The sequence below is a fragment of the Rhizobium sp. Root1204 genome (assembly GCF_001424965.1).
In the GTDB taxonomy this organism is placed as follows: domain Bacteria; phylum Pseudomonadota; class Alphaproteobacteria; order Rhizobiales; family Rhizobiaceae; genus Pararhizobium.
Genome location: NZ_LMCZ01000019.1, coordinates 1 through 55,520, shown reverse-complemented (window position 1 = coordinate 55,520; position 55,520 = coordinate 1). Strand labels below are relative to the sequence as shown.

At 58.8% G+C, this 55,520-nt stretch carries 56 protein-coding genes and 5 pseudogenes (1 of these 61 running past the window's edge); 24 read left to right on the top strand and 37 right to left on the bottom strand.

The window, feature by feature from the left end:
• A protein-coding gene (locus tag ASC96_RS17540) for a YihY/virulence factor BrkB family protein (RefSeq protein WP_244482132.1) crosses the window boundary here: on the bottom strand, positions 1-1,150 show its 5' portion. Its footprint begins 5 nt before the window's first position; the window shows 1,150 of its 1,155 coding nt (coding positions 1-1,150); its start codon is at positions 1,148-1,150; its stop codon lies beyond the left edge, outside the window.
• A 331-nt stretch (positions 1,151-1,481) separates the two neighbouring features.
• Here ASC96_RS17540 and ASC96_RS32745 point away from each other — a divergent pair, with 331 nt between their 5' ends.
• Both ASC96_RS32745 and ASC96_RS17530 read left to right on the top strand, forming a co-directional pair.
• A complete protein-coding gene (locus ASC96_RS32745; RefSeq protein ID WP_156397616.1) occupies positions 1,482-1,703 on the top strand; it encodes a hypothetical protein in 222 nt (73 codons plus the stop codon).
• Positions 1,704-1,961: 258 nt separating this feature from the next.
• Positions 1,962-2,432: an Hsp20 family protein gene (locus ASC96_RS17530; RefSeq protein ID WP_060504428.1), complete on the top strand. Its 471-nt coding sequence runs from the start codon at positions 1,962-1,964 to the stop codon at positions 2,430-2,432.
• A gap of 318 nt (positions 2,433-2,750) precedes the next feature.
• On the opposite strand, the pseudogene ASC96_RS33870 reads toward ASC96_RS17530, so the two are convergent.
• The 3 genes and pseudogenes from ASC96_RS33870 to ASC96_RS33545 all read right to left on the bottom strand — a co-directional run.
• Positions 2,751-2,891 (bottom strand): annotated as a pseudogene (locus ASC96_RS33870) (ATP-dependent DNA ligase); the annotation flags it as partial.
• Positions 2,890-3,795, bottom strand: a pseudogene (locus ASC96_RS17525) (NAD(+) synthase); the annotation flags it as partial. The pseudogenes ASC96_RS33870 and ASC96_RS17525, both read right to left, overlap by 2 nt.
• Positions 3,796-3,869: 74 nt before the next feature.
• A complete protein-coding gene (locus ASC96_RS33545) occupies positions 3,870-4,142 on the bottom strand; it encodes a hypothetical protein (RefSeq protein WP_060504427.1) in 273 nt (90 codons plus the stop codon).
• Between ASC96_RS33545 and ASC96_RS33540 the strand changes: the two genes are divergently transcribed.
• Both ASC96_RS33540 and ASC96_RS31890 read left to right on the top strand, forming a co-directional pair.
• Positions 4,141-4,374, top strand: coding sequence for a hypothetical protein (locus ASC96_RS33540; RefSeq protein WP_060504426.1), 234 nt, complete (start codon positions 4,141-4,143; stop codon positions 4,372-4,374). The genes ASC96_RS33545 and ASC96_RS33540 overlap by 2 nt on opposite strands.
• A 118-nt stretch (positions 4,375-4,492) precedes the next feature.
• Complete coding sequence (locus ASC96_RS31890; RefSeq protein ID WP_244482130.1) at positions 4,493-4,600, top strand: VOC family protein; 108 nt, start codon at positions 4,493-4,495, stop codon at positions 4,598-4,600.
• 77 nt (positions 4,601-4,677) lie between these two features.
• On the opposite strand, the gene ASC96_RS17510 is transcribed toward ASC96_RS31890, so the two are convergent.
• Positions 4,678-5,445, bottom strand: coding sequence for an alpha/beta hydrolase (locus ASC96_RS17510; RefSeq protein ID WP_060504425.1), 768 nt, complete (start codon positions 5,443-5,445; stop codon positions 4,678-4,680).
• Positions 5,446-5,591: 146 nt separating this feature from the next.
• On the opposite strand from ASC96_RS17510, the gene ASC96_RS17505 reads away from it, so the two are divergent.
• Positions 5,592-6,050: a MarR family transcriptional regulator gene (locus ASC96_RS17505; protein ID WP_060504424.1), complete on the top strand. Its 459-nt coding sequence runs from the start codon at positions 5,592-5,594 to the stop codon at positions 6,048-6,050.
• Here ASC96_RS17505 and ASC96_RS17500 read toward each other — a convergent pair.
• A complete protein-coding gene (locus ASC96_RS17500) occupies positions 6,040-6,435 on the bottom strand; it encodes a hypothetical protein (protein WP_060504423.1) in 396 nt (131 codons plus the stop codon). The two genes, ASC96_RS17505 and ASC96_RS17500, sit on opposite strands and share 11 nt — an antisense overlap.
• Before the next feature lie 695 nt (positions 6,436-7,130).
• Here ASC96_RS17500 and ASC96_RS17495 point away from each other — a divergent pair.
• Together ASC96_RS17495 and ASC96_RS17490 are read left to right on the top strand one after the other, a co-directional pair.
• A complete protein-coding gene (locus ASC96_RS17495) occupies positions 7,131-8,333 on the top strand; it encodes a mandelate racemase/muconate lactonizing enzyme family protein (protein WP_060504422.1) in 1,203 nt (400 codons plus the stop codon).
• Between the two features lie 17 nt (positions 8,334-8,350).
• Positions 8,351-9,274, top strand: a complete 924-nt coding sequence (locus tag ASC96_RS17490; protein WP_060504421.1) for a DMT family transporter — start codon at positions 8,351-8,353, stop codon at positions 9,272-9,274.
• Between the two features lie 78 nt (positions 9,275-9,352).
• On the opposite strand, the gene ASC96_RS17485 is transcribed toward ASC96_RS17490, so the two are convergent.
• The 6 genes from ASC96_RS17485 to ASC96_RS17460 form a co-directional block, all read right to left on the bottom strand.
• The gene (locus ASC96_RS17485) at positions 9,353-10,357 is read right to left on the bottom strand and encodes a TRAP transporter substrate-binding protein (RefSeq protein ID WP_060504420.1); all 1,005 of its coding nucleotides are present in this window, start codon (positions 10,355-10,357) and stop codon (positions 9,353-9,355) included.
• Between the two features lie 43 nt (positions 10,358-10,400).
• Entirely contained in the window at positions 10,401-11,678 is a 1,278-nt protein-coding gene (locus ASC96_RS17480; RefSeq protein ID WP_060504419.1) for a TRAP transporter large permease subunit, read from the bottom strand.
• Positions 11,678-12,211, bottom strand: a complete 534-nt coding sequence (locus tag ASC96_RS17475) for a TRAP transporter small permease (RefSeq protein ID WP_060504418.1) — start codon at positions 12,209-12,211, stop codon at positions 11,678-11,680. The genes ASC96_RS17480 and ASC96_RS17475 overlap by 1 nt, the downstream gene beginning before the upstream one ends.
• 19 nt (positions 12,212-12,230) lie before the next feature.
• Entirely contained in the window at positions 12,231-13,433 is a 1,203-nt protein-coding gene (locus ASC96_RS17470) for a fumarylacetoacetate hydrolase family protein (protein ID WP_060504417.1), read from the bottom strand.
• Between the two features lie 152 nt (positions 13,434-13,585).
• Positions 13,586-14,302 (bottom strand): FadR/GntR family transcriptional regulator, encoded by a 717-nt coding sequence (locus tag ASC96_RS17465; RefSeq protein WP_060504416.1) that lies wholly within the window; start codon positions 14,300-14,302, stop codon positions 13,586-13,588.
• Between the two features lie 27 nt (positions 14,303-14,329).
• The gene (locus ASC96_RS17460; protein WP_060504415.1) at positions 14,330-15,763 is read right to left on the bottom strand and encodes an FAD-binding oxidoreductase; all 1,434 of its coding nucleotides are present in this window, start codon (positions 15,761-15,763) and stop codon (positions 14,330-14,332) included.
• A gap of 192 nt (positions 15,764-15,955) precedes the next feature.
• Between ASC96_RS17460 and denD the strand changes: the two genes are divergently transcribed.
• From denD to ASC96_RS17445, 3 genes are read left to right on the top strand one after another with little or no spacing between them, the layout of a single operon-like run.
• Positions 15,956-16,942: a D-erythronate dehydrogenase gene (gene denD / locus ASC96_RS17455; RefSeq protein ID WP_060504414.1), complete on the top strand. Its 987-nt coding sequence runs from the start codon at positions 15,956-15,958 to the stop codon at positions 16,940-16,942.
• Positions 16,939-17,850, top strand: a complete 912-nt coding sequence (locus ASC96_RS17450) for an NAD(P)-dependent oxidoreductase (RefSeq protein ID WP_060504413.1) — start codon at positions 16,939-16,941, stop codon at positions 17,848-17,850. Before denD ends, ASC96_RS17450 begins: the two co-directional genes overlap by 4 nt.
• Positions 17,847-19,631, top strand: a complete 1,785-nt coding sequence (locus ASC96_RS17445; protein WP_060504412.1) for an IlvD/Edd family dehydratase — start codon at positions 17,847-17,849, stop codon at positions 19,629-19,631. Before ASC96_RS17450 ends, ASC96_RS17445 begins: the two co-directional genes overlap by 4 nt.
• Positions 19,632-19,735: 104 nt before the next feature.
• Here ASC96_RS17445 and ASC96_RS17440 read toward each other — a convergent pair whose 3' ends face one another.
• The 5 genes from ASC96_RS17440 to ASC96_RS17420 all read right to left on the bottom strand — a co-directional run bounded on the left by ASC96_RS17440 (position 19,736) and on the right by ASC96_RS17420 (position 25,137).
• Entirely contained in the window at positions 19,736-20,650 is a 915-nt protein-coding gene (locus tag ASC96_RS17440; protein WP_060504411.1) for an SMP-30/gluconolactonase/LRE family protein, read from the bottom strand.
• A gap of 25 nt (positions 20,651-20,675) precedes the next feature.
• On the bottom strand, positions 20,676-21,617 hold the full coding sequence (locus ASC96_RS17435) for an ABC transporter permease (protein WP_060504410.1): 942 nt from the start codon (positions 21,615-21,617) through the stop codon (positions 20,676-20,678).
• Entirely contained in the window at positions 21,614-22,555 is a 942-nt protein-coding gene (locus tag ASC96_RS17430; protein ID WP_060504409.1) for an ABC transporter permease, read from the bottom strand. The genes ASC96_RS17435 and ASC96_RS17430 overlap by 4 nt, the downstream gene beginning before the upstream one ends.
• Complete coding sequence (locus ASC96_RS17425) at positions 22,555-24,015, bottom strand: sugar ABC transporter ATP-binding protein (protein ID WP_060504408.1); 1,461 nt, start codon at positions 24,013-24,015, stop codon at positions 22,555-22,557. The genes ASC96_RS17430 and ASC96_RS17425 overlap by 1 nt, the downstream gene beginning before the upstream one ends.
• Positions 24,016-24,117: 102 nt before the next feature.
• Positions 24,118-25,137, bottom strand: a complete 1,020-nt coding sequence (locus ASC96_RS17420; protein WP_060504407.1) for an ABC transporter substrate-binding protein — start codon at positions 25,135-25,137, stop codon at positions 24,118-24,120.
• Between the two features lie 273 nt (positions 25,138-25,410).
• On the opposite strand from ASC96_RS17420, the gene ASC96_RS17415 reads away from it, so the two are divergent.
• On the top strand, positions 25,411-26,655 hold the full coding sequence (locus tag ASC96_RS17415; RefSeq protein WP_060504406.1) for a sensor histidine kinase: 1,245 nt from the start codon (positions 25,411-25,413) through the stop codon (positions 26,653-26,655).
• Between the two features lie 5 nt (positions 26,656-26,660).
• Entirely contained in the window at positions 26,661-27,389 is a 729-nt protein-coding gene (locus tag ASC96_RS17410) for a response regulator transcription factor (protein WP_060504405.1), read from the top strand.
• 78 nt (positions 27,390-27,467) lie between these two features.
• Here ASC96_RS17410 and ASC96_RS17405 read toward each other — a convergent pair whose 3' ends face one another.
• The 5 genes from ASC96_RS17405 to ASC96_RS17385 are packed head-to-tail and all read right to left on the bottom strand — an operon-like array spanning position 27,468 to position 32,347.
• Positions 27,468-28,055, bottom strand: a complete 588-nt coding sequence (locus tag ASC96_RS17405; RefSeq protein ID WP_060504404.1) for a DJ-1/PfpI family protein — start codon at positions 28,053-28,055, stop codon at positions 27,468-27,470.
• Positions 28,056-28,115: 60 nt separating this feature from the next.
• Complete coding sequence (locus ASC96_RS17400; protein WP_082512138.1) at positions 28,116-29,081, bottom strand: substrate-binding domain-containing protein; 966 nt, start codon at positions 29,079-29,081, stop codon at positions 28,116-28,118.
• Positions 29,082-29,110: 29 nt separating this feature from the next.
• Positions 29,111-30,106, bottom strand: a complete 996-nt coding sequence (locus ASC96_RS17395; RefSeq protein WP_060504402.1) for an ABC transporter permease — start codon at positions 30,104-30,106, stop codon at positions 29,111-29,113.
• Positions 30,072-31,664 carry a sugar ABC transporter ATP-binding protein gene (locus tag ASC96_RS17390; protein WP_060504401.1) on the bottom strand — a complete coding sequence of 531 codons (1,593 nt, stop codon included), beginning with the start codon at positions 31,662-31,664 and terminating at the stop codon, positions 30,072-30,074. The genes ASC96_RS17395 and ASC96_RS17390 overlap by 35 nt, the downstream gene beginning before the upstream one ends.
• Entirely contained in the window at positions 31,661-32,347 is a 687-nt protein-coding gene (locus tag ASC96_RS17385) for a GntR family transcriptional regulator (RefSeq protein ID WP_156397613.1), read from the bottom strand. Before ASC96_RS17385 ends, ASC96_RS17390 begins: the two co-directional genes overlap by 4 nt.
• 100 nt (positions 32,348-32,447) lie before the next feature.
• On the opposite strand from ASC96_RS17385, the gene ASC96_RS17380 reads away from it, so the two are divergent.
• Genes ASC96_RS17380 through ASC96_RS17365 form a run of 4 tightly spaced genes read left to right on the top strand, consistent with a single transcriptional unit; the run spans position 32,448 to position 37,005 of the window.
• Positions 32,448-33,452: an Ldh family oxidoreductase gene (locus ASC96_RS17380; protein ID WP_060504399.1), complete on the top strand. Its 1,005-nt coding sequence runs from the start codon at positions 32,448-32,450 to the stop codon at positions 33,450-33,452.
• Positions 33,453-33,472: 20 nt separating this feature from the next.
• Entirely contained in the window at positions 33,473-34,672 is a 1,200-nt protein-coding gene (locus ASC96_RS17375) for an iron-containing alcohol dehydrogenase (RefSeq protein ID WP_060504398.1), read from the top strand.
• Positions 34,673-34,686: 14 nt separating this feature from the next.
• Positions 34,687-36,150, top strand: coding sequence for an NAD-dependent succinate-semialdehyde dehydrogenase (locus ASC96_RS17370; protein WP_060504397.1), 1,464 nt, complete (start codon positions 34,687-34,689; stop codon positions 36,148-36,150).
• A gap of 15 nt (positions 36,151-36,165) precedes the next feature.
• Positions 36,166-37,005 carry an alpha/beta hydrolase gene (locus ASC96_RS17365; RefSeq protein ID WP_060504396.1) on the top strand — a complete coding sequence of 280 codons (840 nt, stop codon included), beginning with the start codon at positions 36,166-36,168 and terminating at the stop codon, positions 37,003-37,005.
• A gap of 120 nt (positions 37,006-37,125) precedes the next feature.
• Here the strand turns inward: ASC96_RS17365 and ASC96_RS17360 are convergent.
• The 10 genes and pseudogenes from ASC96_RS17360 to ASC96_RS17325 form a co-directional block, all read right to left on the bottom strand.
• Positions 37,126-37,707 (bottom strand): annotated as a pseudogene (locus ASC96_RS17360) (GMC family oxidoreductase); the annotation flags it as partial.
• 829 nt (positions 37,708-38,536) lie between these two features.
• Positions 38,537-39,109, bottom strand: coding sequence for an alpha-ketoglutarate-dependent dioxygenase AlkB (locus tag ASC96_RS17355; protein WP_060504395.1), 573 nt, complete (start codon positions 39,107-39,109; stop codon positions 38,537-38,539).
• A complete protein-coding gene (locus tag ASC96_RS17350; RefSeq protein WP_060504394.1) occupies positions 39,099-39,626 on the bottom strand; it encodes a metallophosphoesterase family protein in 528 nt (175 codons plus the stop codon). The genes ASC96_RS17355 and ASC96_RS17350 overlap by 11 nt, the downstream gene beginning before the upstream one ends.
• A gap of 164 nt (positions 39,627-39,790) precedes the next feature.
• Positions 39,791-40,810, bottom strand: coding sequence for an ATP-dependent DNA ligase (locus tag ASC96_RS17345; RefSeq protein WP_280140014.1), 1,020 nt, complete (start codon positions 40,808-40,810; stop codon positions 39,791-39,793).
• Between the two features lie 37 nt (positions 40,811-40,847).
• Positions 40,848-41,012: a hypothetical protein gene (locus ASC96_RS33395; protein ID WP_200956636.1), complete on the bottom strand. Its 165-nt coding sequence runs from the start codon at positions 41,010-41,012 to the stop codon at positions 40,848-40,850.
• A 440-nt stretch (positions 41,013-41,452) separates the two neighbouring features.
• Positions 41,453-41,851, bottom strand: a complete 399-nt coding sequence (locus ASC96_RS17335; RefSeq protein ID WP_348270815.1) for a response regulator — start codon at positions 41,849-41,851, stop codon at positions 41,453-41,455.
• Positions 41,848-42,243, bottom strand: a complete 396-nt coding sequence (locus ASC96_RS34415; RefSeq protein ID WP_348270814.1) for a sensor histidine kinase — start codon at positions 42,241-42,243, stop codon at positions 41,848-41,850. Before ASC96_RS34415 ends, ASC96_RS17335 begins: the two co-directional genes overlap by 4 nt.
• A complete protein-coding gene (locus ASC96_RS34410) occupies positions 42,200-42,511 on the bottom strand; it encodes an HWE histidine kinase domain-containing protein (protein ID WP_348270813.1) in 312 nt (103 codons plus the stop codon). Before ASC96_RS34410 ends, ASC96_RS34415 begins: the two co-directional genes overlap by 44 nt.
• Complete coding sequence (locus ASC96_RS34405) at positions 42,474-42,821, bottom strand: PAS domain-containing protein (RefSeq protein ID WP_348270812.1); 348 nt, start codon at positions 42,819-42,821, stop codon at positions 42,474-42,476. Before ASC96_RS34405 ends, ASC96_RS34410 begins: the two co-directional genes overlap by 38 nt.
• 133 nt (positions 42,822-42,954) lie before the next feature.
• Complete coding sequence (locus tag ASC96_RS17325) at positions 42,955-44,046, bottom strand: PAS domain S-box protein (RefSeq protein WP_060504392.1); 1,092 nt, start codon at positions 44,044-44,046, stop codon at positions 42,955-42,957.
• A 10-nt stretch (positions 44,047-44,056) separates the two neighbouring features.
• On the opposite strand from ASC96_RS17325, the gene ASC96_RS17320 reads away from it, so the two are divergent.
• The 5 genes from ASC96_RS17320 to ASC96_RS17300 all read left to right on the top strand — a co-directional run bounded on the left by ASC96_RS17320 (position 44,057) and on the right by ASC96_RS17300 (position 47,350).
• Entirely contained in the window at positions 44,057-45,679 is a 1,623-nt protein-coding gene (locus ASC96_RS17320; RefSeq protein WP_244482128.1) for an ATPase domain-containing protein, read from the top strand.
• A gap of 21 nt (positions 45,680-45,700) precedes the next feature.
• Positions 45,701-46,057 carry a response regulator gene (locus ASC96_RS17315; protein ID WP_060504390.1) on the top strand — a complete coding sequence of 119 codons (357 nt, stop codon included), beginning with the start codon at positions 45,701-45,703 and terminating at the stop codon, positions 46,055-46,057.
• A gap of 134 nt (positions 46,058-46,191) precedes the next feature.
• Complete coding sequence (locus ASC96_RS17310) at positions 46,192-46,455, top strand: hypothetical protein (RefSeq protein ID WP_060504389.1); 264 nt, start codon at positions 46,192-46,194, stop codon at positions 46,453-46,455.
• 67 nt (positions 46,456-46,522) lie between these two features.
• Complete coding sequence (locus tag ASC96_RS17305; protein WP_060504388.1) at positions 46,523-46,789, top strand: SemiSWEET family transporter; 267 nt, start codon at positions 46,523-46,525, stop codon at positions 46,787-46,789.
• Positions 46,790-47,149: 360 nt separating this feature from the next.
• A complete protein-coding gene (locus ASC96_RS17300; RefSeq protein WP_060504387.1) occupies positions 47,150-47,350 on the top strand; it encodes a cold-shock protein in 201 nt (66 codons plus the stop codon).
• Positions 47,351-47,510: 160 nt separating this feature from the next.
• On the opposite strand, the gene ASC96_RS17295 is transcribed toward ASC96_RS17300, so the two are convergent.
• Entirely contained in the window at positions 47,511-48,026 is a 516-nt protein-coding gene (locus ASC96_RS17295; RefSeq protein ID WP_060504386.1) for a hypothetical protein, read from the bottom strand.
• A gap of 482 nt (positions 48,027-48,508) precedes the next feature.
• On the opposite strand from ASC96_RS17295, the gene ASC96_RS17290 reads away from it, so the two are divergent.
• Positions 48,509-48,829, top strand: a complete 321-nt coding sequence (locus ASC96_RS17290) for a low affinity iron permease family protein (protein WP_060504385.1) — start codon at positions 48,509-48,511, stop codon at positions 48,827-48,829.
• A gap of 139 nt (positions 48,830-48,968) precedes the next feature.
• Here the strand turns inward: ASC96_RS17290 and ASC96_RS33865 are convergent, their stop codons facing one another.
• The 4 genes and pseudogenes from ASC96_RS33865 to ASC96_RS17270 form a co-directional block, all read right to left on the bottom strand.
• Positions 48,969-49,718, bottom strand: coding sequence for an MFS transporter (locus tag ASC96_RS33865; RefSeq protein ID WP_244482126.1), 750 nt, complete (start codon positions 49,716-49,718; stop codon positions 48,969-48,971).
• A gap of 486 nt (positions 49,719-50,204) precedes the next feature.
• Positions 50,205-50,744 (bottom strand): annotated as a pseudogene (locus tag ASC96_RS17280) (MOSC domain-containing protein).
• Between the two features lie 180 nt (positions 50,745-50,924).
• Complete coding sequence (locus ASC96_RS17275; protein WP_060504384.1) at positions 50,925-51,929, bottom strand: sensor histidine kinase; 1,005 nt, start codon at positions 51,927-51,929, stop codon at positions 50,925-50,927.
• Positions 51,930-52,188: 259 nt separating this feature from the next.
• Positions 52,189-52,878 carry a TetR/AcrR family transcriptional regulator gene (locus tag ASC96_RS17270; RefSeq protein WP_060504383.1) on the bottom strand — a complete coding sequence of 230 codons (690 nt, stop codon included), beginning with the start codon at positions 52,876-52,878 and terminating at the stop codon, positions 52,189-52,191.
• 121 nt (positions 52,879-52,999) lie between these two features.
• Here ASC96_RS17270 and ASC96_RS17265 point away from each other — a divergent pair.
• Positions 53,000-53,821, top strand: a pseudogene (locus ASC96_RS17265) (cytochrome P450); the annotation flags it as partial.
• 171 nt (positions 53,822-53,992) lie between these two features.
• Positions 53,993-55,309: an IS1182 family transposase gene (locus ASC96_RS17260; RefSeq protein ID WP_060504381.1), complete on the top strand. Its 1,317-nt coding sequence runs from the start codon at positions 53,993-53,995 to the stop codon at positions 55,307-55,309.
• Positions 55,310-55,520 lie beyond the last annotated feature (211 nt).

Sequence of the window (55,520 nt, the reverse complement as noted above, 5' to 3'; positions counted from 1 at the left end):
GATCGACAGTTTCTCCGACCGTATCTGCGACGTAGGCGCCGCGCGCACCCATCGGCCGCGGTCGTCCTGTGGTCGTATCCTGCTCGGTCTGATGCTCAAGTTCCGCGTTGAGCTCTCCGCCTATGAACAGAATGGCGATTGATAGCCATAGCCATGCCAGAAAGCCGATCAGTACTCCGAGCGTTCCGTATGTCGCACTGTAGTTTGCGAAATGGTCAAGGTAGATCGAAAAGCCGACGGACATTCCACACCAGCCGACAGTCGTGAGAGCCGCGCCCCATGTAATCCATCGAATCTTTGCGGGCTGCCTGCTCGGCCCCAAGCGGTACACGGCTGAGGAACCGACAAGCACGAATGCCAGCAATAAGGGCCACCGAAGGATCAACGCCGCACGCTCGATGTCCTGATCGAGCCATATGTAAGTCAACGCAACAGGCAAGATTGCTATAAGCCCGACCATTGCCACCGATGCGAAAATGCCCGCTGCCGTAAATGCGAGACCTAGTAGGTTGAGGGATATAAAGCCACGCTTCTCCTCCTCCTCATACGCAATATTCATTGCGTCGAAGATCGCCATCGTGCCGCGATGCGTTCCCCAGATGGCAACGCCCAGCCCGATGAAAAACGTAAACCCCAAAGTGTTGTCGTTACGCTTTGCCAGCACTTCGATTTGATCCGCAAATAGCTGAAAAGCCCCGGTTGGCAGGAATATTCCTACGTCGCGAAGATGGTGTGAGATATCTCCAGGATCGGCAATGAGGGCATACAGTGACACAAGGCCCGCCAACGCCGGGAAAATAGACAGGAAGAGATAGAACGCTACACCTGCCGAAACGAGCATCACACGATCGTCCAGAACCTCGTTATAGGTGCGATAAAGGACATCGAGAAGACCTCTTGCAGGTATTTGCTCAGGCGTTCTAGCCTCTCGCCCTCGACCGCTTGGGTTTGCGTGGACTGGGGTGTGATCATCTGCTGCCGATCGCGACAAAGCCCACAGAGAAACGCCGATGACAACAGCGCCGGCAATGGCTTGCAAGCGGGGATCATTCTGCAGCCTGCGCATATCTTCAATGGTCTCCCGATATCGCCTATGCGTATACCCTTGCACGCGCACCGATTGAACTTGCGCCGGCGTATTCTGTTCCATCGCCTCCCGAAAGGGCGTCCACCTTTCAGCTCTGGAAACCCACCCAGGGTCGATGGTCGTGTCGGTTTCACTCTGCACAAGGAATTAGCGTCAGATTGAAAAGCCTCAGTTCAATGGAACTGTCCGGATCACCGTCCATGAGACGGAAAACCTGGCCGCAGACATCGGCGGCCGAGAAGATCATGAAGGACATCCGAAGCGCCACGCGCAAGCCCCATTCGTAAGTCGATCAGTGAATTTGGAAGGACAGCTTGGCTGATGTCACAACTTCACTTCGATCATTTCGCACTATTACGAGGGCCGTGAACGGCGCATTCCCATCCAATTCGTCATGTACGACATCCTGCAGTATGAAGGCGACCTCCTGCCGCGTCGCGGCTCCATCTGCCAAATCCCGACCTTCTTGGTCTTTGAGAAATCCGTCGTCATTTTCGAGATCGAAGAAGTATCTTGTCATTTCGCAACTCCATTTGCGGCGGAAGCGTCTGAAAGCTACTTTGTTCTTCGCCCGGCTGACTTTGTTTTAGGTGACCATGGACATCGTGATGATTGAATTGCTCCTTCGAAATCTTAACGCTCGAGACACCGTGACGGTGGCCGAGGCCGCTGTCCTTGAACAAATCATCAGACGGTGACAGCTTCGGTTCATCGCTGCCATGCCGAGACTGAAAAAGAAAAAAATTGGCGGAAATCTTGAAACCGTTTTTCGTCGAGATTAGATCATTTTCGTCAGCCGCCGACAGGGGCTGGCAGAACCGGGGATGCGAGTTTCCGCGTCTCCATTCCATCTCGCTTTACGGAGGATTTGGTTATGAGAAACGATCTTGATTTTGCACCGCTCTATCGCTCCAGCGTCGGCTTCGACCGCGTGTTCAATCTCCTGAACAACGCGCAGCGCCTGCAGACAATCGACACCTGGCCACCCTATGACATCGTCAAGACCAGCGACAACGACTACCGTATCGAAATGGCGGTCGCAGGGTTCGGTGATTCCGATCTCGACATCGTCCAGGAACGCAACGTGCTGGTTATCAAAGGCCAGAAGACCGAAGCGAAGGATGGCGAATATCTCCATCGCGGCATTGCCGGACGGTCGTTCGAGCGCCGCTTCGAACTGGCGGACCATGTGAAGGTCGAAGGAGCCGGCCTGGTCAACGGTCTCCTGCGCATTGTATTGAAACGCGAGATCCCGGAAGCCATGAAGCCGCGCAAGATCGCGATTGGTACGGGTGGCGGCGAGTCAGCCCCGCTGCCGATCGAAGCCGAACGTCAGGTCGCCTAAGGCATCTGCAATGAAGAAGCGTTTAGCGAAGAACTTCGTGGTGGAAATCAGGAAGCGCCGTGGCCTGAAATCAAACAGTAAACACTTCAGCCTAATCGCACGAGCTTTCGAGCGTTTGCAGTCGCAGCCGTCGCTGGCTGCCAGAACATGATCAGAGGCGGGGAGCGTTTCCAGCGCTCCCCGCTTCATTACACCATACGATCGGGGAAGGCGGACCGGAGCAGCCTGTGAAAGCCGATCTGTTCGAGAAGCCGGGTGTATCAGCTTCGATACCGCTGGTCGTTTCTTTCCATCGCTCTATTGCCGGGCCAATTGGCCTCACGCCGCCGCCTTGCGGGATTTCGCCAGCCGCTTGATCGCCTGTTCCAGCGACCGCTGGCCATCACAGTAATCCTGCCACGCGGTGCTCTTCTTCAACAGGTCGGGCACGATGCGGATCGTGAACCGCCTGGGATCCAGAAGCGGAACGCTTGAACTGGCTGATCGTGAAGAAGCGAAACAGGAAAACCTCCAGCCACGTCTTGATCGTCGACAAAAATAAGACGCGATTCTTGCGTTCGGGAAAATGTGCCGGCCATGCACCAAGCTCGCTGGCATGCCAGGAATTGTATGCGAGATATGCGACCTTGGACGGTTTCAGGCCAAAACGGGTGATGTAATAGAGAAAGAAAACATGCAGATCGTAAGGGCCGATCTTGTCCTCCGTGCTTTGGATCAGGCCCTGCTCATCGGCAGGGACAAGTTCCGGGGAGATCACAGTATCGAGGATGCTGCCAAGCGTCTTGCCTGTCTCCTGATCGAAGAGTTGCGACTTGATGACCCAACCCACCAGATGCTGAATCTACGTTTTCGGGACGGAAGCGTTGACGTTATAATGGTTCATCTGATCGCCGACGCCGTAAGTCGACCAGCCTAGTGCGATCTCGGATAGATCACCGGTTCCAAGTACGAAGGCCCCGCGTTGGTTGGCGGCCCGGAACAGAAAGTCGGTACGAAGCCCTGCCTGGACGTTCTCGAAGGTGACGTCATAGACCGGTTCGCCCTCGGCATAGGGATGCTTGAGATCCCTTAGCAATTGCGTGGCGAGCGGTTTGATGTCGATCTCTTCCGCAATGATTCCCAGGCTGCGCATCAGTGCCCATGCGTCGGACTTCGTCGCATCGCCGGTCGCAAAACCAGTGATGGTGAAGCCAAGAATGTCAGAGCGTGGCCAACCCAGCCGGTCAAACGCCCGCGCCGCAACAAGAAGAGCGTGGGTGGAGTCCAGACCGCCCGACACTCCGATGCACAGCCGCTTGATGCCGGCGCTCTTCAGCCGCTTCATCAGGCCCTGGACCTGGATGTTGAAGGTCTCGTAGCAATCGTGTCAGGCAGCTCAGGCCGCAGTATTCATAAGGCGCTCCCGTGCCGGCGGAACATTCGGACTCTCTTGCGGTTCTAGCGGATAATCGTACTCCGTCCTGCCATATTAGTATGGCCCGAATTAAAGCACCGCGCATCACCTTCGATCATCCCGACCGGTTCCTGAGTTGCCAGGAGCAAATCGATGTGGCAGCCCGCGACATGTTGGCGGCGGCCGTTCGAGCCGGCTGGACCGAACAGGAAGCGACTGCTGCGCTGGTCGAGGTTGCCGACAATCGAATGCTCGCGCATATTGCCAACCAAAAGACCGAGGATCGCATCGCGCCGCCAAGCTGGAGCGCTGACCATGGGCCTCTACGCTTGGACGATCCGAGTACCAGGCCGTGAGCCGATCGAGCGCGTTTCAGAGATCGACGAACTGCATCAGACGCTGGACGCGCTGGACCTGCCAAGGGCACCCTCGCCTCTTGAGATCACGGCCGACTCCGACGTGATTGTGCCGGATAGAGGCAGTTTTCGACACGCTGATCTCGAAGAAAGATTCGACTGGACGGTAAGTTGGGTAAAGGTCACACCGTGACCGCATACCGTAACCGCTCAAGTGGGTTTGCCCTACAAGAGAGATGAAAACCCTTGATGGTATTTAGTCGTAGATTCGCTATTTTAGGATTGAGTGGACGTTTTTTGGCGGGACAGAAATGCCATCGCTTTCCCTGCACCATGTGTCGATCATAACCGCTGATCTGCAAAAATCTCTTCCGTTTTACCGTGAGGTATTCGGACTTTCAGAAATTCCTCGACCCTGAGCGCTGCCTAACCCGATATGGAAAAGCCACCACCCTTTTGGATGGTGGCCTTTCAAGGCATGAGCCAGATGTTGTGATTACTGCGCAGCCTCTTCAATCAGGTCAGCGACAGCCTGAGGTTGGGAGACCATGACGACATGGGATGCCCCCTTGACCACGATCGTGCGCTTGGAGCCGGCTCGCTCAGCCATGAAGCCAAGGGCCTGTGCAGGGATGTTCTTGTCGCCATCGCCGTAGATGAAGTAGGAAGGCAGGTTCTTCCAGGAAGGAGCACCGGACTTCTCCGTCAGTGCGGCTTCCGTGATTGGGCGTTGACCGGCGGCCATCAAGGCTGCGTCCTCCACCGAAACGTCGTGGGCGAATTGATCGTGGAATTTTGCCTGGTCGATGGAAAGATCGATACCACCCTTGGTCAGCTTCACCGGAGCAGCCAGCGCCTGGCCGAGCGTGCCGCCAGGAAATTTACCAGCGAGATCCGCGGCCGCTTCCCCAGCTTCCGGGGCAAAGGCTGCAACGTAGACCAGCGACTTGACGTTTTCATTGCCATTGGCTGCGGTCGAAATCACTTGGCCACCATAGGAATGGCCCACGAGGACGACCGATCCCTTGATGCTTGAGACGATGTCGGAGACATAGGCTGCATCACCGGAAACACTGCGCAAGGGGTTGGCGGCGGAGACGACCGTATAACCGTCCTTCTGCAGGATTTTCGTGACGCCATTCCAGCTGGAGGAGTCGGCAAAGGCGCCGTGAACGAGAACAACGGTGGGCTTTGCGGGTTGAGCGATCGCAGTGCCGGACAGCAGAGCGGCTACAAAAGCGACGGTGGCGGCGAACTTGAACATGACAATTCCTTTTCGTGATTGGGTAAGAGCGGATTATTGTTTGCTGGCGATTAGTTTGTGCACAATACATATTCGCCTGAAGTCATCCTGTCAACCGCTTGCAAATAGATCGTGCACAAATTATTTTGACCGGAAAGGAGATCGCCATGAAGAATCCAGACGACGATTCCGGGGTTACCGGAATGCTCTGCTTTACCCTCTATTCCGCAAGCCATGCGTTCACGCAGCTTTACCGGCCCCTACTGGACAAGCTTGGCCTCACCTATCCGCAATATCTGGTCATGGTGTCGCTCTGGAACCGTGACGGCCAGAACGTCAAGGAGTTGGGCAATACACTCTTCCTGGACTCCAGTACGCTGACGCCCTTGCTCAAGCGGCTGAGCGCTGCCGGGCTGATCACTAGAACGCGCAACCCCGAAGACGAACGCGAGGTGCTCCTGCATCTGACGGAGAAAGGCCGCGCCATTGAGGGACAGGCCGGCGATGTCATGCAATGTATCGGCGAAGCGGCCGCGCTGGACACGGAAACGCTCGATAGCCTTCTCGGTACGATCGACGCCCTGCGCGACCGTCTTCACGCGAAGATGAATAAAGTCAGTACATGACGGTCCTGAGCGCGACCTTGACCGGCGAGCCCGACTGATATCGGGCGCTGCCCCGCGCCAACAGCCAACCATCCTTGCGCTCCAGACGCACAACGATCCGAAGAGGCGCCGAGGGAACCGAGGGTTCTGACGAGGCCAGGGAGAATGCGATCGTCTTCGAGCCGCCATTGCTGTCGACACGTGTCTGGGCGGCGCGCCTCTTGTTCTTGACGGCGAGGTCTTCGAGATAGATTTCGAGCTGACCTTCGGGGATGGTGGAGCCGCCTTCGAATGTAATCGTCCCGTGAATCTCGGCGGATTGCGCGGCAGCTGGTCCGGCGACCGCAGCGACGGCGACAGCTCCCGCAGCCATGAGGACTGTCCGGCGGTTGGTCTCGCGTGTCATTTCATCCTCCATGACCGATCAGCGCTCCCCCGACAGTTAAGGACTGGGGTGCCCGAAAGCGTCCCAGTCCTGTTCATTATATGATGATGAAGTCCGACGCAGAGAGCTGCAGGTTCTTTCCGAGCTGGGCAAACTGGATCGCTGCTACGCTTCCGCCCCCATCCTCGTCATAGGACAGGGCGCCGCTGTCAGTATAACCATCGGGTGGCTGCCTTCGCAATGCTCGTTCCGCTTGCGCTAACTTCCAACACCTGGTCGACCCGCAAGCTCGGCCCGCGTTGGATAAAGCTCCACCGCCTCATTTATTTGATCGCGATGGCAGGCGCGCTACATCGCCATGTCTGTCAAGGTCGTGGGGCCGGGACCATGGGCTTACATCGCTATGATCGGGGTATTGCTGGCGTGGCGCGCAGTGCGGCGGAGATTCAACAGGCATAATCGTGATAGGGTAAGGGGATCGGTATTTACCCGCCCCACCTAGTGCTCCACGACTGTCCTGCAACACGAATAATCCCAGCTACCGAACGCAACCGTCTCCACTTAAGCGCTGGCTGAATGGGAAGAATTTCACAAACCCGCGGATTCGTGCTGAGAACCCTCGATTGTCGCTTCTAAGTCGTCCGACAACATGACAATAAGGTTGGATGAAAAAACAGTGATGCTTGTTACGGATTAGATACTCGGCGGAGGGAATGATGAAGATTACAAGCCTGGAAACCGTTCGCGTTGCAGAACGTGCCAACCTCCTCTGGGTGCTCGTACATACTGATGAGGGTTTTACGGGACTTGGGGAAACGTTCTTCGGCGCTGAAGCGGTTGAGGCTTATGTACACGAGTATATTGCTCCACGCGTGATCGGCCGCGATCCTCTTGAGATCGACAGGCTTGCCGCTGACCTCGTTGGCTATCTCGGCTTTCGTTCATCCGGCGCCGAGGTGCGTGGCAATTCCGCCTTCGATATTGCGCTTTGGGACCTTTTCGGCAAAGCGACCGGGCTGCCGATCGCGCAGTTGCTCGGCGGCTTCACCCGCAAGGAAATCCGCACCTACAATACCTGCGCCGGCACGGAATACATCAAGAAGGCGACCGGGCAGACGACCGCCAATTACGGCCTGTCCGATGGGAAAGGCTATGACGACCTGAACGGGTTCCTGCACCGCGCCGATGAACTCGCCCACTCGCTGCTCGAAGAGGGCATCACGGCGATGAAGATCTGGCCGTTCGACGGAGCTGCCGAAAAATCGCGTGGAACCTACATTTCCATGCCGGACCTGAAACAGGCGCTCGAACCCTTCGAGAAAATCCGTTCCGCCGTCGGGGACCGGATGGATATCATGGTCGAGTTCCATTCGATGTGGCAGCTGCTGCCGGCCATGCAGATCGCCAAGGCGCTCGCCCCCTACAACACGTTCTGGCATGAAGACCCGATCAAGATGGATAGCCTCGCCAGCCTCAAGCGTTACGCGGAGGTCTCGCCGGCGCCGATTTCCGCGTCCGAAACGCTCGGATCGCGCTGGGCCTTCCGCGACTATCTCGAAACGGGTGCGGCCGGCGTTGTGATGCTCGACATCAGCTGGTGCGGCGGTCTATCGGAAGCGCGCAAGATCGCTGCCATGGCGGAGGCCTGGCATCTTCCCGTCGCGCCGCATGATTGCACCGGGCCAGTCGTGCTTTGTGCCTCTACCCATCTTTCCCTCAACGCGCCGAATGCCCTGGTTCAGGAAAGCGTGCGCGCCTTCTACAACACCTGGTATCGCGACCTTGTCACCGCCCTTCCCGAAGTCCGCAACGGGATGATCACCGTGCCGCCGGGCGCAGGGCTTGGGATGGAACTCAACCCGGAGCTTGAGCGGGCGTTCACCGTCAGCCGCCGTGTCTCCGATGGTTCGTCGATCTGATTTGTCCGGGGATAGTCATGACCACAAACGATGAAACCGCGGGAATTGGGCTTCGCCTCGGTTCGATTGCCGGCCCGGGCATCATGCTGCTCGGCATGTTCATGTTTGCATTGAACGACGCGATGGGAAAATGGCTGGTGGCCAGCTACGGCCTGGGTCAGGTGATCCTCATCCGCAGTCTCGCGGCGTTGCTGATCCTGTCGCCGTTTCTCTGGCGGGCGGGCTGGAAACCGATAATCGAAGCCGAGCGACCGCTGATGCAGGCGGCGCGTGTGCTGTTCTCGACGCTGGAGGTGTTCTGCTTCTATTACGCCGTCATGTATCTACCACTGGCCGACGTCATGACCTACTGGCTGGCAGCGCCGATCTATGTGGCGGCAGCCTCCCCCCTTCTTCTCGGCGAAAAGGTCGGCTGGCGCCGGTGGACGGCGATCTTCGTCGGCTTCATCGGCGTGATCATCACGCTGGAACCGTCGAGCGCGATGTTCACGATGCCGGCCGTCATTTCGATCGTCGGCACCTTCGCATTCGCCTTCATGCTGCTTTTCGGCCGGAAACTTCGTGCCACGCCGGACAAGACGCTGGTGCTGTTCCAGCTCGCGGGGGCCGGACTTGCCGGCCTTCTCTTCGCTCCTTGGGACTGGAAGCCCCTGACGTCTGCTCCGGAGTTCGGCTTGTTGTGTCTGCTCGGCGCTGTCGCCATGGGGGCGCACATGCTGGTCAACCGCGCACTGAAGATATCGGATGCGGCTACGGTCGCACCGTTGCAATATACCTTGCTCCTATGGGCGATCGTCTTCGGCTGGATGTTCTTCGGCGATGTGCCGCGTCTCACTATGATGTTGGGCGCAGCGCTGATCATCGGTTCAGGGCTTTTCATCTTCTTCCGAGAGCAGCAGGTGAAAAAGCGCCAGCCCGACGCACCCCTCGACATGCCCTGACGCGGCCCGTTCCGAACGCGAAGAGCCCGCTGACAACGCAGCGGGCTCCCATGACGATCATGCCGAAATAGGGTCCGTTTACTTGCGGATTGCGGCAAGCTCGGCGAGGATGCCATCGACGACATCGGCGCCAATCTCCGCCTTGTGCTTTTCATAGACGACCATAGACTTCTCGCGAATGCGGGCCTGCTCTTCCGGCGAAAGCTCGTTCACCTCGAGACCGGCGGCCTTGATCTTCTCCAGCGACTTCTTGTTCAGATCGCCGATGACCTGACGCTCGACGTCACGCCCGACGATAGCGCATTCCCGCAAAGCGGCCTGCTCCTCGGGCGAGTAGGTATCGAAGATCGCCTTGGAAAAGAGGAAAAGGAATGGCGTATAGGCGTGGTTGGTCTGGGTGACGTATTTCTGCACCTCGAAGAACTTCGACGTGTCGATGGTCACGTACGGGTTTTCCTGCGCATCGATCGTCTTGGTTTCGAGAGCTGAGAAGACTTCGCCGAACGCCATGGGCGTCGCATTGGCACCAAGGTTCTGGAAGGTATCGAGGAACACGTTGTTCTGCATGACGCGAACCTTCATGCCTTCCAGGTCTTCCCATTTGTTCACCGGACGAACCGAGTTGGAAAGATTACGGAAACCGTTTTCCCAATAGGCAAGATTGACGAGGCCCACGGCCGCCAGCTTCTCGTTCATCATCTCGCCGAATTTGCCGTCCAGCACCTTGTAGGCTTCCTCCGCGGTGGAGAAGAGGAACGGCAGATCGAAGACGCCGAGCGCCGGCTCGATGCCGACGAGCGGCGAAGAGGACGTCACCACGGCTTCCTGGACGCCGGAGCGCAGTGCCTGGGTTGCCTGCAGGTCGCCACCGAGAGCACCGCCCCAAAATGCCGTCAGCTTCAGTTTTCCGCCCGATTTTTCGTCAAGGCATTTCTGCATCGCCTCGATGCCGTTACCGACCGGGTGATCGGCATTGATGCCATTGGAGACACGGATGTTGCGCTCAGTGAATTCGGCGAATGCCGGCGCGGACGCAGACAGCGTGAAGGCGATGGCAGTCGTGGCAAGTAGCAGTTTTCGCATGATATCCTCCCATGCATGTTGAAACTGAAGTGGCTTTCTGGCCTCAGTGCAGCCAGCGAGCCGGTACGATAACCAGATCCGGAAACAGGACCAGGAGCAGAAGCACGAGCGTTTGGGCGAGCAGGAACGGCCAGACACCGACCGTTACCTTGCCCAGGGGAACGCGGCCGACGCCGCTGACAACGTTGAGAACAACGCCGACGGGTGGCGTCAGAAGGCCGATGCAGTTGTTCATGATGAACAGGACGCCGAAATAGACAGGGTCGATCCCCGCCTGCTTGATGATAGGCATCAGCACCGGTGTCAGGATCAGGATGGTCGGCGTCAAGTCCAGGGCCGTGCCCACGATCAGCACCAAGATCATGATAACGAACATCAGCAGGGTCGGACGGTCGATCAGCGGCTCGATGAGGCCGGTAATTTCCGCAGGGATGTTGGCGGCGGTGATCAACCAGGCGGAAACGAGCGCCGCGCAGACCAGGAACATGATGACGGAGGTGGTCTTGGCCGCCTGAAGAATAACCCGTGGAAGCTCCCTCGGCGTGAGCTCCCGGTAGATCACCATGCCGACGAACAGCGCATAGGCTGCTGCGACAACGGCAGCTTCCGTCGGTGTCACGACGCCGGCCTTGATGCCACCAAGGATGATGACGGGCATTCCGAGTGCCCACAAAGCTCGACCTGTCACCCTCAGGCGCTCTGCACCCGAAGCACGCGGCAACGGCTGGACATTGTCCTTTCGCACGACAATCAACCATGTGCCGACCAGTGCCAGACCCATCATGAGTCCCGGCACGATGCCCGCCATGAAAAGCTGAGTGATCGACACGTTGGCGGCAACGCCGAAGACAATGAAGGCCATCGATGGGGGAATGACGGGGGCGATGATGCCGCCCGCGGCAATCAGGCCTGCCGAGCGCGGAACGTTATAGCCTGCCTTTGCCATCATCGGGATGAGAATGGCCGCGAGTGCTGCAGTATCGGCGGCGGCCGAACCGGAAATACTGGCCATGATCAGTGCCGCGACGATCGCGACGATGCCCAGGCCGCCACGAATATGCCCCACGCAGGCAATGGCAAAATCGATAATGCGCCGCGACAGGCCGCCGGCATTCATCAGTTCCCCGGCCAAGATGAAGAAAGGGATGGCGAGCAGAGTGAACGTATCGGCACCCGCAATCATGTTCTGCGCAATGATCTGCGTGTTGAACATTCCCATGTACCACATGAGAACAACACCGCAGAACATCAAGGAAAACGCGACGGGCACGCCGATTGCCATGGCACCGATGAGGGAACCGACGAAAACGAAAAGTGTCATCAGGTTCGCTCCGCCATCTGTTCGATCGTCAGGTTTTCGCCTGCAAAGGCTTCAAGCTCCTCCTGTGTCACCCGGCCTGTCACCAGACGGAAAAGGCGCTCCAGCGCGATGATCACGCAACAGAAGCCGGTGAAGAAACCACTGCCGTAGACGAAGCCCATGGAAAGGCCGGTCACCGGAGCCTTCATGCTCCAGTTGATCGGCAGCTGTATCCAGGTGCCCCAGAAAAAGATGGCCGAACAGGCGATGATTACCAGATTGCTGAGGATCATACAAAAGATGCGCCCCTTGCGCCCCAGCAGTGCCACGAGTGTCTCCACTCCCAGGTGACCGTGCTCCCGAAATGCCACGACGGCGCCAATGAATGTGAGCCAGATGAAAAAGTACCGCGCGAGTTCGTCCGACACCGTCAGCCCGGAGTTCATCGCATAGCGCATGATGACGTTTACAAAGACCATGATCGCCATGCCCGAAAGCAGGATGATCAGCAGGAATTCGAGACCCTTGTAGAAATGGTCGACTACCTTTTGCACGCGTCCCTCCCAGTTTGCGTTACAACAGGCCGCGCTTGGCCAGATTTTTCATCAGCGCACCCACGCCGAAGGTCCATTCGGGGCAAGCATCGCTGCGATCAACCCAGTTTACTAGACGGCCGAGCAGAGGCGTCGAAATTTCCACCCGGTCGCCGATTTCATGCGTAAATCCCTGGCCCGCGCCGCGCCGATCCTTCACGGGTGCAAACATAGTGCCGAGGAAAAGAACGGCGCCATCGGGATACTGGTGATTGCGGTTCAGCAGCTGACGGGCAAGATCCGAGGGCTTGCGGCTGATCGCTTCCATCGGGCTCTCGCCCGTCATGCGAAAACCGTCCTTGCCCTCGACGGATAGGGCAACGCGGACTCTGCCGAGTTCTTCCAGTGTGAATTTGCTATCGAACAGTCGAACGAAAGGGCCGATCGAACACGAGGCGTTGTTGTCCTTCGCCTTGCCGAGCAACAGCGCCGAACGCCCTTCGACATCGCGAAGGTTGACATCGTTTCCGAGCGTGGCGCCGACGATTTCGCCGGTTGAACGCAGGACGAGGGCCACTTCCGGTTCGGGGTTGTTCCATTGAGAGATCGGATGGATACCGACCATCCAACCGCAGCCGACCGCCGACATAGGTTGCGACTTGGTAAAGATTTCGGCGTCCGGCCCGATGCCAACCTCAAGGTACTGCGACCAGAGGTTCATCTCCTGCAGAAGTTCCTTTACCCGTGCAGCCTGCTCAGACCCGGCCACGACACCGCGAAGACTATCGCCCAAAACCGGCGCCAGCTGCTTGCGGATATCGGACGCGCGGGATGCGTCTCCCTTCGCCTGCTCTTCGATCACCCTTTCAAGCATGCTGTCGGCAAATGTAACCCCGGCCGCCTTGACCGCCTGTAGATCGATCGGAGCCAGCAATTGGCCAGCCTGACCCGATAAGAAATCATCAATCGAGCCGAGATCGGGAAGTTCAACCGCCGCCTGCAGCTTGCCGGCAAAATCTTCCAGTTCAAGCAGTCCGGAAACGGTGGCGGAAACCGAAGACAGGTCGAGAAGCCGCTCACCCCTGACCAGTACCGGACAAGGACCGTCAACCGAATTCGACCAGACGCGGCCGACAAGCAACGCATCTGCGGCATCTTCAGGCAGAATATCCGCCGCTCGAAGTGATGTGGTCGAACTCAAGCGAAACCTCCCCGTATCCACGACACGATGGTCTCCCGCCATCTTGCCAGATTGTCAGGATGTCTGACAATCATGAACCTGCTTTGTAGTCATAGTTCCCTGCGCTGTCCAGCGCCGAAGATCATCGGACAAATGACGTCCTGGGGAAGATGGCACTTTCGGTAAAAACGGCAAGCGGCCAGTACCGGAAGATTTCAGTCCGCCTCAAGCGTCAGATCCAGCCGATTGGCGGCACCCAGCAGATGCTGCTTCATCGCCTCGCGCGCACGTTTCGGATCTCGGCTGGCAATCGCATCGCGGATCGCCACATGCTCGGCAATCGTCAGTTCTACAATTTCCTCGAGGACCGCCGCGGCCCGCGCCGCGCTGATGGCCAGACTGATGCGCTCCGCGATAAAGCCGACGAACAAGGCGAAATATTCGTTGGCTGTCGCAGCCGCGATGACACGATGAAAGATCAGGTCGGCAACGATTCCCTGATCCGTCCATTTGTCCGCCCCCATCATGCTGGCCAAGGCCTCGTCAAGCTTCGCCAGATCGCTATCGACATGATGCGTTGCTGCAAGACCTGCGGCTTCGATTTCAAGCGGCATGCGCAACTGGAACAGATCCCGGAAGCTCGCGCGGTCATGAAGATCGTCCTGCTCGATGCGGATCGACTGGCGCGCCTTGATCTCGGTTGCGAAGGCTCCGACGCCCTGTCTGGTCTCAACCAGACCCTCATTTCGCAACTGGGCGATCGCCTCGCGCACCACCGAGCGGCTGACGCCGAAACTGCTGGCGAGAAAATGTTCGGTCGGCAGCTTGCTCCCCGGCGGAATACGGCCGTCCGTGATCTCACGGGCGATCTGGGCGGCAATTCGTGCCGGAAGATGCTCGTTGCGCCTGATCTGTCCAAAATCCAATGACATGCCTTTTCCGCCCCACCACATTACCGCCTATGAATGCCGCTCGAAATCCAGTTGGCAACCCGGATTCATCACGCCTTGCGGATCGACAGCCTTTTTCAACGCCGCCACCAATCCCCGCCGGATCGGCGGAATACGCATCTCATAGTCTGCCTTCTTCAGGCGGCCAATACCGTGCTCGGCACTGATCGAGCCGCGATAGGTATCGACGACCGTATTGATCACCTTCTTCGCATCGTGGATGCGCGCCTCGACCTCCGCGCGGGACAGTCCGCCCGGCGGCAAAACGTTCAGATGCACATTGCCATCGCAGACATGACCGTAGGAAACACAAGTGGCGTCCGGCACCGCCGCTCCCACGGCCTGTTCGGCATCGCGCACGAAGCCGGAAAGGCGCGACAGCGGGACGGAAACGTCAGTGCGCAGATGCGTCCCGCGCTTGGCCTGCCCCTCGTTCATCCCTTCGCGGAATAGCCAGAGGTTGCGCGCCTGCGCCTTGGATCTTGCGATCACACCGTCCGGAACAAGCCCCTCCTCCATCACGCCACCAAGAAACCGCTCCATCAGGTCGTTGATATCGACAAGGCCAGAACCGGATATCTCCAGGAGCGCATAGGCGGGATAATCGCCGGATATCGGCATCGCAAGGTCCGGAATTGCCTCGCGGGCGAGAACGAAAGCCAGTGGCGGCATGAACTCGAAGGCGGACATCAGGTCGCAGCAATCGCGACGCGCGCGGCGGAAAAGCGTGATCGCATCGTCGAGCGAGTTGAGCCCGAGCAGCGCCGTCGCGATCTGATCCGGTTCCGGCGTCAATTTTACGGCGACGGCGGTAATGATGCCGAACACCCCTTCCGCACCAATAAAGAGCTGTTTCAGATCGATGCCGCGATTGTCCTTGCGGAGCGTCGACAATCCGTCAAAAATCGAACCGTCCGGCAAGACCGCTTCAAGGCCAAGCACCAGCTCGCGGGTCATCCCGTAGCGCAAGACGTTGATACCGCCGGCATTGGTCGACACATTGCCGCCGATCCGGCAGGAGCCCTGCGCGCCAAGCGCCAGCGGGAAGAACATGCCATCCCGCGCGACCGCGTCCTTGAATTCCGACAGGATGCAGCCAGCCTCCACAACAGCGGAGAAATCGTCAGCATCAATCCGGCGGATTTTGTTCATTCGCTCAAGACTGATCACCACCTGATCTTCCGGCCGGTCGGGAATTGCTCCGAGCGCCAGACCCGTGTTGCCCCCCTGCGGAACGATCGACAGGCCGAGGGAGACGCAAGCCTTTACGGCTGCGGAAACCTCTTCCGTTGTGCGCGGACGCAAAACCGCGACCGCCCCGGACGTCACGTCTCCATGCCAGTCCCGGCAATATTTTTCGATCGCCTCGCCCGACAGAACCATATCGTCCCCGAGGGACTGAATCAGGGTATCGACGGCATGCCTCTCCTGGTCGAGGTCCATGGCCGGGCCAATTTCACTCACGCCGTCCTCACTTCCTGTCTGCACCGAAAACTGTCGATCGACACGCCGCCGCAATCAAATATGCTATTTTCAAACGCACGATATAAGGTTATCAGACAACCTTACAATATATTTTATTGGTAAGCGCCTTTTTTCGTCGGATTGGCGTTTCGCTCGATGGGAGGAAAAAAGATGGACATTCTTATTATCGGGGCCGCCGGCATGGTGGGGCGCAAGCTGGCGCAGAGGCTCGCCAAAGACGGGACACTGGACAACCGGCAGATCGAAAGCATGACGCTCGTTGATGTCGTCACGCCGAAACGGCCGCAAGGTTTCGCCGGCAAGGTGACGCTGGAAACGGCAGACCTCTCGGCTGCAGGCGAAGCGACGCGGCTTATCACCGGACGGCCAGATGTTATTTTCCACCTCGCGGCCATCGTATCGGGTGAAGCGGAACTCGATTTCGACAAGGGCTATCGCATCAACCTTGACGGCACGCGCTTCCTCTTCGACGCGATCCGCCTTGCCCATGGCGAGGATGGCTACAAGCCCCGCGTCGTCTTCACCTCCTCGATCGCCGTATTCGGTGCTCCCCTGCCCTATCCCATTCCTGACGAATTCCACACCACGCCGCTGACAAGCTACGGCACGCAGAAGGCGATCTGCGAGCTTTTGCTCTCGGACTTTTCGAGGCGCGGCTTCTTAGAAGGCATCGGAATTCGCCTGCCGACGATCTGCATTCGCCCGGGCAAGCCGAACAAGGCGGCGTCCGGTTTCTTCTCGAACATTCTGCGTGAACCCCTCGTCGGGCAGGAAGCCGTTCTGCCCGTGCCGGACGACGTACGCCACTGGCATGCATCGCCCCGCTCCGCCGTCGGTTTTCTCATCCATGGTGCGACGATCGATGTCGAGAAGGTCGGCCCGCGGCGCAACCTGTCCATGCCGGGGCTCAGCGCGACCGTCGGCGAGCAGATCGAAGCGCTGCGCCGCGCTGCCGGCGAGAAGGCCGTGGCGCTGATCCGGCGGGAGCCTGATGAGATGATCATGCGCATGTGCGCCGGCTGGGGGCCAGGCTTTGAGGCCAAGCGGGCAACCGCGCTCGGCTTCACCGCCGAAAAATCTTTCGACGACATCATCCGTGTCCATATCGAAGACGAACTAGAAGGCAGCCTGTCATGACGATCCGAACGGGAGAAACGGGGCGACGCATCGCCTTTCTCGGAACCGGCCTGATGGGCGCACCGATGGCCCGCCGCCTCTTGAAGGCCGGTCATGCCGTCACGGTCTGGAACCGTGATCGCTCCAAGGCGGAGGCTTTGGCTGCGGAAGGTGCGGTCGTCGCGACCATTGCCGCCGATGCCGCGCGCGATGCCAAGATCGTCTTCACCATGCTGAGCGATGGCGTTGCCGTCGGCAATGTCCTGATCGACCAAGGGGTGGCGGAGGTACTCAAGGCCGGCGCCGTTATCATAGACACATCGTCGATTGCGCCGCCGATCGCACGCGCCCATGCCGAAATGCTTGCAGAACGACAGGTGCATCATATCGATGCTCCGGTCTCCGGCGGCACGGTCGGTGCTGAAGCGGGCACGCTTGCGATCATGGCCGGAGGCGACGGCTCGGTCATCGCGGAACTGCACGACGTATTCGCGCCGCTCGGCCGCGTCACCCATGTCGGCCCCGCGGGCGCCGGCCAGATCTGCAAGCTTGCCAATCAGCAAATCGTTGCCATCACCATCGGCGCCGTTGCGGAGGCGATGATGCTGGTTCAGGCTGGTGGTGCCGATCGCGGCAAATTCCGTGATGCGATCCGGGGCGGATTTGCCGAAAGCCGCATTCTGGAGCTTCACGGCAAGCGGATGGTGGATCGCACATTCCAGCCCGGAGGGTCGTCCCGCTTGCAACTGAAGGATCTGGATGCCGTGGCGGCCATGTCGGAGCTGTTCGGGCTCGACCTGCCGCTGACATCAGTGATACGGGACGAATTCCGGAATTTCGTTGCCGATGGGCACGCAGAGACCGATCATAGCGGCCTGCTGCTGCATCTCGAAAAAACCAACGACGACCAGGGGGAGAAGGTCCGGTGAGCAAAGACCAGAAGGAAAATCGTCGGCTGCGTTCGCAGGACTGGTTCGACAACCCGGATCATCTCGATCTGACCGCGCTCTACCTCGAGCGCTTCATGAACTACGGCACGACACCGGAGGAACTGCGCAGCGGCAAGCCGATCATCGGGATCGCCCAGTCGGGCAGCGACCTGAACCCGTGCAACCGACACCACCTCGACCTCGCCAAAAGATTGCGAGACGGCATTCGCGACGCCGGCGGCATTCCGATCGAGTTTCCGACCCACCCGCTGTTTGAAAACTGCAAGCGCCCGACCGCAGCACTCGATCGCAACCTCGCCTATCTCGGGCTGGTCGAAATCCTCTACGGATATCCGCTTGACGGGGTGGTTCTGACGACCGGCTGCGACAAGACCACGCCATCGGCGCTCATGGCAGCCTCGACCGTCGATATTCCAGCGATCGTTTTCTCAGGCGGTCCGATGCTCGACGGTCACCATGATGGTGATCTGGTCGGATCCGGCACGGTTATCTGGCGCTCGCGCCGCAAGTACGCCGCCGGCGAAATCGATCGCGAAGAGTTTCTCGAGGCGGCGCTGAGTTCGGCGCCTTCCATCGGCCACTGCAACACGATGGGCACCGCGTCCACCATGAATGCTATGGCCGAGGCGCTCGGCATGTCGCTGACCGGTTGCGCGGCCATTCCCGCCGCCTATCGCGAGCGTGGCCAGATGGCCTATCGAACCGGCCGACGGGCCGTGGAACTGGTGCTGCAGGACATTCGTCCGTCGGATATCTTGACCCTCGCCGCCTTCCTCAACGCGATCAGGGTGAATTCGGCGATCGGCGGATCGACCAATGCCCAGCCGCATCTCATGGCGATGGCCAAGCATGCCGGCGTCGATCTCAAGCCTGACGACTGGCAGGTTCACGGCTTCGATATCCCTCTGCTCGCCAATGTGCAGCCTGCGGGCGCCTATCTCGGCGAGCGGTTCCATCGCGCCGGCGGCGTGCCTGCGATCATGTGGGAGCTGCTTCAGGCAGGCAAGCTGGACGGGAAGTGTCCGACCGTTACCGGCAATACGATGGCCGTGAACCTTCAAGGACGTCAGTCCGATGACCGCGAGGTGATCAGACCTTATGGGGAACCCTTGCGCGAACGCGCCGGCTTCCTCGTGCTGAAGGGCAATCTTTTTGATTTCGCCATCATGAAGATGAGCGTCGTTTCGGAAGATTTCCGCCGACGTTACCTGAGCGATCCCGGCCATGAGGGCGTGTTCGAAGGCAAGACCGTGGTGTTCGATGGCTCCGAGGATTACCACAAGCGGATCAACGACCCGTCGCTGGCCATCGACGAACGTTCGATCCTTGTGATCCGGGGTGCCGGTCCGCTCGGCTGGCCCGGCTCGGCCGAAGTCGTCAACATGCAGCCGCCCGACCACCTTTTGAAGCGCGGCATCATGAGTCTGCCAACGATCGGTGATGGCCGGCAATCGGGAACCGCCGACAGCCCATCCATCCTCAATGCCTCACCGGAAAGTGCTGCCGGCGGCGGCCTGGCCTATGTCCGGACCGGCGATACCATCAGGATCGATTTCAACGCCGGCCGGTGTGACATGTTGGTTGATGATGCGGAAATCGCGCGGCGGAAAAACGATGGCATTCCGCCCGTCCCGGCCGACGCCACCCCCTGGCAGATGCTTTACCGCCAGACGGTGACACAATTGGCTGACGGCGCCACCATCCGGCATTCGGACACGTTCCGGCAGATCTCGAATGTGCCACCTCGGCATAATCATTGAACGCAACGAAGGCTTGTTGCGTCAATCTCGCAACGCCTCTCAATTCCTGGTTCGCCACTATCTGGAAAGGGGCTGGCGGCTTCCGCTTTCCCATTGTCCGGATCTCAGCATAACCGCGCCCCCATCGTCGCCGTATAGACCGCATAGAGCGACTTGGTGGCCGTGATGAAAAGCCGGTTTCGCCGCGGACCGCCAAATGTGATGTTGGACACCGTCTGCGGCACCAGGATCTTGCCGAGCAGCGTGCCGTCGGGCGCAAAACAATGCACGCCGTCGCCCGCACTGGACCAGATATTGCCCGCCACATCGACGCGGAAACCGTCCGGCAGCCCCTTGTCGGTCACGCAAAGCGCCTCGCCACCCCTCAAAGTGCCATCCGCCTGAACGTCGAAGCTGCGAATATGCGCGGGCCAATTCGGATCATGGCTGGACCAGGAATCGGCGACATAGAGTTTCGATTCGTCGGGCGAAAAGGCAAGGCCGTTGGGCTGACCGAAATCGTTTGCGACGACGGTCAGTTTGCCGCTTTTGGGGTCGAGGCGATAGACATTGCGCGTTGCCTGTTCCTCATCGGCCTTGAAGCCCTCGTAGTTCGACATGATGCCGTAGCTCGGATCGGTAAACCAGATCGTATCGTCCGACTTGACCACGACATCATTGGGCGAATTCAGCCGCTTGCCCTCGTAACTGTCGGCGAGCACGTTGATCGTGCCATCGAGCTCGGTGCGGACGACGCGGCGCGTACCATGCTGGCAGGAGATCAGCCGACCCTGGTTGTCGCGCGTGTTGCCATTGGTGAAATCGGAGCGCGGCCGGAACACCGAGACGTCGCAATCCTGCGAATAGCGCATCATCCGCTCATTGGGGATGTCGCTCCAGAGCAGGCAGTTGAGATCGGCAAACCAGACCGGCCCCTCGGCCCACCGGCAATCGGAATAGAGTTCGTCCAGCCCGGCGCTGCCGACGACCAGATGGCGGAAGCGCGGATCGTAAATTTCGTAAATCGAAGGTGAAGTCATTTTCCCTCCCCGAGACTGGTCGGTTCTAGCGGTCAGTTTTGAACTTGCCACTCGCGACCAGAATGACTGAAATGATGATAAGACCCGTCAGGATGAGCCGGACACCCGCGCCGAAGCCGTAGGTGTTGAGCATCGAGACGACAAGGAACATGAAGAGCGACGCGCCCCAGATACCCGGCACATTGGAATTGCCGCCGGCTACCGCCGAGCCGCCGATGACGACGACGGCGATCGAAGTCAGCAGATATTCCGCCCCCATATTGAGCGCTGCACCGCCGGAGAAGCTTGCAAACAGGAAGCCGCAGATCGCGGCCAGCACGGCGCAGAGCATATAGGTGATGAAGCGCGTGCCATCGACGGGTATCCCGGCCATGCGGGCTGCGAATTGCGACTGGCCAATGGCCGAAATCCAGCGGCCATAGATGCTCTTTTCGAGCAGGAGCCAGGCGACGACGGCGAGCAGGACGGCGACGATGGCGATGTTCGGGATCCCGCCGATATCCGAAGTGGTGAAGCTGGCGAGGCTTTCCGGCGGCTTCACACGAAGACCGCGATTCGACCAGATGGCCGTCGACTGCACGATGAAACTCATCGACAGCGTGGCGATGATCGGCGGGATGCGCAAGAGCTTGATCAGCGTGTAATTGAAGATGCCGACAACCACACCGACCGCGACGGCGATGCCGAGGCCAGCCAGAAGCATGCCATCACCACCATCCATGTATTTCAGCGAGAGCGTACCGGCCAGCGTCATGGTGGCGGGCACCGAGAGATCGACATTGCCCGGTCCGAGCGTGATCACGAACATCTGGCCGATACCCACGACCACCGAGAAGGCAGCAAAGGTGAAGGCGGCCTGGGTCAACCCGCCGGCGCTGGTGCCGCCGGTGAACAGAATGGTGATGACCCATACGATTGCTGTGGCGAGATAAGCCCAGATCCAGGGATGGCGCGACGCGAAGCTCATGCTCGCTTCTCCCGTTTTTCTGACCGGTTGAGCAGCAGGCGGACGCCGAGCACGATGATCAGGATCGCCCCTTGCGCGCCGATCTGCCAGTCCGGCGAAATCCGTAAGAAAGACAGGAACGAGCCGGCCAGCGCCAGCGTCAGCGCGCCGATGACGGCGCCGACAGGCGATACCCGCCCGCCGACAAACTCGCCCCCGCCGAGGATCACGCCGGCGATGGACAGCAGCGTGTAGCGCAGCGCGATATTGGCGTCCGCGGAAGTCGTGAGGCCGACGAGCAGAATGCCGGAGAGAACAGCGAGGAAACCGGCCGTCGCATAGGCGCCGGCGCGGATCGCCAGCACGGACCACCCGGCGCGTTCCACCGATCGGGCATTGCCGCCGACGCCGCGCACCAGCACGCCGAAGGTCGAACGCATCACCACAAAGTGGGCGATGACGGCGATGATGATGGAGGCGACGATCGCCATCGGTACGAAAGGCGGCTTCGACGTCATCAGCCAGCGCGCCCATTCCGGCGCCGTGCCTCCAGGTGCCGGCAAGATCAGCACCGCGAGCCCGCCCCAAACGAAGCTCATGCCGAGCGTCACGACGATCGAGGGCAACGCCCTGAGGTAGATCACGACGCCGAGAACGGCATAAACCGCGATCGCGCCCGCCAGGATCAGGATGCCGATGACGGGATCGGATTGCAGAAAAGTGGCGGTGACGCAAGCGGCAAAGCTGACGAAAGTGCCCATGGAGAGATCAAGGTCGTTGACAGCCATGATCATCATCTGGGCGACGGTCGCGAGCGCGATCGGCACGGCGAGATTGAACAGCAGGTTCAGACCCGTATAGCCCATGGCGCGCGGCTGTATGTAGAAGACTGCGCCGAGCAGCACGGCAAGCGACAGCGCCGGCACGATCTGGCGGATGGTCGAGGAACTCAGGCCCATCATGCCGCCTCTCCCTCGAAAGAAGCTTCCAGCACTCTGTCCTCGGTGATCTCCTCGCCCGTAAGCTCGGCCGATATCGCGCCGTCGCGGAAGACATAGACGCGGTCGCAGAGGCGAATTTCATCCATCTCGGTCGAGTACCAGATGAAGGTGCGGCCCGCCGCTGCCTCGGTTTGCAGCATGGCATAGACTTCTTGCTTGGTCCCGACATCAACGCCACGCATAGGGTCGTCCATCAGCACCATATTGGCGCGAGTGGAGAGCGCCCGGGCAAAGAGCACCTTCTGCTGATTGCCGCCTGACAAGGACAGGATGCCGTTCCTCATGTCGGGCGTGCGGATTTCGATCCGCGTCTTCCAGTCCTCACCCAACGCCTTTTCATGGTCGCGCTTGACGAAACCCGCGGTGGCGAAGCTGCCGAGCGACGAGATCGAAAGATTGTTGAGAATACTCCACAGCGGAAACGTACCGTTGAGGCTACGGTCGCCAGCGACGAAAGCCACCTCGTCGCCGCGACCTGGGAACCAGTCGCTGCTGAGCGTGCGGTAGAGCGACAGCAGCATGTCGGTCTGGCCGTGGCCGGCAAGACCTGCAAGGCCGATCACCTCGCCCTTATAGGCTCGAAACGGCAGACCCCTGCCCCGGATAGCCGGTAGATCGACCAGCGGGCTGCCACTGGACTTAACGGCAAGGGCGTTGCGTGCCTGCTCCTTGACCACGTTCCCCATGGCCTGCACGAGGCTGCCGACATCGAACATCGACGCCTGGCGGCTGGCGACAACCTTGCCGTCCTTCATGACGACGATGCGGTCGGCAGTGGACAGAATTTCGCCAAGAATATGCGAGATCAGCAGCACCGAACCGCCGCTACCGACGAATTTCCGAACATAGTCCATCAGCTGCCGGGCGAGACCGGCATCGAGCGAGGACGTGGGCTCGTCGAGGATGACGAGGCGCGGTGCCTCATGCACCCTAGCGAAGATGATGGAGATTTCGACCATCTGCCGCTCCGCGATCGAGATATCTCCGACGGCGGCGGTGCAATCGATATGATGGCCGGGGAACATCTCGTCGAGCTTGGCACGGATGATCGAGAGCGCCCGGCCGCGCCAGCCAAAGCCCTTCAGTTCTGGATGCATGACACGGGTGTTCTCGACCACCGTCAGGTTCGGGCAGAGCGAGAGTTCCTGGAAAACGCAGCGCACGCCATTAGCCCGTGCAGTGGCAATACCCGTGCCTGCGTCGCGGCCGCCGTAGCGAACCGCGCCGTCATGCGGCGCAAGCCCACCATTGATGACGTTGACGATGGTGGATTTTCCGGCGCCGTTGTGGCCGACAAGGCCAACGCACTCGCCGGGCGCGATCGCAAGATCCACGCCGTCCAGCGCCTTGACCGCGCCGAAATGGACCTTGACCCTTTTAGCAGCTACGACGGAGATATTCTGGGCGGCGTCAGTCATGAACCCGGTTACGCTTGAATTTCAGGAAGCTGAAACGATTGCCGGCGATTTGTCCACGCCGGCAATCCGAGTCTGTCGCGCCAAAGGCGGCAATGCGCGTTCCTACTTTGACGCGTCCGCGATCACCTTCTTGGCGTCGTCGAGCGAGTATTCGACATTGGCGACGCCACCTTTCTGGGTGGTCTCGAGGTTCTTTTCGAGATTGTCCTGATCGATGCGCAAGAAAGGCACGACGAGATCCTGCGGCACCTTCTGGCCGTCAAGCACCTGCTGGGCGACCCAGAAGGCGAGCGTCGAGACGCCCGGCGCGATCGAGACCGACATGGTCTCGTAGCCGTTTGCATCCTTCTGCTGCTTCCACCACTGCAATTCGTCCTCGCGGTTGCCCATGATGATGAGCGGGGTCGGACGCTTGGCGGCGGCAAATGCCTGCGCAGCACCATAACCGTCACCGCCCTGTGTGACCACGGCGGCGATTTCGGGCAGGCTTGGGAGGATGCCGGCGACATTCTTCTGGGCCACGTCTTGCGCCCAATCGCCATGGACCGAACCGGCGATCTTGAACTGCGGATACTTCTTCACGCCTTCGTGGATGCCTGCGGAGATTTCATCATCGACGAAAACACCGGCAAGGCCGCGAATTTCGAGGAGGTTGCCGCCATCAGGCATCTTCTTGGCGAGATATTCGACTTCGCTCAGCCCCATTGCCTTGAAATCAACCGCGATACGGTAGGCGCAAGGCTCGGTGACGATGCCGTCGAAGGACACGACAACGATACCGGCATCGCAGGCTTCCTTGACGGCGCCGTTGAGTGCGGTCGGCGAAGCGGCGTTGATGACGATGGCATTATAGCCTTCAAGGATCATGTTCTGGATCTGGGCGGCTTGCTCGGTCGCCTGGTTCTCGGCTGTCGTAAACGGGTCGGCGGCCGCAACCGCGCCGGCCTGTACAGCTTCTTTGGTCACCTTGTCCCAACTGGTAAGCATGGCCTGGCGCCAGGAGTTGCCGGCATAATTGTTGGAAAGCGCAATTTTCTTATCCGACGTATCGGCGGATGCGGACATCGGCATTGCGGCGACGAGCACGGCTGCTGACGCCAGGAGTATCTTCCTGATGTTCATAATCTCTCTCCCTCTGGTCGGCCCTCTTCCCGGCCGCATTTCAATACCGTCTCCTCACGGCACCGAAACTGTTGTTGCACCGAGGTCCTTGTCCTAAGCACATGTCCTCAGTAAGAGCATGATGGCCGATAACGGCATGGCTGCCTAGGCGGGACACGGCATGCAATCTGCGGGTTCGCGCAGAAAATATGCGGGAACCCGCAAGACTGGACGGTGCCCTTACCTCAATATATGAGCAGCATGGGCGATTGGGAAACGGGAGGAGGTCCCGACATGCTCAACCCGATATCATCGGCCCTTCTCGGTCAATACCTGACCATTTCGCGTCTGCTGGCCGGTCAGCTGGATTTCCATTCCGTCATACGCGCCGTGGCGACCGAGGTCAGCCACATCATCCCGCATGATCACATGGATGTCTGTATCATAACGCTCGATGGCAAGTATCACACCGCCCACGAGAGCCCCTTCGAAACGAGTTGGAGTCAAAAACCGCCGGCGCCGATTTCCAACAGCCCAATCCGCAGCCTGCTCTATGGCGAGGTCGAGACGATGCTGACCGACAATGCCTGCGAGGACCCGCGCTTTCACTATGAAGGCTCCTATTCTGCGCCAATCTTCGAGGGCAATCTTCGCGCGCGCCTGCATGTGCCGTTGAAGGTCCAGGGCAAGATCATCGGTGCGCTCTCATGCTCAAGCCATAAAATCGGCATCTACACGTCCGAAGATCTCGAAAAGGCCCGTTCGATCGGAGACCTGCTGGCACCATATTTCTACGCCTTGCGCGCCGCCGAGCAGGCCCGAGCCTCGGCGATTGTCGAGGCCGAGGCGCGCGCTCGTGAAGAAGGGCTAAGACTCGGCGCGCTGCGGCTTACCGAAGCGCTGGAGACCGAACGCCAACGCATCGGTATGGATTTGCACGACCAAACGCTGGCCGACCTTACCAGGCTGTCTCGCAAGCTGGAAAAACTAGCAAACGCGCCGACCGTCTCTTCAGAGGAACTCGATCCGATCATCCGCAGTGTCCAGCACTGCATGCACGATGTCCGCCAGATCATCGAGGAGGCCCGTCCGACGGTGCTGCAACTCTTCGGTTTCGCCCAGGCGGTCGAGAACCATCTGGAGCGCTCGGTCCGCGACAGCGGCTTGGCCGTCGATTGGAACATCTCTGACAAGACCAATGGTGTGATCGACGCATTGCCGCAGAATGTCGCGACCGCGCTGTTCCGCATCGTCCAGGAAGCAATCAACAACTCCATCCGCCATGCCAATGCCAAACGAATCGCCGTCGAATTATGCGCCACGCCGGCCAATCTCCGTATCGCGGTGCGCGATAATGGCACGGGCGTTCCGCCGGGCCAGAAGCGACAGGGCAGCGGCATCGACAATATGCGTACCCGCGCAAGGCTGATCTCCGCCCGCTTCGAGGTTGTGCGTAACAAAGACTGCGGCGGAACCTCCGTTGAGGTCAGCCTGCCGATTTCACAGACGGCTCCCGTCTCGGCCACCCGTTCGGAATGAATGACATGCAGGTCTTGATTGTCGAGGACGACCCTCTTCACCGCTCCTATCTCAACGAAGCCGTACGCTCTGCACTCCCGGAATGCGACCACGTCATCGAGGCCGAGAATGGCAGCGCTGGCGAGAAGCTCGCACGGGAAAACAAGACGGCCCATATCGTCATGGACCTGCAGATGAATGCCCGCAACGGCATCGAGGCTGCCCGCACCATCTGGAAGGAGCGGCCTGACACCCGTATCCTGTTCTGGTCAAACTACGCCGACGAAGCCTATGTGCGCGGCGTTTCACGCATCGTACCCGAAGGTGCCGCTTATGGTTATGTGTTGAAATCGGCCTCCGATGACCGGCTGAAACTGGCGCTGCGCTCGATCTTCATCGAGAGCCAATGTGTCATTGACAGAGAAGTTCGCGGTTTGCAACAACGGAGCCAGGCGCACACTGGCAGATTGACGGAGAGCGAATACGAGGTGCTGCTGGATATTGCCCTTGGTCTGACCGACATTGTAATCGCGCGTCGACGAAACCTCTCCTTGCGGAGCGTACAGAACCGGCTCCAACAACTCTACGCGAAGCTCGAGGTCTACCGACCCTATGGCACAGCTGGAGACGAAGGTACCTTTAATCTGAGAGCGCGAGCCGTGAGCGTGGCGATCCTGCGAAAACTATTGAACGTCTCATCCCTAGAACGGGAAGACCAGGAGCTTCGCAGTTGGCTGAGCCGACATCGCGACTGAAGGCGCGACGTCGGCTTCGGGACATCGTTCCGCCCCGAACAGAGAACTTGAGGGCGGAAGGTTCAGGCTTTCCTGGCGTTAGGCGTGCGTAATCTTCGTGCCTAACACATTGAGGCACTCTCGCATGAAAGCGGCAAGACCCGTCCAGCCCTTGGCCGATACCATATTGCCATCGACATAAGCCTCCGTGGGCTTGACGTCGATATAGATGCCGCCAACGGCTGTGACTTCCGGCTCACAGGCGCCGAGGCCCGCGACCTTGCGTCCCTTGAGTACGCCCGGAACCGCCATCAGGATCTGCACGCCATGGCAGATCGTGAAGATCGGCTTGCCGGTGTCATGGAAGTGGCGGACCATATCTTGAATGCGCTTGTCGGTGCGGATATATTCCGGACCACGACCGCCCGCCGCATAGACCGCATCATACTCTTCGACACGCACTTCCGAGAATGTCTTGTTGATGTCGGCATAGTGGCCGAGTTTTTCCGTGTAGGTCTGATCGCCCTCGAAATCATGCAGCGAAGTCTTGATGCGATCGCCGGCCTTCTTGTCAGGGCAGATGACGTGGACCGTATGTCCAACCGCTTCCATCCCCTGCTGGAATACAAAGATTTCATATTCCTCGGTGAACTCGCCGGTCAGCATGAGGATCTTCTTACCGCTCATAATATATCTCCTGTTGAAATTGAATGGTCGGCGCCCGGATCAAACGGGCGCCGTTGCGCATCAGAATGGTGATGCCGGGAAGTAGAACTGGTCGGCGTTCTCAGGCGTGATCAGCGGTGCACCGAGCAGGAACGAGCCGCGTACCGGTGCCTGTCCGGTGAACTGGGCAGCCGTCATGTACATCGCCGACTTGATCATCGACGGCGGATAGGGCGTCGAGATCGGCGTGCGCTCGTTCTTTTCCTTTACCATCTCGATGACCTGTTTCATGCCATTGCCGCCAAGCGCGTACTTGATATCCTTGCGGCCAGCATTGTCCACCGCTTCGAGAACGCCCAGCAGCATGTCGTCGTCATTGGCCCAGACAGCATCGATCTTGGGATATTTGGCAAGATAATCCTGCATCAGCTTGAAGGCTTCGTCCTGGTTCCAGTTGGCATACTGGATGTCCAAAATCTTGATGTTCGACTTGGCGACGACATCGGAGAAGCCTTTGATGCGCTCATCATCGATAACGGTCGGAATACCGCGAAGCACGACGATCTTGCCCTCGCCCCCTAGCTTGTCCACGAGCCAGTGCGCCGTATTAGCGCCGACGGCGATGTTGTCGCCGGCGACATAAAGATCCTGAACGCTGGGATCGGTAAGGCCGCGGTCAACCACGGAAATGAACGTGCCGTTCTGCTTGATCTGCTCGACAGGACCGGTCAACTCTTCCGAGGTGAAAGGCAGGATCACGAGCGCGTCCAGTTTGCGGCTGGCGGCCAAGTCTTCGAGCGCTGAAACCTGTGCTGTTGCAGAAGACGCGGTGGACAGAACGACGTCGATGTTAGGAAAGGCGGCCTCCAGCTCCTTTTCCGCCTGCTCGGCGTGATAGACGACGCCCCCAGTCCATCCATGCGTCGCCGCCGGGATGGAAACGGCCATCGTGATTTTGTCTTCGGCCTGTGCGCTGCCAAGTGGCAGGACAAGGGCCAATGCTGCGGTCGATAACAAAATACCAGCTTTCTGGATCATAGACTTCATTTTCTCCTCCTTTGAAGTCAGTGCTGTTTTCAGCGGTTGGCAGTAAAGCGATGTGCCAGCATGGCAATGATGATGATGGCGCCCTGCACGGCGGCAACGAGGTATTCGGAGACCATGTCCGAAAGCACCATGACGTTGGCGATGACCTCGATGATAAGCGCGCCGGCCACGGTGCCGCCAATGCGTCCCCGTCCGCCGCGCAGAAGGGTGCCGCCGATGACGACGGCTGTGATGACCTGCAACTCCCAGAGCTGACCGGTCGTCGGTGTCGCGGCACCAAGGCGCGGCACGTAGCAGATGGCCGCAACGGCAACGCAAATGCCCTGGATCACATAGGCGATCGTTCGCACGGCGGCGACGTTGACACCAGAAAAGCGGGCGACTTCGACATTCGATCCTGCAGAGGTCAGCCGTCGGCCGAACTTGGTCTTGTAGAGCAGGAACGCACCCACCATGACCACGACGAAGGTGATCAGAACCGGATAGGGTATGCCGAAGAGGCTCCCGAAATACACCGGCCGATAGGCCTCACGCAGAGCCCGGTCGATCGGCAGTGAGCCGCCATCCGTCATGAATGTGATGAATGCCCGGAAGATGCCCATCGTGCCAAGCGTGACGATGAATGGCTCGATCTTACCGATCGTGACGATGAGACCGTTGAAGAGACCACATAGGGCTCCGACGACGAGGGCAATCCCGGCCCCCATCGGAATAGCCCAAGGGCCGAATGAGGGAGCCAGGTGATTCATCACCATGATCATGATGCCAGTGACGAAGGCCATCATGGAACCGACCGAAAGATCCAGGCCACCTGACGAAATGACGAAGGTTGCTCCAACCGCGATGATCGCAATGAAGGCACTGCGGGTAATGACGTTGATCAGGTTCGCGGAGGCGACGAAGTTGGAATTCACCAAAGCGCCCATGAGCACGATCAACGCAAGCGCGATGAAGGGTGCAAGGTCCGCCCAGCGGATGCGGCCTCCTTCGTCAGTGGGTATGATTGTTGCGGTAGCTGCGGTCATGTTCGTCCTCCCCGACGTCATCGCGCCCACCGACCGTGGCAGCGTAGACGACATTTTCCTCATTGATTTCAGTGCCGCTCAGTTCGGCAACAATCCTGCCCGCCCGCATCACGAGAATGCGGTCTGCGAGCCCCACCAGCTCCGGCATCTCCGACGAGATGACGATGCAGGCCTTGCCCGCCCGCACCATGGCGTCGATGAAGTCGTAGATCTGACTCTTATTGCCGATATCGATACCGCGCGTCGGCTCGTCGATTATCACGACACAGGGATCGGCCAGCATGACCTTGGCCAACAACAGTTTCTGCTGGTTGCCTCCGGAAAGCTTGCCGGCTTCAAGCCGAAGCGAGCGCACACGGATGTCGTAGTCGGCGACCACTTTCTCAAGGCGCGACCGCTCTTCCCGCTTGTCGAGAACGGCGCCCGGATTGACGGTATCGAGCGCCTGGAGCGTCAGGTTTGGGCCAAGCTTCTCCTCCAGAAGCAGGCCCTTTCCCTTCCGGTCCTCGGTCAGATAGACGAGGCCGGCTTCCATCATCGTGCGCACCGAACGATGCTTAATATCCTTGCCGTTGAGCACGACGCTTTGCGCCTGCGACGGACGAAGGCCCATCAACCCCTCAATCAATTCGGTCCGGCCAGCACCGATCATGCCGCCTATGCCAAGCACCTCGCCCGGCCGGACGCCGAAACTGGTGCTGTCGGTGCCATGATCGACCGTCAGATCCTTGACCGAAAGAATAGGTGCCGCTTCTGCCGGCGGACGCTTATGGGGATAAAGCATCTCCAGTTCACGTCCAACCATAAGCTCGGCCATTTCCCGCTGGCTCAAGCCCGCAGCTGGCCAGGTACCGATCATGCGGCCATCCCGCAGGACGGTGATCCGGTCAGCCAAGGCCTGTACCTCGTCAAGGCGATGGGAGATGTAAAGGACGGCTACGCGATGATCGCGCAGCATCCTGACAATCCCGAGCAGAGCCGCCACTTCATCATTGGCCAGCACTGCGGTCGGCTCATCAAGGATGACAACTTTTCGGTCATCCAGAATCGCACGCGCGATTTGCACGAGCTGGCGCTGGGCAAGCGGCAATGCGCCAACATGATCGCGCGGACGCGCTGTTGAGCCAACTTTCGCCAGCAGTTCGGCTGTCCGCCTGTTCATGGCTCGATCATCGACCATCAGGCCGCGGCCAATTTCACGCCCCAGAAACAGGTTTTCTGCGACGGTTAGATCTGGAGCCAGCAGGATTTCCTGGTGAACCAGCACGATCCCGGCCTCCTCCGCCTCCACCGCGCTCCGGAATTCGATCGGCTTGCCATCCATCAGCAACCGGCCTTCCGTCGGCGCGACGTGGCCGGACAGCAGCTTCATCAGCGTCGACTTGCCCGCGCCGTTTTCACCAATGATGGCGTGAACCTCTCCAGGACGGACATCAAGCGTCACATCCGAGAGAACCGTGATCTGGCCGTAGGTTTTGCTCAGGCAATCGGCCCGGAGCGCCGCGACGGCCGAATTTTCCGACGGCGCCAAGGGTTGAGGAGAAAGGACCGCGTTCATTCGAAAGCCGAAAGCAGCCGGTCGCGTGAGCGCTCGATATGAATGCGCATGGCATCAAAAGCCGCCTGCGGGTCTCCAGATCGAAAAGCAATGAGCAGGTTCTCGTGCTCCTCGAGAGCCTCCTGGGTCACACGTGTATGAAACATCAGTCGGAAGATATGAAGATGCACATGCTGGTTCGAAAGTGTGTTCCGGATCACATCGTTTCCGGCAATCTTGAGGATGGCATCGTGAAAATGCGCATCCGCTCGAGCAAAGCGTGAATACCGGGTATTGCGATCGACAGGCATATCGCCATTGCCCATGTCTGCCGCAGAATTTTCAAGATGCCGCAAAGCCTCGGGTGTCATGTTGATGGCCGCAAGCCTGGCCCCCTCCGGCTCGACCAGAAGGCGGAAATCATAGAGATCCTGGAATTGCTTTTTCGTCCACTGAGGTGCCGCGCTATAGCCTACAAGATGCTCCTTGCGCACAAGACCTTCACGTTCCAGGCGGCTTAGCGCCTCTCGGATCGGCGTTTGCGACACGCCCATTTCTCGTGCCAGAACGTCTATCGGAATGCGTGCGCCGGGCGTGATCTCAAGCGACATGAGGCGGTGATAGATGTTGTCATAGACACCATCGACAACGCTGCTCGGGCGAAGGCTCTGCCCTTTGACCTCCCGTTCAGGCGCTAACGTCACTTTCAATCTCCCACTTGCTTCTTGACATGCTGGCTTTTGTTGCAAATAAGATATCGTATGTCAAATACAATATCGTATATGATCCGATATAGGATTTAAGATGAAGATATCATCTGAGCGGCTACGACGATTGGCGGCGACTCTCTTGGAGGCAAGAGGAGCTTCACGTGACAATGCTCATCTTCAGGCTGATCTCCTCATCGAAGCCGAATTGCGAGGCTTGCCATCGCATGGCTTGCAGCGATTGCCGCTTCTTGCTTCAAGATTGGAAAAAGGGATCGCTGACGGGCGCAGCTATGGAACGGTTACATGGTGCAGACGATCGTTTCTCAGCATTGACGGCGAGCGCGGCCTTGGACCGGTCGTCATGATGCGTGCAATGGAAACGCTCCGGCCAATCTTGAGCGAGACAGGGATCGCCATCGCTGCGATCCGCAACGCCAACCACATGGGTATGTTGGCCTATTATGCGGAAGCGGCGGCTAGGACTGGCCTTATCGCCATTGTCATGTCGACCAGTGAGGCGCTTGTTCATCCCTTCGGCGGAACCCGAGCCTTGCTCGGGACCAATCCCATCGCCATCGGCATTCCTTCAGGCGATCACCCCTTTGTGCTGGACCTCGCCACAAGCGTCGTTTCGATGGGAAAAATCAACAACCACGCAATCCGCGGCACACCTATTCCATCAGACTGGGCCGTGGATGCGAATGGTTTTCCGACCACAGACCCGAACGCGGCCAAATTAGGGGCTATCGCGCCATTCGGCGGCGCCAAAGGTTACGGCCTTGGTCTGGCGATCGAACTCCTCGTTGCAGCACTTGCCGGTTCGCATCTCGCTCCCGAGGTGCGCGGGACGCTCGACGATACCCATGCGGCCAACAAGGGTGACCTGCTCATTCTTATAGACACGGCATCGGGACATGGGAACGCCCGTTCGCTTGCAGCCTATCTCGACGATCTGCGCCTATCCCCGGCGTCCGACACCGAAAAACCGGTGGCGATACCGGGCGATGGCGCGCGCAGGCGCCGCATCGCAACGGAGACGGCAGGGATAGAGCTGCCGCAACCACTTTTGGAAAGTCTTTTGGCGCTCGAGGCCGCCTGAATTATCGGAGGATTTTGGAAATGAACCTTTTCGGCACACTGAGGGCGCCGCGCGAACTGCTCTTCGGCTCGGGACAGCGGCATGCTCTCGGGAGTATTGCCGCCCGACTTGGCAAGCGCGCGATGATCGCCACGGATACGCGCCTTTCTACGGATGCCGATTTTCTCGCGCTCGTCCGGCAACTTGAAGATGCCGGGATTGCGGTGATGATCGACAGTTCCACTCTGCCCGACGTTCCGGTCGACTCCGCCGCTAAAAGTGCGGAAGCTGCCCGAAATTTCGCTCCAGACCTCGTTATCGGCATCGGCGGCGGCTCCTGCCTCGATATGGCCAAATGTGTAGCTCTGTTGCTGATGCATGGCGGGCGACCGCAGGATTACTATGGGGAGCATACGGTGCCCGGACCCGTGATGCCTCTCATCGCAATTCCGACCACTGCCGGCACAGGCTCCGAAGTCACGCCCGTCGCCGTGCTTTCCGATGCCGAGCGGAGCCTGAAAGTCGGCATTTCCAGCCCTTACCTCATTCCAACTGTTTCCATCTGCGATCCGGAACTCACTCTCACTTGCCCCCCCGCCCTGACAGCCATTGCAGGTGCGGACGCGCTCACCCATGCGCTGGAGGCCTTCACCGCAATTCGCCGCGAACCGGTGCCAGGCATCGCTCAGCAGCGTGTCTTTGTCGGCAAGAACGAAATCTCCGATCATTTTGCCCTACGCGCCATCTCACTGCTCTGGCAGGGGCTGGAGGCCGCCTGCAAGGACGGCATGGATCGAAATGCACGCGAGAAGGTGATGCTCGGCGCCACCCTCGCAGGACTTGCCTTCGGCGTGGCCGGAACTGCAGCGGCCCATGCCATTCAATATCCCGTTGGCGCACTGACCCATACCGCGCACGGCCTCGGTGTGGCCTGCCTCATGCCCTATGTCATGACATGGAACGTGCCGGCCATCCAGAACGAGCTTGGAGCGATCGCCCAGGCGGCAGGTCTTGACGGGCCGGACGCTGTCGTTCCCGCCCTTATTTCTCTTTTCGCGCAGATAGGTATCCCGCCAACGCTACGTGAACTTGGCCTTGAAGAGAGCCGGATCGGCTGGGTGGCCGAGCAGAGCATCGGCATTGCCCGCCTCGTCCAGAACAATCCGAGGCCCCTCAACCTCGACGACATGCAGACCCTTATCACCGCCGCCTATCATGGCGACCGGTCGCGCCTGATTTAACAAGGATTTTCATCATGACGTTTCATGCCAAGATCAACGGCTATGCCAATCCTGCTCTGCATGCGGAAGGCCTCTATATCGGCGGCAAGTGGAGAAAGGGCGGCGGCATCGCCGTCATGGACCCCTCCACGGGCGAACAACTGGCCGAAGTCGCGGATGCCTCCGTTGAAGATGCGATGCAGGCGGTTGATGCAGCAGAAGCCGCCGCCGCTGAATGGCGCAACACGCCGACGCGCAAACGCTCGGAAATACTGCGGCGCTGGTTCGAGCTCATGACGCAACATGCCGAAGAGCTTGCCACGCTCATTGCACTCGAAAACGGCAAGGCGCTGCCTGACGCCCGCGGCGAAGTCGCTTACGCCGCCGAATTCTTCCGCTGGTATGCAGAAGAAGCAACGCGCATTCCCGGCGAATACCGCCATACCCCTTCAGGTTCACATCATATCATCGTCGATCACGAGCCAATCGGCATTGCGGTCCTGATCACGCCCTGGAACTTCCCGGCTGCCATGGCGACGCGAAAGATCGGCCCAGCTCTTGCAGCCGGTTGCACGGTGATCCTGAAGCCGGCTTCGGAAACGCCCCTGACTGCCTATGCCATGGCACGGCTTGGCGAAGAGGCTGGCGTGCCGGCAGGCGTCGTGAATGTACTGACGACAAGCAAGCCCGGCGCGGTGACCAACGCCATGCTGGCGGACCCCCGCGTACGTAAGCTTTCCTTCACCGGTTCCACCGGCGTCGGGCGGACACTTCTTGCTGAAGCGTCAAAGTCCGTGGTCAGCTGCTCGATGGAGCTTGGTGGCAACGCCCCCTTCATCGTCTTCGACGACGCGGACTTGGAGTCCGCTCTTGATGGCGCCATGATCGCAAAGATGCGCAACGCGGGTGAAGCCTGCACTGCCGCCAACCGATTCTACGTCCAGGCCGGCATCCATGATGCCTTCGTCGCCGGCCTCACCGCGCGCATGGCCGCGCTGAAGATCGGCCCCGGCTACGATCCTGCCACACAGTGTGGACCGATGATCACCACCAATGCCGTGGGCAAGATCGACAGACTGGTCACGGACGCTATTGCGGCGGGTGCACGCGCGACCACTGGTGGCAGCCCACTTGCGCAAAACGGCTATTTCTATCCACCGACCGTTCTCGAAAACGTACCTAAAAACGCCGCGATCGCGCGTGAGGAAATTTTTGGTCCCGTCGCGCCGGTCTATAAATTCGTGACAGAAGACGAAGCCGTCCAACTGGCGAATAACACCGAATACGGCCTCGCCGCCTACGTTTACACTCAGGATTTGAAACGGGCGATGAAACTCGGCAAACTGCTCGAGACAGGCATGCTCGGGATCAATAGGGGATTGATGTCGGACCCGGCCGCACCCTTTGGCGGCGTCAAACAGAGTGGCCTTGGTCGCGAAGGCGGCGTTACGGGAATCCTGGAGTTTATGGAGGCAAAGTATTACGCAGTGGATTACTGAGACCGGAGGAACCCAATGACGTCACAAGATCTTTACCGAATTCGCGATTTCGTACCCGATTTCGACGCTATCGCTGCCGAATTCGCAGAACGCAGCCGGCAACTATCAGCCACGTCCCGGCTTATGGCTGACATTCGGTATGGTGTACGCGACAGAGAGGTCCTGGACGTCATCCTGCCCGATAATATCAAGGGCGGTGCTCCACTGCATGTCTTCGTGCATGGCGGCTATTGGCGATCCGGCGAGAAGGAAAATTATCGTCTGGTCGCCACCCCCGTCCTTGCAGCCGGGGGTATCGCCGCTCTCGTCGAATATGACCTGATGCCCGGTCAACGCCTTGATGTCTTGGTGGATCAGGTGCGGCGGTCGGTATTATGGCTTCAGAAACATGCGGCCGAGTTTGGCGCAGACTCTGACAAAATTACCGTCAGCGGCCACTCTGCAGGCGCGCATCTCGCTTCCTTCCTCGCGGCCAGAGCCCCCGGTGAAACGGAACACCCTACCCTACCCGCCCTGCAGGAGATGTTGCTGGTGAGCGGTATATACGATCTTGCCGAAATCCCGGATAGCTTCCTGCGGGAGGAGGCGCATATGACCGCTGCGGAAGCTGCCGCATGGTCGCCTTTGACAGCGGTTCAGCTGCCTTCGCTGCGGCGGACAATCGCGTTTGGTGCGGAAGAAACGTCTCCCTTCCATGAACAAGCATTGGGGCTGAGTACGAAACTGGCCGCGCACAATAGTCCCGTCCAATTGCTACCGATACCGGGTCTCAACCATATGAGTGTCGTTTTAGATTTGGCGGACCCTTTTGGCCATCTCGGAGCCCAGGTTGCGACAATGGTTTCACACTGCTGATTATTATAGCTCTGAAAGGGAACAACCGCGCTTTCTGGCGGTGCTACTTTCCAATGTCTTGAACTTGAGAAAGGCTCTGCGCTGTCAAATAAAACGGCGCGGAGTTCTCCGCTGTTTAAATCAAACCGAGTGAGTGGCGGGTTCAAATCGAGAGCTCAGTCCATGGGATTTTCCGATCAGATCGGCTGCCCGCTCACCGATGACCACACAAGGCGCCATCGTATGGCCGGTGGTTATCCGTGGCATGATAGACGGGTCCGCCACACGAAGACCTTCAACGACGTAGACTTTAAGTTCATTGTCGACGACCGACATGTTGTCACGTCCCCTTTTTGGCGGTCGAGGTCTGGCGCCAGTAGGTGACGGCTGAGCGCCTGATAAAATCGATCTTGCCTGATCTGTCGCGCGCACCTGGGGCTGTTTCTCGTGCCACCAACGAGGAAAAACCCTCGCTGTTTCCGAACTCACGGCACAACTCGACCGCGGCCAGGGCGGCAGCCATGTCTTCGGGCTCGATGAGGAGTTTGGTTCGATCAGGATAGGGTCGTTTAGGTCTGGACCTTAGAGCCGCAGCCGACCGCGGCTTCTCGGCCGGGCAAGGCCACTGAACATTGTCTACCAATGCTCCGGCGTTTCAAGACCCGTCTCGGGCGGGGACGGAATCGCAAATTCCAATTGGCATTGAAGGATGTCCGGCTGGGACTCCACCGGACCCGCTCTCGGTGCATTCGATCAGGATCATCCGCAGCTCGCCCTGGCCCGTGACCGGAAAGACACCGAGGTCGATGACGACGTCCATGCAGCAGTCCAACCCTTGAACATCGTGCCTGGGATCATCCAGTTGGCTAAGTCCCCGCTTGCGAAACCTGTATCGCCCTGAGGATCGACATATCCATATGCACGCCGCGGCAAATCCCGAAGCTTTTAGGCAGAGGAGATGTAGCGGTCTTAAGCATTCGGCACACGGAGAAGCTGACGGACCTCTTCGCGGCAATGGCCGCATTGCCGCGGCATGCGTACACCAGTCGTTCTACAGGAGGCGACGACGGCATTCGTCGCTGGGTGCTCTTGATAGGATATGAACCTGAAACCCGTGCAGCAGGACCCGCTAAGCCATTGGCTAGTAATAGATTTGTCCTACTTGGACAATCGTGCCAGCCGACGGCGTATCTCTCCTGCTGGCAAACGGCACCTTGGATGAACCGCTAAGCGACTAAGCCCTGCATGCAATCTACAAATTCAACATGCCCGCCATTGCAAACTGATCCAACACCCATAGCACGCCATGGTCGCGTCTTCCGAACCTGTCACGACGGTGGGTTTCGCACTAATAACGCCGGTAGCCTTTCGGTCGGCTTGCGACCTTGCATACTGTCCTCTTGCGTCCTGTCCCACCCGCTGTTTGTCAGAGCCAGGTTGGGACATACGATCCGAGGCAACGGGATGCTCACCGGGCCTGCGCTGACGCCTCGGCTCGCGATTGCCGATAGCCGATAGCCCCTACACGTCTCTGTGAGGCCAGCAACGGCAATCATCCGGCATCTGCCAGCTCCCTGAAGGTGATCGAATATCGCAGCCGGTCGACGGGGGGAATTGAATGCTCCCATACGGTTCTTGCTAGGCCAGACAGAACGTAGATGGATCCGGGCTGCGCCTCGATCGATGCACGCTCCCACTTCTCGCCGTTCCGACGGCGAAGGCGAAATGTGCAGGGCGATAGCAGCGAGATGCCAACAACAACGCCAAAGACGGCCTTGTCTCGATGCCAGCCAATTGGCGCGCCGATATCATATTCGCTCACGAGGACCTGCTGAAGACGCTCTGGCGCCAATCCCGCGAAATCACCCGCAATATCACGCAACGGAAACAGAATGTCAGGTATGTCATCGGTCTTCTGGAGCGAGGCGAGAGTAAAATCATACTTCCAGCCGAATGAAACGGTCCGTCGCTTGCCCTCGAAACCATGGAAGTCGAATGCCTTGAACGGCAATGTCGGTATCCACGCGAGCCGTTCGTCTTGCGTCGCCCGCGAGATGGCATCCGGCTCGTAGTGAAAACCCTCCGGCAAACGCTGCGGCAGATTCCCGAAAAGATCATCCTGCATGCGCGGTGTCCTTTGATTGCAATCCCCTTGCCCGCTTTGCCAGCAACTCCGGCAGGGTCGTCGGGCGTAAATTACGTGGGTCAACACCAACGTCGAACTGGCGCGGCACGGGCTTCAATCTGCCATGGGAGTGACCATGCAGGTTGATCGACCCCCTGCCCATCCGGTTCCAGGTGCGGAACGGATAATGACAGAGAATGAGTCGCTGGCCGTCGATCGTCAGTTCAGCGTAGTGCTGAATGCTTGCCCACCCGGTAGCACTTGTGGTGTTGGGCGGATCATTGTTGCCGACAATGAGATGCTTTTGGCCGTGAAGCTGGGAGAGGAGCTGCTCGGCAAAGCCGGCCCGCTTGAACGCAAAATCTCCAAGATGCCAGATTTCGTCTTCCGGCGAAACACGGCTGTTCCAGTTCGAGATCAGGGCAGCATCATGGTCGGGCATGTTAGAGAATGGACGCCGATCAATGCGCAGCACGCGCGGGTCGCCGAAATGGGTATCGCCTGTGAAATAAATCATACCCTCAATCGCTGCCCGACCTGACTTGTTCGACTTGGAGGCTGCCGGCAGAGTTGCTCATAGTCGTTGCACATTGTTACATGCTCTGATGGTGAAGAGTTGGAAGCTCTTTCCTATTACAGCCTCCGAAGAAAGATGGAGTGAAGGAATAAAGCGCGCTGATCCTATCTTTCGATCTGTTGGTAATCGCATTGCAGCGGCTTCTTGTCCGGACGCCATCGGAGAAGCTTTGTGCCATGCCTGAAGCGGCGCCCGGTTACGTGATCGAAGCGAACTTCGACAACAAGTTCAGGCGCAAGAGGCTCCCATTCTGACGAGCGCTTCGTGTTCCATCGGCTTGGACCACCGGGAGCTTTGCCAGTGAACCCGGATCCTCCACGGAGCGCCTCTAACTTCTTCGTCAGCGCAGGCTTTTCCGCGTTGGTGATTGTCGATGTGAAACCGACATGGTCAAGTTCGCCCTTCTCATTGTAAAGGCCGAGCAGCAAGGAGCCGACAAGTTCGCTGTCGCTCTCGTATCGGAAGCCCCCCACCACGCAGTCGGCCGTTCGGAGCCGCTTCACCTTGGTCATTGCCCGCTCGCCAGGCAGGTATAGTCCGTCTAGCCGCTTGCAAACGATACCATCGGTATCACCTCCCGAACCCGACAGCCAAAAATTGGCTTTAGCTAGATCGCGTGTGAATGGAGATAGTATCAGCCGGTCGGCACCCGCTACTTCCTGCGCAAACTTCTCAAGTGCTGCGCGACGCTCGAGCAGGGGCTGATCAAGGATCGGCATCCCTAATGGGTTTAACAACATATCAAACGCGACGAGCCGCGCGGGAGTTTCGAGCGAGAGCTTCCTGATGCGACTTTCAGCCGGATGTAGTCTTGCCTGCAGAGCGTCGAACGACAATTTTCCACTGAGCTCGATGACCAGCTCGCCATCGATCACGAAACGCTCGACCGGGAGCCGAGACAGATACTGGACCACCTCCGGGAAGTACCGGGAAAGGGCCTTCCCCGATTTTGCCCGCAGATCGACATTGCTGCCGTGTTTGAACGCCAGGCAACGAAAACCATCCCATTTCGGCTCGTATTGCCAACCGCTGCCCGCCGGCAAGCTGTCTGCGGACCGTGCTTCCATCGGTTCGACCTCAAGCGAGAGGCCGAAATTGAAAACCTCGGGAGCTGCCTTGGTCACTTCGCTGCCCTTTTGCCGGACGCCGCGTTCCAAGGGATTACTCCGGCGACGGTTCGGCTGCTTCAGAGCCCGCGTCATTCTCGCTAGTCGGCTCTTTGCTGCTATGCGAACGAACCTGCTCTTGCCGCTTCAAATCCTTCTCGACGGTTTCCCTGCTGCCTTCCGCCGGATCCTGCTCTGGGTGCTTGTCATCGATCATCATCGCGGTTCTCCTTCGCCAAGCAAACCTCATCCGGAACCGAAAGTTCCAGGAAGCTCGTCGGGCAGCGAAGACCTATCCACCATCGTGACGCTGGCGAATTGAATCACCGATGTCACAGGGATAGGCCCGATGCGGAACTATCGGTACAGAGGCCGTTGCAAAGCGACGGCGCCCTCTTCTTCCACCGGCTTAACAACGATGGCTGTCTCGAGTGTCCCGACCGATCCGAGCTGAAGGATACCGATCTCGCCATCGGGGACGCGAAGGCAAGTGTGCGCGCTCATGTAGCAAGGCAGCGTCGAAGGAAACCAGGCGCGTCGGCCGCCGACCATCGAATATCGGACGCGGACGGAAGTCTTTCACAAGGTTACATTTCGCGAAGGCGGCTCTGTTTCTTCCTCGGTAGCCGGCTGCGCTGAATAGGCCGCTGCCTCAACTCTCTACGGGGCCATGTCGGTAATTTCGCCAACCGCCTGTGCGAGCTGTCGCATGTCCGTTGGCTTGCTGAGATTTCGGGCCCCCGCTAAGGCCGCGTTCTCGGCAAGTGCTGCCGGATCAGCGGCACTCGCGAGCACAAAAGGCACCCCGAGGGTCTTCAGCTGCAGGGCAACCGGGGTGACCCGCTCGCCGCCGAGGTCGACATCGAGCACCGCCGCATCGGGTGTTGTGTCATTGATGAGGCCTAGAGCATGGTCGACAGAGCTTGCCGGGCCGAGCACTTCGAAACCTGCGTTCGTTAAAGCCGATTTGACTTCCAGCGCTATGAAAAACTCGTCCTCAACAACGAGAACGGTGCGGGGGCCTGCATGGGTGTCGGCGGTCTGGTTCATGAAACTCATACCGGGATCCTGATCGTTGCGGCCAAACCTTCCGGAGCATAGGAAAGTTCCACGCGCCCGCCAAGATGAGCCGCCGTGCCCTCGATCATCTCGGTCCCGTAGCCTTTGCGCTGGGGCGGCTGAACAGATGGGCCGTTGTGTTCATGCCATCGGCAGTTCACGTAGGTCCGGCCCGCCAGTCCCTCTTCCAAGGCCCAGGTGACCCGAACGGTACCGTCGTTCTTCGATAGCGCGCCGTACTTCACTGCATTGGTCGCAAGCTCGTGGAAAATCATGCTGGCGCCCAGGATCTTCGATGGTCCGAGATGAACTATCGGACCATTGCAGCTGATCCGATCGCTCCACGTCTCACCGGCCGCCTGCTGCAACAGGTCCTTGAGGTCGGCGCTCATTACGAGCGGCAATCTCCTGGGCGCGCAGCGTGACTTCGAGACGACCAAGAAACGCGTCTCGGTACTCAGCCGCGGTGCGGCCTTCGGCCTGCGTCTGCAAAGCGAGCGCCCGGACAACTGCGAAGAGGTTCTTCATCCGGTGGCGCGTTTCGCCGAGAACGAAGTCCATCTCAGCATCGTGCCGCTGGCGCTCGGTGACGTCGTCGAACAGCGCCAGGATATGGGTGCTGTTATCGTCCGGGTGGACAAGGCGTCGGGCGTCGACCAAAGGTACGATGTCCAATTCCGGGAAAATCGTGTTTTACCTCGAAGCCGATGACAGCTGCCGCCCGTGGAATAACACCGGCAATCAGCTCACGGAGTTCGGGGACATCCCATTGGCCATTGCCAATATCAAATAGGCACTCACCGAGAAGATCGTCACGTTCCACCTGGAAGGTCTTGATGAAGGCGTTATTGGCGGTGGTGACGCACAAACGCTGGTCGAGGACGACGATCGGCTGCGTCATAGTGTCGACGACGCCCTGGGCTTGAACGTGACCGCTCCTTAGCAGGCGATAAAGGTCCTCTAACATCATCGTTCGCTTCCCCTGCCCAGCGTCACGTCGCGCGGCGTATACGTTATTTTCTCGGTCGCGACAGCGCAGAATACCGCCGAGCGTTTCAGCAGAACGAGCAACTGACCTCGCCGTTCCCCGTATGGATTTGACCTTATGATGGAAGGGCGAAGGCGTCGCGCGGAATCGTCAGCCTAAGCAGAAGCCCGTGGGACTGCCACTCCCTTGACACCTGCGCATTTAAGCTCCGAACCACCATCTGCTCCAGCGTCGTCCCGAACCCCGGGTTCTTCGTCTCGGCGGTGCCCGCTGCGTTGCCGTTCGATTCCAGCCAGGCAATGTCGACAAGGTCGGACCTCGAGCTCAAGGTGACATCGAGCCGCCCTTCCGGCGCAGAAAGAGAACCGTACTTTACGGCGTTGGTGGCATATTCATGAAACAGCAGTGCAAGGCTCGTCACCCTGTCGGCGCTGATCTGGACATCCTCGCCATGCAGCCGCCATCGGCCAGCATCCTTGTTTTCGAAGGGAGAGAGCAGGTTGGATAGGAGCGTAAAGAGCGTGGTCGGCTGCTCCGCGAACGCTTCGTCGCCGGTGAAGCTCGGCAAGGTCATCTCGTGAGCCCGCGACAGAGCAAAGAGGCGGTCCTTCATATCCGTTGCGAGCTCAGCTGGTGTCCGCGCCGTCCGCGCCGCCAACGTGATAATGCTCCCGGTAACTGCGAAAAGGTTCTTTACACGGTGGTGCATCTCGCGCAGCAGCAGATCTTGATGGTCTGCCGCACGCTTGCGATCGGAGATGTCGCGAGCGATCTTCGATGCGCCGATGATCTTACCGTCACTGTTGCGGATCGGCGAGATCGTCAGGGAGAGATCGATCAGGCTTCCGTCCTTACGACGGCGGATCGTTTCAAAGTGGTCCACCCGCTCGCCTGCGTTAATCCGAGCCAGGATCGCCGGTTCTTCGTCCAGACGGTCCTCCGGGATCAGCATTGTGATCGGCCGGCCCACGGCTTCGTCCGCCGTATAACCAAAAACCCGCTCGGCGCTCTTGTTCCAGGTTGTGATGATCCCGTAGAGCGACTTGCTGATGATGGCGTCCTCTGAGGATTCAACGATTGCCGCGAGGAAAGCAGCTGCATCATGCCCTGGCTGCGCGGCGCGGACACCCGCCTCAAGCTCATGAAGACGGTCTTCGGCCTTGTTGCGGTTGCCGTCCCCATCACCGTCAACGATTCTGTCTGCCATTGGCGTTCACGTGTCCCAGGATGTAAATCGAAAAGAACTTGAACGAGAGGGGTGTCGCGCCCTTCGCGCGGACAATAGCGCCTTCGCGCTGAAAATAAAGCATTTTGTATCAACGCGCTGTTGCAATATCGTCCACTGGACCTACGGTGCGACCACCCTCCTCTTCTGGATGACCAATTCCATGCACGAACTTCTACGACTATCCACTGGTATCCCCCGCCTGGACATCATCCTGGGCGGCGGCCTCGTCGAAGGGGCGTCCTACATCGTGCAGGGTCAACCCGGCGCGGGCAAGACGATCTTTTCCAATCAGGTGGCGTTTGCCAACGTCTCCAAGGGCGGCAAGGTTCTCTATGTGACCCTACTCGCCGAAACCCATGACAGGCTGTTTCAGTCGCTTGGCACCCTGGAATTCTTCGACCGGTCACAGCTCGGCACGAACATCACCTACGTCAGCGTGTTTCAGACGCTGCGCGACGAGGGGCTGCCTGCCGTTGTCAGCCTCATTCGGCAGGAGATTGCTCGCCAGGGTGCAACTCTGCTGGTGTTCGACGGCCTGCTCAACGCCAGTGACCGAGCGGATACCAATCTCGATGTGAAGACCTTCGTCGCCGAGGTCCAGAGCCAGGCCGCTTTCGTCGGCTGCACCGTCCTGTTTCTGACCAGCACCCGCATCGCCGAGGACAGCCCGGAGCACACCATGGTCGATGGTGTCATCGAGCTCCATAACGAGTTGGTCGGCGTCCGTACCGTCCGCCGACTGCAGGTCAAGAAGTCGAGGGGAAGCGCGGGGCTCGGTGGCTATCACCAGTTCGAGATCACCTCAGCCGGGCTGATCGCCTACCCTCGGCTGGAAGCTATGCTCTCGACCACGACATCCGAGGATGATCCCGGATCAGTAGTGATTAGTTCGGGCACTGCCGGATTCGACGCGATGCTCGGCGGGGGCTTGCCGGAAAGCTCCGTGACGTTGGTCTTCGGCCCCTCGGGATGTGGCAAGACGGCATTGGGGCTGAACTTCCTGAGTCAGGCGAGCGTCGAGGAGCCGGCGCTGCATTTCGGGTTCTATGAGACCCCTGCCCGCCTGCTAAAAAAGGCGCGAGCGCTGGGGGTTGACCTAGATGGACCTCTCGCGTCGGGAGCGTTGGAGGTGATCTGGAACCCGATGACGGAAAACCTGCTGGACAAGCTCGGTCACCGGCTTCTCGATGCGATCCGGTCCCGGGGTGTCAAACGTCTTTTGATCGACGGGCTTGGTGGCTTCGAACGGGCTGCAGTGTATCCGCCTCGCCTCGTAGAATTTTTTGCCGCTCTTACGAACGAAATTCGGGCTCAGGGCGTTACCACACTCGCAACCTGGGAATTGCGGGACCTCTTCGGTCCGACGGTAACGGCTCCGGGCTCAGAAATTTCCAGCCTACTGGATAATCTGGTGATGCTGCGCCAAGTAGAGATCGGCTCCCGCTTCAAGCGTACGATCTCGGTGTTGAAGGTCAGGGACAGGGAGTACGAGCCAGTGATCCACGAGGTTGGCTTTGGAAATAAAGGTCTGCTCATATCCGCCCCCCTGGAGGCGGTCACTGGAGCAACAACAGGTGTGGCCAGCCCCGTCGGTGCGGAACCACAAACCTGAAGAAAGCATGAGCCGAACCAGATGCCGCTAATCGTAATTGCCGAGGATGAGTTTCTGATTGCTGACGTTCTGGCGATGATGCTGGAGGATGCCGGCTACGAAGTGGCTGCGGCAGCGCATGGCAAGGCAGCACTCGCTTTGGTTCGGGAAAAGCGCCCCTCACTCGTCATCACCGACTTTATGATGCCGCTGATGACCGGTCTCGAGCTTGCGCAAGCGATGCGCGCTGACGGCGAACTGTCTAATATCCCCATTATCCTCGTAAGCGGCGCTCAAGGAAGCATTGGCCGCGCTCATCCAGACGCCTTTGATGCTGTTCTCGATAAACCCTACAACGAGGAAAAGCTTATTGAGACCGTGTCCCGCCTTTTATCCTAAACACCGAAACGCGACGCAGGCTGTTGGATTTGGCGGCCGGCTAACGCGATAACGCCCGGCCATTAGCCGGAACCACTGCGTGGAACCAATACCTCGGCGGGGGGTTTGATTGTTACCGCTTAAGGAACAATCGAATGACCAGCACTGCAGTGATGATGTCCCCGCACGAACTGCCTGCCGTTCTCGAGGATACCTCTCTTCCGCTCCCCACTCCCCAGATCTCGGCTGTTCATGAGTGGACCGCGATTGTCCAGACCGGTTGGCAGCTTGCCCTTATGCCCATGATGGCGTGGTCTTCGCTTTATGCCGCGTCATGGCAGTTTTGGGAGCGTTCGCCGCGTGCCAAGCTGTCACGGGCAGCCGTTCCCGGTGCCAGTGCACCGACGAGTGTGTCTTAGACAATCTCGATCACTTCGAACAACGGCTCACAGCATCTCCCCGTAAATTTGGTTCGGAAACAGATCTATGGATAGTGCTCTGATCGTTGGCTATCTCGCCTCCATATGCTCGGTCAGCAGCTTTGTGCCGCAAGCCTGGAAAATTGTCCGCACCGGGAACACGGAAGCGATTTCCGCGCGGATATATGTCTTGACCGTTACGGGCTTTGCGCTCTGGACAGTCTTCGGCGTTCTGCGGGTGGAGTGGCCGATCATCATCACGAACGCAATCTGCTTTTGCCTGTCCGCCATCATCCTGTCAAAAAAACAAGGGGCGAAGCGTAATGCGCAATAAGGAACGACGATCGGACCGCCCTCCCCTGCCCTTGCACAGTTTGCTGTCGACGACGATGATGAACTGGTGATGCACCCCTTCTCAGACCTTCAACATGGCCAATGACTGGCCGATGTTCATACTGCAGGCGATCGTTCTGATCGCCTTTGTCGGTGTGTTTTTCATCCGAGGCCCCGGCGATGCAGACTAAGCGAGACCGGCGTGGTTGGATTATGGTTCTCAGCGCGTTCCTGTTCCTATCCAATAAGCTTTGACGCAATCTTCCGCCAACACAATACTCGGATCAGTGGTTGCGGATCCAATAGACATTTTTTAAGTTGATTTCGCGGCACGTATGCCCATTGAACTCGAGAGGAATGCATGGCGACTGGGACAGTAAAGTTTTTCAACACCGACAAGGGTTTTGGTTTTATCACGCCGGAGAACGGCGGGCAGGATGTGTTCGTTCATATCTCGGCTGTTCAGGGCGGTGCCCTGCGCGACGGCGTGAAGGTCAGCTACGATCTGGGACAGGACCGCAAGACCGGGAAATCCAAGGCAGAAAACGTCCAGGCGCTTTGATCGCCCACAGTGCCACGCCGATAGGCTCGATCAAGCTCGCTGTCCTATCATGGCCCAAGGCGCCAACTGTTACAGTTGCCTCTGTATGGCAGCCGATAAATGCAAAACCCGCGGCGGCATTGCTCCGCGGGTTTTCATTTCCATGGGAAATAAGCCCTCTTTATTGTTCGTCGAGTTCCCAAATATGGGAGATTTCCTTGGCACGCTGTGCGCGGTCCTCGGCTGTCGTTAACGGCACCACTGCAATCTCAGGCACATCGTGTCGGATGGCCTCCAGGATCGTTTGCATTTCGGTGTCGTGGATCTCTCGATTGGCTATCGCTCCCCGTGTTGACATCCAATTCGCATAACGGCGCTGCACTTCAGGCATCGTAATTTCGCCAGCAATCCAAGCCTCGATCCAGGCCAGGAACCGGGGATCCCGCTCGACCGGAAAGCCCGCTGCCTCCTTGGTCGCTACCGATCGCTCCCATCGGGCACGACGCTCGTCTGAAGTCCAGACTGTCATTCCTCTGCCTCGCCCTGCTCCCGCGTCTCTCGAAGCGCGCAATCTTTCGCTCTTCGACCGCACGGCGTGCTTCTCGCTCTCGATCGCCTCAAGCGCTGCCGCTTTCGAGGTTTCAAATACACCCTTTGCTGATGCGCCTCTCGTGCGCCGTTGATTTTCTTCCGCCATGACATTCCTCATAGATCGCTCATTTGAAACTAATCTCGGATCAGTTCAAAAGACCAACGAAATTCACTTCACATAAAATTTTCTCACCGATATAGCCAATGCAGCCAACGTTACACAGCCAGGGCCTCTCCTTTGATCCGAAAAAGCATGCTCTTTCAAATTCTTAACTTGGTTGTTCGCGATCAACTCACCCAACTTTGAGCCCCGGAGCCCCATTTGCCCTTAGTGCTGCCTCGAAGAAGCCGAAGACGGCCGAGAGCCAGACCGATGCCGCCGCCGGCGCGCTGCGTGGGTGGGACGAATTCGACGTCGACGGGCTGCTGCGATAGCCGTGGTCCTGAACGGATTTCAGTGACAGAAGTCTTCGAAGGTTCGTCGATGAGACCGCGCCACGATATTTGAATGCGACTCCGTGGGTTTTCCAAAGCCGGAACACAAGCCCGTTCTGGGGGTTCCATCTCCACGAAGATCGGAGATCCGTCATGCGATTTCGCTCATTATTGACAGATCTGGGTACCTGGACGTCGAGCCCGTACGCATTCGCAATCGTCGCGATCTACGCTGTTTCCTGGCTGATCTTCAGCCCTGAGACGCTGGAATGGCACGGGATCGCAACGCTCATCACCTGGATCATGACATTGTTTATCCAGCGTGCCGAACATCGGGACACGCAAGCGATCCACGCCAAGCTTGACGAACTTCTCCACGTCCACGGTGACGCCCGAAACGAAATCACTCAGCTAGACGAAAAAGAACCCGAGCAGATCGAGGCGTTTCGCGATCAGCACACAAGGTCCGACTAGCTGCGGCCGTATCCTCGTCCATGACGCCCTCACGCAGCTTTCGATAACCGCAGTTTTCTTAGGTCGCGGGACAACGCCGGATCGGCTGAAGTGTCGCTCCGGATGGGGCTGTGGCACGCCATCGGGCAAATCGTCGCTATCAACGTAGGCGCCGCCATTCGCGGAGCATGTAGAACAGAGCAAAGACGGCCAGCGCAGCTCCGATCGTAACGGGACCGGCAGCAAGGGAATGCCCGCTCATCACGGCACCGACCACTGTCGAACCCGAACCGCTTCCCGCCGCATAGGCAAGCGAGTAAGCGGCACTTCCAGAGACCAGAGCGTCGCCGGAGTAGCGTTCTCCGAGAAGCGTGAGGGCACAGGTATAAAGCGCGAAACTGGCTGCCCCGAGCATCGCGAAGACGATGAGAAAGGCAGGGCCGCCCTCGATAAAGGGGATCAGGAAAAAGGAGACGCTGGCAAGCAAGGCCGCCCCTATCCCGATCGCCGGTCGGTTGACATGATCGAGCAGCCAGCCCACCACTGGCTGGGAAATAGCAGTCGGAAGCGCAACCATAGTCACGGCGGTCGCGGCAAAGGCCTGGGAGAAGCCGACATGCACCAGGTAAGCCGGCATGGCCGATATCGCCGCGATGTCCGCAAAACCATACATGAAGACCATCGTGACCAGGAGAGGCGCTCCTTTGATGAACCTGATCAACCCCTTCGAGCGCGATGGCTGAGGCAGGGTTGTGGCGCGTCGGGTCAGCAGAGCCGAGAAGAAGGCGATCCCCGCCACATAGATGGCCGTCACGGCAAAGCTCAAGCCTGACCCCGTGCCGAAGCGGGATGGCGAGCGGACCAATGGAGAAACCGGCGCATAGGCCGGCGCCGTAGAGGCCGGAGACACGACCGCGGACAGCCTCCGAAGAGGCGGTGTTCAACCACGCTTCGCTGACGATGAAGACGGAACTGGCGCACAGCCCGAGAAGGAAGCGCAGGCCACACCAGACCCAGAAACCATCGAATGCGCTCATCGTCAGCAATGACAGCGCACAACCGAATAGACCAATGATGATCAGGATGTCACCGCGCATAAGACGCATCAGCTGATCGATCGTCAACGTGGCGAACGCAAAGCCGGCCTCATAGAAGGACGCGTTTAGCCCGATATGAGCATCCGTCTCTCCGCGCTGTTGCAGGACCAGGGTTATCAGCGGATAAGTCAGGCCCTGAGCAACGGCAAAGGCAGTCACACCGAGAACCACAGCGGTTATCGCCGCTCGGTCTGTCTGGATTCTGGCAGTGCTGGCGTTTCCGATCATCTTTTGAGCCTCGTGCAATGCGTAAATCGGCCGATGCGGGGGAGTGGCTTGCCCCAATGGCCTTTGCGTCCTCACACCACTTTGAGCGGACGCCAGGGTGTGGGAGGTAACTCAGCGTCAACGGGATCGCCCGCTCGCACCTCGCCTCCCGTCACGACGATGGCCATCACGCCGGTCTTGCGCATAAGCCCGCCGTCGTCGTCCTTGCCGAGAACAGCTTTCATAAGGCCTTTTTGGAACCGATCGATCTGGATGCATGGGTTTCGAAGACCCGTCACTTCAAGCCGCACGCTTTCCCCAATCCTCAGATGGGTCCCGGCAGGGAGTTCGAGAAGCGCGATGCCCTGCGTGGTGATGTTTTCACCGAGGTCGCCCGCGGAAACCTCGAACCCTTGCTGGTGCAGTTCGGTAAACAGTTCCGAGTGGATCAAATGGACCTGCCGAAGGTTTGGCTGCGTCGGGTCTCTTGCAACGCGCGAGCGATGTTTGACTGTCACCCCAGAATGGGCATCACCATCGACACCGAGGCCGTCAACGATCTCGATGACGTTAACGACGGGTTTGGAGAAATCATGTGCGCGCGATCGCTATACGGAAACAACCTTTGACATAAGGCAATCTAGGATGCGAGCCGGAGAAAGGGCAAGCGAAACAAAATCAGACGACACCTGTGTTTTCCGCGAAGGTCTGAGTTGCGCCTGGAGAGCGTGCAAAAGCAACGACTACTCGGTCTGAATGCGGGGCCTAGCCACGTGTCACGGCGCCCTCTTTTCCTTCGAGGCGACACGCCATCAGCGAGACAAGCTGTCCGCGTGAAGAAAGAGCCTCACGATCAAGCCGTTTTTCGACCATTCGTGATCGACCCTGCCACGCAACTGTGCCGTCACCGTCCGATGAAGTAGCTTGCTGCCATAACCGGTCGAAGACGGTTGTGGAGCAACCTCTGGCCCGCCTTGCTCTGTCCAGACGATCTCAACCTCACCGTCGGTGAGTGTCCCAGAGACGTCGAGTGTTCCAGCCGCCACAGAGAGCGCACCATACTTCAGCGAGTTGGTGGCAAGCTCGTGGATAACGAGGGCAAGGCTGGTCGCCGCTGTCTCGCCGATGCCCATGCGCGGGACCGCGACACGAATGCGTCCGGCAAAAGCGCCATTGTCGTCGTAAGGCGCCAAAAGGACAGAGAAGAGATCGCCGAGCAGTGCTGCCCGCCCTTGCGCGTCAGGAAGCGGGCGAACGAGATCATGGGCTCGACCAAGCGACGTCAGTCTCTGCGTCAGTTGCAGCGCCATCTCCTCTTTCGTTTCAGTCGACCGCGCGGTGATCGCCGTCAAGGCGCTCGCCAATGCCAAAAGATTTTTGACGCGGTGGCTCATTTCTCCGGCAAGCAGTTCGTTCCCTTCTTCAGCCTGCTTGCGCCCCGTGACGTCGAGGAAGATGCCGCTCATCGTGCGTCCGACGATGCCTGCATCGTTGCCCTTGCCGCGAGCAGAGATCCACCGGATATCCGACACGCCGGTCATAATGCGGAAATCGATCTCGTAGGGACCGACGATCGCCCGGGTCGCGACGAAGGCTGCTCTTACCCGATCCCTGTCGGCCGGATGGATTTTTTCGGACAGATGCTCGAAGGCGAGTGGCCCATTGGGCTCAACATCCCAAAGTTCGTAGCCCTTCTTGTCCATGGTGAACGTGTCGTCGTCGACATTCCAGGTCCAGAGCGCAACCCCTGCCGCCTCGAGGGCGCTCCGTAACTGTTTCTCGTTCCAGGCGGGAAGTGTATCGACAACGCTACTCACTGAACTTAAAGCCCCCCAATCTGAACCCACCAGGACCGATAACTTGGTGTTCGAATCCCGTTCCAGTCAAGGGGAGTCAAAGGGGAAGAGGAGGGATTTCGCGGTTGAAACCAGGTGGCTGAGATTTGAGCCCGACTTCCAAAGTGAGGGCCGGCGACAGCAGCGACCCTCCCGGTCATAACGCAAATAAAATGGCGCTTACCGCAAAGCATGTTTATCTAGGCGTTCTCCGGCAAGGCATCGCTTCAAGACTGACGCCTCAAATCGCAGGTTTTTGCGCGACGATGGGATGACCAAACGTGGCGTTCAACTCGATCTGTGCTGCATCCGACAGGTAAGGCCTGAATAGGCTTGCAACCTGCCTTAGTCCCCAGTCGAGATGTTCCTCTTCTAGCTTCTCGACACCTTCCTGCAGGCTGAGATACACAGCCCAGTAGGTCGATACGATCCAGACATTGGCAAGCAACTGAGGAGCGTCTTCGTCGGGAACATCGATAAGTTGTGCATCCGTCATTTGACGGAGTGCTCCTTCGACGACGATCCGCATCCCACTGCTGAGGGCGCGGGTCGGCTCGCGCAAAGATGGGGCGATGGCAATGACGCCAGGCAGATCCCGGAAAATGTAACGATGGTTCCAGACGATCGAGAACCAGCGCCGCATAAAACCCGAGAAGGTGCCTGGGTCAGTTTCCGTATTCGAAGCCGCCTTGGTCATAAAGGAAGCTGCGTCCGCTTCCAGTCTTTCGAACAGCGCCTGGAGAAGCGCTTCCTTGGTTTTGAAGTGATAATAAAGATTGCCTTCGTTGATCCCGACCGCACGAGCAATTTCGGCAGTCGTAACCCGATCCGGTGCTCTGTCATTGAAGAGCGCCAGGGTGGCATCCAGGATCCTATCCCGGGTGCTAGCCCCTTCGGCCTTGGGCGTACGCTCGGTCGCTGCTCTTTTCATCTCATCCCTTGCATCGCTAAGGTACGCACCTTAACTCTTTAAGGTAAGCACCTTACTCATAGATTACGCCGAGTTGGCGGGCAAGGATGTAGCGATGGATACCAAAGCTCTGAATGACGGCATGCCGAAGACCACGTTTCCGCTGACGCCGCAGTCGACGCTCGGTGCTCTACTGGCGATCGTACGTAATCCGCTCGACGCGCTTCCGCCGTCGATCTTCACGGAACCGGTAGTGTTTTCGAAGACTGCCGGAGAACTGAAGGTCTACCTGGCCGACCCGGTGTTGATCCATGAGGCGTTGGTGAAAAATGCTGACACGCTGGGGAAGGGCGATCAGGTTAGGCGGGCGCTCGGACCGGCGCTCGGTCAAGGCTTGTTGACCGCCGATGGCTCCCACTGGAAATGGCAACGGCAGTCCGTCGCCGGTGCGTTCCGGCACGACAAACTCCTCGAACTGCAACCGACGATGATTGCAGTGGCTCAGCGCACGCGCGACAGGTGGATTGGCATGGGCAATAGAACGATCGACGTCGGCCACGAGATGATGCGGACCACGTTCGACATTATCGTCGAGACGATGATGTCCGGTGGCCATGGCATTGATGTCGAACGGGTCGAGAAAGGCATTTCCGACTTCCTCAAGCCGACTGGCTGGACGTTCGCGCTTGGACTTTTGCGCGCACCCGAATGGATACCGTACCCCGGTCGCGGCAAGGCCGAGGCAGCCGTCGAGTTTCTGCGGTCCAGCCTGCTGAGCGTGATCGAGACGAGGCGCAAACACCCGGATGACCGCCACGATCTTGTGAACATGCTTTTGTCGGCCGCAGATCCGGAAACCGGACGAACAATGAGCGACGCGGAGATCGTCGACAACCTCATGACCTTCATCACAGCTGGTCACGAAACAACCGCGCTCGGGCTCACCTGGACATATGATCTCCTAGGAGGCCGTCCACGATTTCGTGCGGAAGGGGTGGACGTTCAGGCTTTGATTTGATTCAGTCCATTCATGAGCAAGAGTTTTCTCCCTTGGAATGTTGAGCANCTAGGAGGCCGTCCACGATTTCGTGCGGAAGGGGTGGACGTTCAGGCTTTGATTTGATTCAGTCCATTCATGAGCAAGAGTTTTCTCCCTTGGAATGTTGAGCAGGTATCGCTGTTTCCAGCGTCAGTTCTCGATTACGTGCCTTTGTCGCACCCCGCACACTTTGTTCGGGATCTGGTGCGCGATGAGCTGAACCTCGATGGGATTTATGTCTCTTATGAAGATGCGCGCGGAGCGCCGGCGTTTCATCCGGCCATGATGACGGCATTGTTGTTGTACGCTTACACGCAGGGCATTTATTCCTCACGGCGGATCTCGCGCGCTTGCGAAGATAGGCTCGATTTCCATGCAGTTACCGCGAGTTCGAAGCCTGATTTCCGGACGATTTCGGAGTTTCGCAAGCGTCACCTCAAAGCCCTGTCAGGCTTGTTCGTGCAGGTGCTGAAGCTGTGTGCGCAGGCGGGCCTGGTCAAACTGGGACACGTGGCGTTGGATGGAACAAAGATCAAAGCCAACGCCTCGAAGCATAAGGCGATGAGCTATGCTCGAATGCAGAAGGCAGAGATTATCTTGGCCGCTGAAGTTGCCGGTTGGCTGAAGGCGGCCGACGCTGCTGACCGCAAAGATGATGCAAGTCTGGGCACGGATCAGCGCGGTGACGAGATGCCGGACTGGGTTGCCGACAAACAGAAGCGGTTGGCCAAGATCAAAGAGGCCAAGGCAGCGCTTGAGGCAGAAGCCAAGGCGCAGGCAGACGCCAAAGCAAAAGATAACGACGATGGTTCAGGCAACGGGCCGCGGCCCGGCCGCAAGCCGAAGCATCCTCCCGGTGAGCCCAAGCCAAAAGCACAGCGCAATTTCACCGACCCCGACAGCCGGATTATGCCTGGTAGAGACGGGTTCATTCAGGCCTATAACGGGCAAGCGGCTGTGGACGCGACCGCACAGATAATCGTTGCACATTCGTTGTCGAATTCGCCCGCAGATGCGCCTTGCCTGGTTCCGCTTACAGACGCGATCACGCGGAATATGGGGAAGTCACCCAAGGAGATTTCGGCGGACGCTGGCTATTGTTCGGAAGCAAACCTCGCCGCCCTCGAAGAACGTAAGATTTCCGCTTACATCGCAACCGGTCAGGCAAAGCGGCCGGCGATTGGAGGCAAGGTGGGCGGCCCGCTCACCCAGGCAATGCGTCGCAAGCTAAAGCTCGGCGGCCACCGAAGTCGCTATCGTCTTCGCAAGCAATTGCCCGAGCCGGTTTTCGGCCAGATCAAACAGGCGCGCGGCTTCCGGCAGTTTCTCCTGCGCGGTCTTGATAAGGTGCGAGACGAGTGGAGCCTCATTTGCATCGCCCACAATCTCACCAAGTTATGGGCGGCTGGGTAAGAAGCCCTCTCAAAAAGTGCGCTAACGGCGATGCAAGCGCGATTGATGCTGCATCCGACTGCCTTCAATTGCCGCAACACAACAAACCTTTTCGCCAATGCTCATGCCGACAAAGGATCCGCGGACACAAAATCAATTCGTGGACGCCCTCCTAGGCTTTTTACCGCGTATTTTCTTGTAACCCTTCGGTGCTGGATTTTGGCGTCGCATT

Excerpts from the sequence above, each read along its gene's own strand:
- ASC96_RS17425 (WP_060504408.1), bottom strand. The coding sequence starts at position 24,015 with ATGACTGACGCCGCCCAGAATATCTCCGTCGTAGCTGCTAAAAGGGTC.
- ASC96_RS17420 (WP_060504407.1), bottom strand. The coding sequence starts at position 25,137 with ATGAACATCAGGAAGATACTCCTGGCGTCAGCAGCCGTGCTCGTCGCC.
- ASC96_RS17310 (WP_060504389.1), top strand. The coding sequence starts at position 46,192 with ATGACCAGCACTGCAGTGATGATGTCCCCGCACGAACTGCCTGCCGTT.
- ASC96_RS17390 (WP_060504401.1), bottom strand. The coding sequence starts at position 31,664 with ATGAACGCGGTCCTTTCTCCTCAACCCTTGGCGCCGTCGGAAAATTCG.
- ASC96_RS17450 (WP_060504413.1), top strand. The coding sequence starts at position 16,939 with ATGACGATCCGAACGGGAGAAACGGGGCGACGCATCGCCTTTCTCGGA.
- ASC96_RS17495 (WP_060504422.1), top strand. The coding sequence starts at position 7,131 with ATGAAGATTACAAGCCTGGAAACCGTTCGCGTTGCAGAACGTGCCAAC.
- ASC96_RS31890 (WP_244482130.1), top strand. The coding sequence starts at position 4,493 with ATGCCATCGCTTTCCCTGCACCATGTGTCGATCATAACCGCTGATCTG.
- ASC96_RS17470 (WP_060504417.1), bottom strand. The coding sequence starts at position 13,433 with ATGGCGGGAGACCATCGTGTCGTGGATACGGGGAGGTTTCGCTTGAGT.
- ASC96_RS17505 (WP_060504424.1), top strand. The coding sequence starts at position 5,592 with ATGAAGAATCCAGACGACGATTCCGGGGTTACCGGAATGCTCTGCTTT.
- ASC96_RS17400 (WP_082512138.1), bottom strand. The coding sequence starts at position 29,081 with ATGAAGTCTATGATCCAGAAAGCTGGTATTTTGTTATCGACCGCAGCA.
- ASC96_RS17510 (WP_060504425.1), bottom strand. The coding sequence starts at position 5,445 with ATGTTCAAGTTCGCCGCCACCGTCGCTTTTGTAGCCGCTCTGCTGTCC.
- ASC96_RS17335 (WP_348270815.1), bottom strand. The coding sequence starts at position 41,851 with ATGAGTTTCATGAACCAGACCGCCGACACCCATGCAGGCCCCCGCACC.
- ASC96_RS17435 (WP_060504410.1), bottom strand. The coding sequence starts at position 21,617 with ATGAGCTTCGCGTCGCGCCATCCCTGGATCTGGGCTTATCTCGCCACA.
- ASC96_RS17410 (WP_060504405.1), top strand. The coding sequence starts at position 26,661 with ATGCAGGTCTTGATTGTCGAGGACGACCCTCTTCACCGCTCCTATCTC.
- ASC96_RS17325 (WP_060504392.1), bottom strand. The coding sequence starts at position 44,046 with ATGGCAGACAGAATCGTTGACGGTGATGGGGACGGCAACCGCAACAAG.
- ASC96_RS17440 (WP_060504411.1), bottom strand. The coding sequence starts at position 20,650 with ATGACTTCACCTTCGATTTACGAAATTTACGATCCGCGCTTCCGCCAT.
- ASC96_RS17260 (WP_060504381.1), top strand. The coding sequence starts at position 53,993 with ATGAGCAAGAGTTTTCTCCCTTGGAATGTTGAGCAGGTATCGCTGTTT.
- ASC96_RS17490 (WP_060504421.1), top strand. The coding sequence starts at position 8,351 with ATGACCACAAACGATGAAACCGCGGGAATTGGGCTTCGCCTCGGTTCG.
- ASC96_RS17480 (WP_060504419.1), bottom strand. The coding sequence starts at position 11,678 with ATGACACTTTTCGTTTTCGTCGGTTCCCTCATCGGTGCCATGGCAATC.
- denD (WP_060504414.1), top strand. The coding sequence starts at position 15,956 with ATGGACATTCTTATTATCGGGGCCGCCGGCATGGTGGGGCGCAAGCTG.
- ASC96_RS17365 (WP_060504396.1), top strand. The coding sequence starts at position 36,166 with ATGACGTCACAAGATCTTTACCGAATTCGCGATTTCGTACCCGATTTC.
- ASC96_RS17415 (WP_060504406.1), top strand. The coding sequence starts at position 25,411 with ATGCTCAACCCGATATCATCGGCCCTTCTCGGTCAATACCTGACCATT.
- ASC96_RS17530 (WP_060504428.1), top strand. The coding sequence starts at position 1,962 with ATGAGAAACGATCTTGATTTTGCACCGCTCTATCGCTCCAGCGTCGGC.
- ASC96_RS34415 (WP_348270814.1), bottom strand. The coding sequence starts at position 42,243 with ATGAGCGCCGACCTCAAGGACCTGTTGCAGCAGGCGGCCGGTGAGACG.
- ASC96_RS32745 (WP_156397616.1), top strand. The coding sequence starts at position 1,482 with ATGTACGACATCCTGCAGTATGAAGGCGACCTCCTGCCGCGTCGCGGC.
- ASC96_RS17375 (WP_060504398.1), top strand. The coding sequence starts at position 33,473 with ATGAACCTTTTCGGCACACTGAGGGCGCCGCGCGAACTGCTCTTCGGC.
- ASC96_RS17465 (WP_060504416.1), bottom strand. The coding sequence starts at position 14,302 with ATGTCATTGGATTTTGGACAGATCAGGCGCAACGAGCATCTTCCGGCA.
- ASC96_RS17395 (WP_060504402.1), bottom strand. The coding sequence starts at position 30,106 with ATGACCGCAGCTACCGCAACAATCATACCCACTGACGAAGGAGGCCGC.
- ASC96_RS17300 (WP_060504387.1), top strand. The coding sequence starts at position 47,150 with ATGGCGACTGGGACAGTAAAGTTTTTCAACACCGACAAGGGTTTTGGT.
- ASC96_RS17295 (WP_060504386.1), bottom strand. The coding sequence starts at position 48,026 with ATGGCGGAAGAAAATCAACGGCGCACGAGAGGCGCATCAGCAAAGGGT.
- ASC96_RS17460 (WP_060504415.1), bottom strand. The coding sequence starts at position 15,763 with ATGGACCTCGACCAGGAGAGGCATGCCGTCGATACCCTGATTCAGTCC.
- ASC96_RS17355 (WP_060504395.1), bottom strand. The coding sequence starts at position 39,109 with ATGCAGGATGATCTTTTCGGGAATCTGCCGCAGCGTTTGCCGGAGGGT.
- ASC96_RS33395 (WP_200956636.1), bottom strand. The coding sequence starts at position 41,012 with ATGATGATCGATGACAAGCACCCAGAGCAGGATCCGGCGGAAGGCAGC.
- ASC96_RS17270 (WP_060504383.1), bottom strand. The coding sequence starts at position 52,878 with ATGAAAAGAGCAGCGACCGAGCGTACGCCCAAGGCCGAAGGGGCTAGC.
- ASC96_RS17350 (WP_060504394.1), bottom strand. The coding sequence starts at position 39,626 with ATGATTTATTTCACAGGCGATACCCATTTCGGCGACCCGCGCGTGCTG.
- ASC96_RS17405 (WP_060504404.1), bottom strand. The coding sequence starts at position 28,055 with ATGAGCGGTAAGAAGATCCTCATGCTGACCGGCGAGTTCACCGAGGAA.
- ASC96_RS17485 (WP_060504420.1), bottom strand. The coding sequence starts at position 10,357 with ATGCGAAAACTGCTACTTGCCACGACTGCCATCGCCTTCACGCTGTCT.
- ASC96_RS17305 (WP_060504388.1), top strand. The coding sequence starts at position 46,523 with ATGGATAGTGCTCTGATCGTTGGCTATCTCGCCTCCATATGCTCGGTC.
- ASC96_RS17500 (WP_060504423.1), bottom strand. The coding sequence starts at position 6,435 with ATGACACGCGAGACCAACCGCCGGACAGTCCTCATGGCTGCGGGAGCT.
- ASC96_RS17430 (WP_060504409.1), bottom strand. The coding sequence starts at position 22,555 with ATGGGCCTGAGTTCCTCGACCATCCGCCAGATCGTGCCGGCGCTGTCG.
- ASC96_RS17290 (WP_060504385.1), top strand. The coding sequence starts at position 48,509 with ATGCGATTTCGCTCATTATTGACAGATCTGGGTACCTGGACGTCGAGC.
- ASC96_RS17380 (WP_060504399.1), top strand. The coding sequence starts at position 32,448 with ATGAAGATATCATCTGAGCGGCTACGACGATTGGCGGCGACTCTCTTG.
- ASC96_RS17315 (WP_060504390.1), top strand. The coding sequence starts at position 45,701 with ATGCCGCTAATCGTAATTGCCGAGGATGAGTTTCTGATTGCTGACGTT.
- ASC96_RS33545 (WP_060504427.1), bottom strand. The coding sequence starts at position 4,142 with ATGGTCAGCGCTCCAGCTTGGCGGCGCGATGCGATCCTCGGTCTTTTG.
- ASC96_RS33540 (WP_060504426.1), top strand. The coding sequence starts at position 4,141 with ATGGGCCTCTACGCTTGGACGATCCGAGTACCAGGCCGTGAGCCGATC.
- ASC96_RS17370 (WP_060504397.1), top strand. The coding sequence starts at position 34,687 with ATGACGTTTCATGCCAAGATCAACGGCTATGCCAATCCTGCTCTGCAT.
- ASC96_RS34405 (WP_348270812.1), bottom strand. The coding sequence starts at position 42,821 with ATGATGTTAGAGGACCTTTATCGCCTGCTAAGGAGCGGTCACGTTCAA.